This window comes from Zavarzinia marina (assembly GCF_021568905.1).
In the GTDB taxonomy this organism is placed as follows: domain Bacteria; phylum Pseudomonadota; class Alphaproteobacteria; order Zavarziniales; family Zavarziniaceae; genus Zavarzinia; species Zavarzinia marina.
Genome location: NZ_JAKGSB010000001.1, coordinates 226736 through 282415 on the forward strand (window position 1 = coordinate 226736; position 55680 = coordinate 282415).

General features: G+C 67.6%; 55 protein-coding genes (2 of these 55 only partly in view). 26 read left to right on the forward strand and 29 right to left on the reverse strand.

Annotated features, from left to right (window positions below):
• On the forward strand, positions 1-1342 hold the 3' portion of the coding sequence (locus L2U69_RS01045; protein ID WP_236104492.1) for a fimbria/pilus outer membrane usher protein. Its footprint begins 1241 nt before the window's first position; the window shows 1342 of its 2583 coding nt (coding positions 1242-2583); the start codon falls outside the window, past its left edge; the stop codon is at positions 1340-1342.
• Positions 1343-1365: 23 nt separating this feature from the next.
• Positions 1366-2316 carry a Csu type fimbrial protein gene (locus L2U69_RS01050; RefSeq protein ID WP_236104493.1) on the forward strand — a complete coding sequence of 317 codons (951 nt, stop codon included), beginning with the start codon at positions 1366-1368 and terminating at the stop codon, positions 2314-2316.
• Here L2U69_RS01050 and L2U69_RS01055 read toward each other — a convergent pair.
• Complete coding sequence (locus L2U69_RS01055) at positions 2310-3401, reverse strand: alkene reductase (RefSeq protein ID WP_236104494.1); 1092 nt, start codon at positions 3399-3401, stop codon at positions 2310-2312. The genes L2U69_RS01050 and L2U69_RS01055 overlap by 7 nt on opposite strands.
• Positions 3402-3613: 212 nt before the next feature.
• Here L2U69_RS01055 and rpmB point away from each other — a divergent pair, with 212 nt between their 5' ends.
• The 3 genes from rpmB (at position 3614) to ade (ending at position 6398) form a co-directional block, all read left to right on the forward strand.
• Positions 3614-3922, forward strand: coding sequence for a 50S ribosomal protein L28 (gene rpmB, locus L2U69_RS01060; protein ID WP_236104495.1), 309 nt, complete (start codon positions 3614-3616; stop codon positions 3920-3922).
• Between the two features lie 19 nt (positions 3923-3941).
• Positions 3942-4499 (forward strand): queuosine precursor transporter, encoded by a 558-nt coding sequence (locus L2U69_RS01065; protein ID WP_236104496.1) that lies wholly within the window; start codon positions 3942-3944, stop codon positions 4497-4499.
• Between the two features lie 186 nt (positions 4500-4685).
• The gene (gene ade / locus L2U69_RS01070) at positions 4686-6398 is read left to right on the forward strand and encodes an adenine deaminase (protein ID WP_236104497.1); all 1713 of its coding nucleotides are present in this window, start codon (positions 4686-4688) and stop codon (positions 6396-6398) included.
• Here the strand turns inward: ade and guaD are convergent.
• From guaD to L2U69_RS01100, 6 genes are all read right to left on the reverse strand, one after another.
• Positions 6385-7686 (reverse strand): guanine deaminase, encoded by a 1302-nt coding sequence (gene guaD / locus L2U69_RS01075; protein WP_236104498.1) that lies wholly within the window; start codon positions 7684-7686, stop codon positions 6385-6387. The genes ade and guaD overlap by 14 nt on opposite strands.
• 123 nt (positions 7687-7809) lie before the next feature.
• Positions 7810-8895 (reverse strand): BMP family ABC transporter substrate-binding protein, encoded by a 1086-nt coding sequence (locus L2U69_RS01080; RefSeq protein WP_236104499.1) that lies wholly within the window; start codon positions 8893-8895, stop codon positions 7810-7812.
• Between the two features lie 47 nt (positions 8896-8942).
• On the reverse strand, positions 8943-9872 hold the full coding sequence (locus L2U69_RS01085) for an ABC transporter permease (protein WP_236104500.1): 930 nt from the start codon (positions 9870-9872) through the stop codon (positions 8943-8945).
• Positions 9873-9875: 3 nt separating this feature from the next.
• The gene (locus tag L2U69_RS01090) at positions 9876-10952 is read right to left on the reverse strand and encodes an ABC transporter permease (protein WP_236104501.1); all 1077 of its coding nucleotides are present in this window, start codon (positions 10950-10952) and stop codon (positions 9876-9878) included.
• 1 nt (position 10953) lies between these two features.
• Positions 10954-12522: an ABC transporter ATP-binding protein gene (locus tag L2U69_RS01095; protein WP_236104502.1), complete on the reverse strand. Its 1569-nt coding sequence runs from the start codon at positions 12520-12522 to the stop codon at positions 10954-10956.
• Positions 12523-12668: 146 nt separating this feature from the next.
• Positions 12669-13481 carry a hypothetical protein gene (locus L2U69_RS01100; protein WP_236104503.1) on the reverse strand — a complete coding sequence of 271 codons (813 nt, stop codon included), beginning with the start codon at positions 13479-13481 and terminating at the stop codon, positions 12669-12671.
• 508 nt (positions 13482-13989) lie between these two features.
• Between L2U69_RS01100 and L2U69_RS01105 the strand changes: the two genes are divergently transcribed.
• Complete coding sequence (locus L2U69_RS01105) at positions 13990-14652, forward strand: hypothetical protein (RefSeq protein WP_236104504.1); 663 nt, start codon at positions 13990-13992, stop codon at positions 14650-14652.
• A gap of 370 nt (positions 14653-15022) precedes the next feature.
• On the opposite strand, the gene L2U69_RS01110 is transcribed toward L2U69_RS01105, so the two are convergent.
• Together L2U69_RS01110 and L2U69_RS01115 are read right to left on the reverse strand one after the other, a co-directional pair.
• On the reverse strand, positions 15023-16042 hold the full coding sequence (locus L2U69_RS01110; RefSeq protein ID WP_236104505.1) for an OmpA family protein: 1020 nt from the start codon (positions 16040-16042) through the stop codon (positions 15023-15025).
• A 144-nt stretch (positions 16043-16186) separates the two neighbouring features.
• Positions 16187-17185, reverse strand: a complete 999-nt coding sequence (locus L2U69_RS01115) for an OmpA family protein (protein ID WP_236104506.1) — start codon at positions 17183-17185, stop codon at positions 16187-16189.
• A 335-nt stretch (positions 17186-17520) separates the two neighbouring features.
• Between L2U69_RS01115 and L2U69_RS01120 the strand changes: the two genes are divergently transcribed.
• The gene (locus L2U69_RS01120; RefSeq protein WP_236104507.1) at positions 17521-17799 is read left to right on the forward strand and encodes a hypothetical protein; all 279 of its coding nucleotides are present in this window, start codon (positions 17521-17523) and stop codon (positions 17797-17799) included.
• A gap of 10 nt (positions 17800-17809) precedes the next feature.
• Here the strand turns inward: L2U69_RS01120 and L2U69_RS01125 are convergent, their stop codons facing one another.
• The gene (locus tag L2U69_RS01125; RefSeq protein WP_236104508.1) at positions 17810-18229 is read right to left on the reverse strand and encodes a hypothetical protein; all 420 of its coding nucleotides are present in this window, start codon (positions 18227-18229) and stop codon (positions 17810-17812) included.
• Between the two features lie 191 nt (positions 18230-18420).
• Here L2U69_RS01125 and L2U69_RS01130 point away from each other — a divergent pair, with 191 nt between their 5' ends.
• The 3 genes from L2U69_RS01130 to rarD all read left to right on the forward strand — a co-directional run bounded on the left by L2U69_RS01130 (position 18421) and on the right by rarD (position 20295).
• Positions 18421-18936: a tetratricopeptide repeat protein gene (locus L2U69_RS01130; RefSeq protein ID WP_236104509.1), complete on the forward strand. Its 516-nt coding sequence runs from the start codon at positions 18421-18423 to the stop codon at positions 18934-18936.
• Positions 18933-19247: a hypothetical protein gene (locus tag L2U69_RS01135; RefSeq protein ID WP_236104510.1), complete on the forward strand. Its 315-nt coding sequence runs from the start codon at positions 18933-18935 to the stop codon at positions 19245-19247. Before L2U69_RS01130 ends, L2U69_RS01135 begins: the two co-directional genes overlap by 4 nt.
• 136 nt (positions 19248-19383) lie before the next feature.
• Entirely contained in the window at positions 19384-20295 is a 912-nt protein-coding gene (rarD, locus tag L2U69_RS01140) for an EamA family transporter RarD (RefSeq protein WP_236104511.1), read from the forward strand.
• A gap of 18 nt (positions 20296-20313) precedes the next feature.
• Here rarD and L2U69_RS01145 read toward each other — a convergent pair whose 3' ends face one another.
• The 5 genes from L2U69_RS01145 to L2U69_RS01165 form a co-directional block, all read right to left on the reverse strand.
• Positions 20314-21525, reverse strand: a complete 1212-nt coding sequence (locus L2U69_RS01145) for a serine hydrolase domain-containing protein (protein WP_236104512.1) — start codon at positions 21523-21525, stop codon at positions 20314-20316.
• Between the two features lie 94 nt (positions 21526-21619).
• Positions 21620-22393 (reverse strand): enoyl-CoA hydratase/isomerase family protein, encoded by a 774-nt coding sequence (locus tag L2U69_RS01150; protein WP_236104513.1) that lies wholly within the window; start codon positions 22391-22393, stop codon positions 21620-21622.
• A gap of 19 nt (positions 22394-22412) precedes the next feature.
• Positions 22413-24503 (reverse strand): ATP-dependent DNA helicase RecG, encoded by a 2091-nt coding sequence (gene recG, locus L2U69_RS01155; protein WP_236104514.1) that lies wholly within the window; start codon positions 24501-24503, stop codon positions 22413-22415.
• A 48-nt stretch (positions 24504-24551) separates the two neighbouring features.
• On the reverse strand, positions 24552-25175 hold the full coding sequence (locus L2U69_RS01160) for a pyridoxamine 5'-phosphate oxidase family protein (protein WP_236104515.1): 624 nt from the start codon (positions 25173-25175) through the stop codon (positions 24552-24554).
• A 124-nt stretch (positions 25176-25299) separates the two neighbouring features.
• The gene (locus L2U69_RS01165) at positions 25300-25851 is read right to left on the reverse strand and encodes a carboxymuconolactone decarboxylase family protein (protein ID WP_236104516.1); all 552 of its coding nucleotides are present in this window, start codon (positions 25849-25851) and stop codon (positions 25300-25302) included.
• 122 nt (positions 25852-25973) lie between these two features.
• On the opposite strand from L2U69_RS01165, the gene L2U69_RS01170 reads away from it, so the two are divergent.
• From L2U69_RS01170 to mfd, 4 genes are all read left to right on the forward strand, one after another.
• Positions 25974-26888, forward strand: a complete 915-nt coding sequence (locus L2U69_RS01170; RefSeq protein WP_236104517.1) for a LysR family transcriptional regulator — start codon at positions 25974-25976, stop codon at positions 26886-26888.
• Positions 26889-26953: 65 nt separating this feature from the next.
• Entirely contained in the window at positions 26954-27400 is a 447-nt protein-coding gene (locus L2U69_RS01175; protein ID WP_236104518.1) for a DUF29 domain-containing protein, read from the forward strand.
• Positions 27401-27446: 46 nt separating this feature from the next.
• Entirely contained in the window at positions 27447-27713 is a 267-nt protein-coding gene (locus L2U69_RS01180) for a succinate dehydrogenase assembly factor 2 (RefSeq protein WP_236104519.1), read from the forward strand.
• A gap of 14 nt (positions 27714-27727) precedes the next feature.
• On the forward strand, positions 27728-31291 hold the full coding sequence (gene mfd / locus L2U69_RS01185; RefSeq protein ID WP_408065793.1) for a transcription-repair coupling factor: 3564 nt from the start codon (positions 27728-27730) through the stop codon (positions 31289-31291).
• A gap of 10 nt (positions 31292-31301) precedes the next feature.
• On the opposite strand, the gene L2U69_RS01190 is transcribed toward mfd, so the two are convergent.
• The 5 genes from L2U69_RS01190 to L2U69_RS01210 all read right to left on the reverse strand — a co-directional run bounded on the left by L2U69_RS01190 (position 31302) and on the right by L2U69_RS01210 (position 34753).
• Complete coding sequence (locus tag L2U69_RS01190) at positions 31302-31943, reverse strand: exopolysaccharide biosynthesis protein (protein ID WP_236104521.1); 642 nt, start codon at positions 31941-31943, stop codon at positions 31302-31304.
• A gap of 5 nt (positions 31944-31948) precedes the next feature.
• Positions 31949-33049 carry a rod shape-determining protein RodA gene (gene rodA / locus L2U69_RS01195; protein ID WP_236104522.1) on the reverse strand — a complete coding sequence of 367 codons (1101 nt, stop codon included), beginning with the start codon at positions 33047-33049 and terminating at the stop codon, positions 31949-31951.
• Between the two features lie 87 nt (positions 33050-33136).
• Positions 33137-33544, reverse strand: a complete 408-nt coding sequence (locus tag L2U69_RS01200) for a hypothetical protein (protein WP_236104523.1) — start codon at positions 33542-33544, stop codon at positions 33137-33139.
• Positions 33545-33548: 4 nt separating this feature from the next.
• Positions 33549-33920, reverse strand: coding sequence for a DUF423 domain-containing protein (locus L2U69_RS01205; RefSeq protein ID WP_236104524.1), 372 nt, complete (start codon positions 33918-33920; stop codon positions 33549-33551).
• Positions 33921-33937: 17 nt separating this feature from the next.
• On the reverse strand, positions 33938-34753 hold the full coding sequence (locus tag L2U69_RS01210; protein WP_236104525.1) for an N-acetylmuramoyl-L-alanine amidase family protein: 816 nt from the start codon (positions 34751-34753) through the stop codon (positions 33938-33940).
• Between the two features lie 327 nt (positions 34754-35080).
• Here L2U69_RS01210 and groES point away from each other — a divergent pair, with 327 nt between their 5' ends.
• The 3 genes from groES to L2U69_RS01225 all read left to right on the forward strand — a co-directional run bounded on the left by groES (position 35081) and on the right by L2U69_RS01225 (position 38004).
• On the forward strand, positions 35081-35398 hold the full coding sequence (gene groES, locus L2U69_RS01215) for a co-chaperone GroES (RefSeq protein WP_236104526.1): 318 nt from the start codon (positions 35081-35083) through the stop codon (positions 35396-35398).
• 57 nt (positions 35399-35455) lie between these two features.
• The gene (groL, locus tag L2U69_RS01220; protein WP_236104527.1) at positions 35456-37105 is read left to right on the forward strand and encodes a chaperonin GroEL; all 1650 of its coding nucleotides are present in this window, start codon (positions 35456-35458) and stop codon (positions 37103-37105) included.
• A gap of 164 nt (positions 37106-37269) precedes the next feature.
• Positions 37270-38004, forward strand: a complete 735-nt coding sequence (locus L2U69_RS01225) for a hypothetical protein (RefSeq protein ID WP_236104528.1) — start codon at positions 37270-37272, stop codon at positions 38002-38004.
• 22 nt (positions 38005-38026) lie between these two features.
• Here L2U69_RS01225 and L2U69_RS01230 read toward each other — a convergent pair whose 3' ends face one another.
• The 7 genes from L2U69_RS01230 to L2U69_RS01260 form a co-directional block, all read right to left on the reverse strand.
• A complete protein-coding gene (locus L2U69_RS01230) occupies positions 38027-38713 on the reverse strand; it encodes a flavin reductase family protein (RefSeq protein ID WP_236104529.1) in 687 nt (228 codons plus the stop codon).
• Complete coding sequence (locus L2U69_RS01235) at positions 38710-39456, reverse strand: aspartate/glutamate racemase family protein (RefSeq protein WP_236104530.1); 747 nt, start codon at positions 39454-39456, stop codon at positions 38710-38712. Before L2U69_RS01235 ends, L2U69_RS01230 begins: the two co-directional genes overlap by 4 nt.
• Before the next feature lie 122 nt (positions 39457-39578).
• Positions 39579-40421 (reverse strand): ABC transporter permease, encoded by an 843-nt coding sequence (locus L2U69_RS01240; protein ID WP_236104531.1) that lies wholly within the window; start codon positions 40419-40421, stop codon positions 39579-39581.
• A gap of 2 nt (positions 40422-40423) precedes the next feature.
• The gene (locus tag L2U69_RS01245; protein WP_236104532.1) at positions 40424-41296 is read right to left on the reverse strand and encodes an ABC transporter permease; all 873 of its coding nucleotides are present in this window, start codon (positions 41294-41296) and stop codon (positions 40424-40426) included.
• A 73-nt stretch (positions 41297-41369) separates the two neighbouring features.
• A complete protein-coding gene (locus tag L2U69_RS01250; protein ID WP_236104533.1) occupies positions 41370-42662 on the reverse strand; it encodes an ABC transporter substrate-binding protein in 1293 nt (430 codons plus the stop codon).
• Positions 42663-42696: 34 nt separating this feature from the next.
• Positions 42697-43707, reverse strand: coding sequence for an ABC transporter ATP-binding protein (locus tag L2U69_RS01255; protein WP_268967198.1), 1011 nt, complete (start codon positions 43705-43707; stop codon positions 42697-42699).
• Between the two features lie 192 nt (positions 43708-43899).
• Entirely contained in the window at positions 43900-44955 is a 1056-nt protein-coding gene (locus tag L2U69_RS01260) for a saccharopine dehydrogenase family protein (RefSeq protein ID WP_236104534.1), read from the reverse strand.
• Between the two features lie 130 nt (positions 44956-45085).
• On the opposite strand from L2U69_RS01260, the gene L2U69_RS01265 reads away from it, so the two are divergent.
• From L2U69_RS01265 to L2U69_RS01275, 3 genes are read left to right on the forward strand one after another with little or no spacing between them, the layout of a single operon-like run.
• Positions 45086-46030 carry an ABC transporter ATP-binding protein gene (locus tag L2U69_RS01265; protein ID WP_236104535.1) on the forward strand — a complete coding sequence of 315 codons (945 nt, stop codon included), beginning with the start codon at positions 45086-45088 and terminating at the stop codon, positions 46028-46030.
• Complete coding sequence (locus tag L2U69_RS01270; RefSeq protein ID WP_236104536.1) at positions 46027-47307, forward strand: hypothetical protein; 1281 nt, start codon at positions 46027-46029, stop codon at positions 47305-47307. Before L2U69_RS01265 ends, L2U69_RS01270 begins: the two co-directional genes overlap by 4 nt.
• Entirely contained in the window at positions 47294-48601 is a 1308-nt protein-coding gene (locus L2U69_RS01275; RefSeq protein ID WP_236104537.1) for a D-arabinono-1,4-lactone oxidase, read from the forward strand. The genes L2U69_RS01270 and L2U69_RS01275 overlap by 14 nt, the downstream gene beginning before the upstream one ends.
• Positions 48602-48650: 49 nt before the next feature.
• On the opposite strand, the gene hisI is transcribed toward L2U69_RS01275, so the two are convergent.
• Complete coding sequence (gene hisI, locus L2U69_RS01280; RefSeq protein WP_236104538.1) at positions 48651-49043, reverse strand: phosphoribosyl-AMP cyclohydrolase; 393 nt, start codon at positions 49041-49043, stop codon at positions 48651-48653.
• 72 nt (positions 49044-49115) lie between these two features.
• On the opposite strand from hisI, the gene L2U69_RS01285 reads away from it, so the two are divergent.
• The gene (locus tag L2U69_RS01285; RefSeq protein ID WP_236104539.1) at positions 49116-49589 is read left to right on the forward strand and encodes a Fur family transcriptional regulator; all 474 of its coding nucleotides are present in this window, start codon (positions 49116-49118) and stop codon (positions 49587-49589) included.
• A gap of 79 nt (positions 49590-49668) precedes the next feature.
• Positions 49669-50499 carry an SDR family NAD(P)-dependent oxidoreductase gene (locus tag L2U69_RS01290; protein ID WP_236104540.1) on the forward strand — a complete coding sequence of 277 codons (831 nt, stop codon included), beginning with the start codon at positions 49669-49671 and terminating at the stop codon, positions 50497-50499.
• A 56-nt stretch (positions 50500-50555) separates the two neighbouring features.
• Here the strand turns inward: L2U69_RS01290 and metC are convergent, their stop codons facing one another.
• Complete coding sequence (gene metC / locus L2U69_RS01295) at positions 50556-51743, reverse strand: cystathionine beta-lyase (RefSeq protein ID WP_236104541.1); 1188 nt, start codon at positions 51741-51743, stop codon at positions 50556-50558.
• A 232-nt stretch (positions 51744-51975) separates the two neighbouring features.
• Here metC and L2U69_RS01300 point away from each other — a divergent pair, with 232 nt between their 5' ends.
• From L2U69_RS01300 to L2U69_RS01315, 4 genes are all read left to right on the forward strand, one after another.
• Entirely contained in the window at positions 51976-52992 is a 1017-nt protein-coding gene (locus L2U69_RS01300; RefSeq protein ID WP_236104542.1) for an amino acid ABC transporter substrate-binding protein, read from the forward strand.
• A 157-nt stretch (positions 52993-53149) separates the two neighbouring features.
• The gene (locus L2U69_RS01305) at positions 53150-54295 is read left to right on the forward strand and encodes an amino acid ABC transporter permease (protein ID WP_236104543.1); all 1146 of its coding nucleotides are present in this window, start codon (positions 53150-53152) and stop codon (positions 54293-54295) included.
• 15 nt (positions 54296-54310) lie between these two features.
• Positions 54311-55426 (forward strand): amino acid ABC transporter permease, encoded by a 1116-nt coding sequence (locus tag L2U69_RS01310; RefSeq protein ID WP_236104544.1) that lies wholly within the window; start codon positions 54311-54313, stop codon positions 55424-55426.
• Positions 55427-55442: 16 nt separating this feature from the next.
• Positions 55443-55680: the 5' end (the start) of an amino acid ABC transporter ATP-binding protein gene (locus L2U69_RS01315; RefSeq protein ID WP_236104545.1), read on the forward strand. It continues 524 nt past the right edge of the window; the window shows 238 of its 762 coding nt (coding positions 1-238); it begins with the start codon at positions 55443-55445; the stop codon falls past the right edge of the window.

Consider the following 55680-nt stretch of genomic DNA (forward strand, 5'->3'; position numbering starts at 1 on the left):
CTACATCCGGCGCGACTACGGCTTCGAGTCCTTCTCCTACGCGAATGATCTCGCCGGCAGCGCCAGCCTGCGCTACGGCCTGACCGGATGGCTGACCCTGGAAGGCCATGCCGAAGGATCCGGCGACGTGGCGATGGCGGGGGCGGGCGGCGTTCTGCGCCTCGGCCAGGCGGGCGTTCTCCGGCTGGCGGGCGCCGCCAGTTCGGGCGAGAAGGGCGTCGGAACCCAATTCTCCGCCGGCTACAACTGGTCGGGGCGGCGTTTCTCGTTCAATACGGCCGCGACCCTGACGGAGCGGGATTTCGGCGATCTCTCGATGATCGAGGGGTTCGAGCCGCCCCGGCTGCAACTCACCGCCGGTCTTTCCGTGCCCGTCGGCGCATCGGGCGCCATCGGCCTCGGCTATGTCCAATATGATTCCTTCAGCGAAGGCGGCGACGTCAATCTCGCCTCCATGTCCTATTCGGTTCCGCTCGGCAGGCGCAGCTCCTTCTACGCCTCTGCCTTCCGGGATTTCGCGGAGGACGACCGCTATGGCGGTTTCGTCGGGCTTTCCTACAGTTTCGGCAACCGGATCAGCGCGTCCACCAACATGCGCTATGACGACGGCCGGCTCGGCCTCGGTGCCAGCGTGACGCGCTCGATTCCCTATGAAGGCGGCTTCGGTTTCAACGCGCGGGCCTTCGAATACGCGGGGGACACGCAGTTCTTCGGGTCCGGCGGCTACAGGGGGGCCGTCGGCGAGACCTGGGCGGGCATCGAGGTTCTGAACGGCGATGTCGCGGGGACTCTCAGCGCGCGGGGCGCCGTCGCGGTGATGGACGAGGCCGTGATCGCCGGGCGCAGCGTCGACGATGGTTTCGCCGTTGTCTCCACCAACGGCGTGCCGGACGTGCCGGTTCTGGTCGAGAACCGCGACATCGGCCGCACCAATGGCGACGGCTATTTCCTCGTGCCGGATCTTCGCGCCTATCAGCGCAATCACCTGTCGATCGAAACCGGGGGCATGCCGGCCGATGTCGCGGTCGGCCGGGTCAAGGCCACGATCGCGCCCGAGGCGCGCGCCGGGGTGCTGGTGCCGTTCCCGGTCACCAGGGTCGCCGGGGCGACCTTCATCCTGCACGATGGCGACGGCAGGCCCCTGGCGCCGGGCACCATGGTGCGCCTCGCGTCCGGTGCCGCGCAATCCGTGGTCGGCTACGACGGCCAAGCCTATCTGACCGAACTCCTACCCCGGAATACCATCATCGCCGACCTGCCCGACGGGTCGTGCGCGGCCGAAGCCCCCTATCTGCCGGCGCCGGGCACTCTCCCGACGATCGGTCCCCTGGTGTGCCGATGAAGACAGCCCTCGGAATCCGTCGCATGGCCGGACCGCTGTTCGCGGCCCTGGTCGCCGCCGCGCCGGCCGCCGCCCAGCAGGTGAGCTGCAGCGGTTCCGCCTCGCCGCTCGCCTTCGGCGACGTCGACGTGCTCTCCTCGGCTCCCGTCGACGTCACTTCGACGGTCACGGTGAATTGCACCGTCGGCCTCCTCGGGATTCTGTCCTACAACCATGTCTGCGTCGACATCGGTGCCGGCAGTGTCGGCAATACGGTCTTCGACCGTCGGATGGCGAGCGGCGCGAACCGTCTGAGCTTCCAGATCTATACCGATGCCGCCCGTTCGAATGTGTTCGGCGGTCCCGCCGGCGGCAGTTCCGTGGCCGTGTCGCAGACCAATCCGATCCTTCTGCCCGGCACGCGGACGTCGACGGTGACGGTCTATGGCCGGGTGTTCGGCGGGCAGTCGGCGGCGGTGATCGGCGACTATGCGACCAATCTGGACATCACGCTGCGCTATCTGCGGAACTACAGCGCCGGTCATCCGGGCTGCGGCGCGGGCGATTTCTCGTCGGCGTCCTTCACGGGGCCGGTGACGGCGACCGTGGCGCGGAACTGCTATGTTTCGGCGAATGATCTTCTCTTCGCCACCACCGGCAGCCTGACCGGCAGTATCGACGCCGCCTCCAGCCTTTCCGTCCAATGCTCGTCGCAGACACCCTATACGCTGCGCGCCAATGCGGGGCAGGGGCTCGGGGCGACGGTGGCGCTGCGCCGCATGACGCAGTCGAGCGGCGAGACAATCGACTACCGGCTCTACACCGACGCCGGGCGTACCATTCTCTGGGGCGACGGGACGGCCGGCACCTCGACCCTCGGCGGCACCGGCACGGGCGGATCCCAGACCCTGTCCTTCTTTGGCCGCGTGCCGGCCCAGGCGACGCCGTCTTCGGGGCTCTACAACGATCAGGTCACGGTCACGATCGTCTATTGATCCGCCAGTGCCGGATAATCCGTATAGCCCTCGGCCCCGCCACCATAGAGGCTTTCGCGCTTCAGGTCGTTCAGGGGGGCGTCGCGGCGCAGGCGCTCCACCAGGTCGGGATTGGCGATGAAGGGACGGCCGAAGGCGATCAGGTCGGCGTCGTCGGCGGCCAGCGCCGCTTCCGCCATGGCCTTGTCGTAGCCGTTGTTGGCGATATAGGCGCCCCGGAAGCGTTTGCGCAGCGCCTTGAAGTCGAAGGGCTGGTCCAGGGTCCGGGCGCCGCCGGTCGCCCCCTCGATGACATGGATGAACAGCACGCCCCTGGCGTCGAGCCCGTCGACCACGGCCGAGAAGAGGGCGGTGGGATCGCTGTCGGCGATGTCGTTGGCGGGGGAGATGGGGGCGATGCGCACCCCCGTCCGCTCGGGCCCGATCGCGGCGGTGACGGCATCGACCACCTCGAACAGGAAGCGGGTGCGGTTGGCGATCGGCCCGCCATAGGCGTCCGTCCGCCTGTTGGTACCGTCGCGCAGGAACTGGTCGATCAGATAGCCGTTGGCGGCATGGATCTCGACGCCGTCGAAGCCGGCGTCCATGGCGTTTCGTGCCGCCGTTGCATAGGCGGCGACGACGCCCGGAATTTCCGCCGTCTCCAGGGCGCGGGGCTCGGAGGTGGGCACGAATTCGCCCTTCACGAAGGTCTTGGCATTGGCCCTGACGGCCGAAGGTGCCACCGGGGCGGCGCCCCCCGGCTGGAAGGCGATGTTGGAGATGCGCCCGACATGCCAGAGCTGGATGAAGATGCGCCCGCCGGCGGCATGCACGGCATCGGTGACGCGGCGCCAGCCGGCGACCTGTTCCGGGCTGTGGATGCCGGGCGTCGCCTCATAGCCCTGGCCTTCGGGGCAGACCTGGCTCGCTTCCGAGATGATCAGGCCGGCGCCGGCGCGCTGGGCGTAATAGTCCGCCATCAGGGGCGTCGGCACATTGCCGGGGCCGGCGCGGTCGCGCGTCAGCGGCGCCATGACGATTCGGTTGGCAAGGTCGATCGCCGCGAGGCGATAGGGCGAGAAGAGGGCGAAGGTCCGGGTCATGGTCTCAACTCTTCACGGGGTGTGCGGGAATGCCTTAAGGTTGGGGAAGCGCGGCCGGTGCCACAAGGCGCCGCAATGGCCGGGCCATGCGCGGGATTTGCAGGTCTCGGGCCTTGACGAACGGGCCTCGCGGGTCTAGAAGACGCGACTTCCACAGGGGGCCGAGGCTTCCTGTGACGTGGATTTTTTGCGCGAGGCGATGGGAGACACACATGGCGCGGCGCTGCGAACTGACCGGCAAGGGCGTTCTCGTTGGCAACAACGTCAGCCATGCCAACAACAAGACCCGGACCCGTTTCCTGCCGAATCTGGTCAATGTTTCGCTGATCAGCGAAGCCCTGAACCAGTCGATCCGTTTCCGCATCACCGCGCATGCCCTGCGTTCGGTGGAGCACAACGGCGGCCTGGACGGCTTCCTGCTGAAGGCCCGCGACAACGAACTGTCGCTGAAGGCGCGCCGCCTGAAGAAGCTGGTCGCACAGCGCGTCCAGGCTGCGGCCGCGGCCGCCGAAGCGGCCTGATTCAGGCCGGCACACAACCATGACGGTGATCGCACGCGCGGATCGCGGGTTCTTCGGCTTCGCCATCGTGGCGATGGTCGCCGTCGTCGTGGCCTCGAACATCCTGGTTCAATATCCGTTCGAGCCCTTCGGCCTCGCGGATTGGCTGACCTGGGGTGCCTTCACCTATCCGCTGGCCTTCTTCGTCACCGATCTGACCAACCGCCAGATCGGCGCCGGGGCCGCGCGCCGCGTGGTCTATGCCGGCTTCCTGGTCGCGGTGCTGCTCTCGGCCCTGCTGTCCGAGCCGCGCATCGCCGCCGCCTCGGGCCTCGCCTTCCTGGTCGGCCAGCTGCTCGACGTCACGATCTTCAACAGCCTGCGCCGTCAGGTCTGGTGGCGGGCGCCGCTGGTCTCCTCCGCGCTCGCCTCGATCGTCGACACGGTGATCTTCTTCACCGCCGCCTTCGCCTTCTCGGGCCTGCCCTGGATCGGCTGGGCCGCCGGCGATCTGGCCGTGAAGTTCATCTTCACCGTCGGCCTGCTCGCCCCCTTCCGCCTCTTCATCGCCTTCACCCGCCGCCCGCAGGCGGCGTAAGGTCAAAAGGCGTCGTCCCGGCGAACACCGGGATCTTCCCCAGGCAAATGCACCTTTCTCGTCGCGAGATCCCGGCCGGCGCCGGGATGACGTGATTGGGGGCGCCGGGTACGCGTGTCGCGTTCAAATCCGCCGAAAAGCGATTACATTGATGATCGGGTTCTGTTTTCGGAAGGCGGCGGCGTCATGGCGAAATACGACACGAGTTTCCTCGAACGTCTGATCGACCAGGCTCTCGGCCGGGTCGAGGCGGACGTGGTCATCCGCAACACCCGCTTCCTGAACGTCTTCACCGCCGAAATCGCCGAGGGCGACATCGCCATCTGCGGCGACCGCATCGTCGGCACCTATGAAGGCTATCGCGGCAAGGTGGAGATCGACGGCAAGGGCCTGACCTGTGTCCCGGGCTTCATCGATACCCATGTCCATGTCGAGTCCTGCCTGATTTCGCCCGGCGAATTCGACCGCTGCGTCCTGCCGCGCGGCACCACGACGGCGATCTGCGACCCCCACGAGATCTGCAACGTCATGGGCACCCGCGGGCTCGACTATTTCCTCGAGGCGGCGGCGGGCACCGTGCTCGACCTCAAGGTCCAGCTTTCGTCCTGCGTGCCGGCGACCCATCTGGAGACGGCGGGGGCGGAACTGACCGCCGACGATCTGGTCCGATACAAGGGCCACAAGCATTCGATCGGCCTTGCCGAATTCATGAATGTGCCCGGCGTCCTCTATAAGGATCCGGACGTGCTGGCCAAGCTCGCGGCTTTCGAGGGCTGTCATATCGACGGTCATTCGCCCATGCTGTCGGGCCGCGACCTCAACGCCTATCTCTCCTGCGGCATCCGCAATTGCCACGAGACGACGTCCCTGCCGGAAGCGCGGGAAAAACTGCGGAAGGGCATGCAGGTGCTGATCCGCGAAGGCACGGTGTGCAAGGACGTGGAGACCCTGGCGCCCCTGATCACGGCGGATACCTCGTCCTTCGTCGCCTTCTGCACCGACGACCGCAACCCCCTCGACATTCACGAGGAAGGCCATATCGACTTCCTGATCCGCACCGCCATCCGGCGCGGCGTGCCGGTGGCTCACGCCTATCGTGCCGCCTCCTGGTCCGCCGCGCAGGGCTTCGGCTTACGCGATCGGGGCGTGATCGCGCCGGGCCGCCGGGCCGATATCGTGCTCCTGAACGATCTGGCGAGTTGCGACGTGAATGGTGTCATTTCCGCCGGGCGCGTCGTGACGCCGGATCTGTTCGCGTCGCGGGTGCTGCCGTCGCCGATCGGTCTCGATTCGATGAAGCTAGATCCCGTGACGGCGGAGGATTTCGTGGTCCGGGCCTCGTCTCCCAGCGGTCCCGTGATCGGGGTCGAGGCGGGATCGGTCGTCACCAATCATCTGACCATGACGCTGCCGTACCGCGACGGCATCCGCCTGCCGGACCCCGCGAACGACGTGCTGAAGGTCTGCGTCGTCGCCCGTCACGGCAAGAACCGCAACATCGGGCGGGGCTTCGTGAAGGGGTTCGGCCTGACGCGCGGCGCGCTCGCCTCTTCGGTCGGGCACGACAGCCACAATGTTTGCGTGGTGGGTCAGGACGACGCCGACATGGCGGTGGCTGTCAATCGTCTGCGCGAGATTGGCGGCGGCTTCGTCGCCGTGGTGAACGGTCGGGTGGCGGGCGAACTGGCCCTGCCCATGGCCGGGCTGATTTCGGTGAAGCCGTTCGAAGGCGTGCGCACCGATCTGCTGGCGCTCCGTCAGGTCATCCGCGATCTCGGCTGCCCGCTGCCGGAACCCTTCCTGCAACTGGCCTTCCTGCCGCTGCCGGTGATCCCGCACCTGAAGATCACCGACAAGGGCGTGGTCGACGTCGACCGTTTCGAGCTCATCGCCGCCTGACGGCGCGCGCCCCCGCGACATAGGTGGCGGCTACGGAACGGTCGTCGCCCATGATCATCTGGACGAAGAGCTCCTGTTCGAGATCGCCGTCGACGGCCGTCATGCGATGGGCCATGGCGGGGGTGGCGCCGGCGTCCAGCACGACGACATCCGCATCCGAGCCGACGTCGAGCGTGCCGATGCGGTCGCCCAGACCCAGCACTTCCGCATTGCCCCGGGTCATCATGTGGAAGGCGTCGAGCGGGCGGAGCGTCTGGCGGCGCAGCTGCAGGACCTTGTAGGCTTCGCCCGCCGTCGCCAGCATGGAATAGGACGTGCCGCCGCCGACGTCGGTGGCGAGCCCGATCCGGACACCGCCGGCCGCCAGCCGGTCGCGGTCGAACAGGCCGGAGCCGAGGAAGGTGTTGGAGGTCGGGCAGAAGATGGCGGCCGAACCGCTGTCGGCCAGCATGGCCACTTCGCTGTCGTCCAGATGGATCGAATGGCCGAAGAGGGAGCGGGGCCCCATCAGGCCGAAGCGGCGGTAGACGTCGGCGTAATTGGCGGCCCAGGGATAGATTTCGCGGACGAATGCGATCTCGCGGTCGTTCTCCGACAGATGGGTCTGGAGATAGACGTCGGGGTGTTCGCGCAGCAGCGTCGCGCAGGCTTCGAGCTGCTCGTCGGTCGAGGTGATGGCGAAGCGCGGCGTTACCACATAATGCTGGCGGCCCCGGCCGTGCCAGCGCCCGATCAGCCCCTTCACCTCCTCGTAGGAGGATTGCGCGGTGTCGCGCAGGAAATCCGGGGCGTTGCGGTCCATCATCGACTTGCCGGCGATCATGCGGGTGTCGCGCGCCGCGCTTTCGGCGAAGAATTCGTCGGTCGCGCCGGCATGGACGGTGCCGTAGACGACGGCGGTCGTGGTGCCGTTCGCCAGCAGTTCGTCCAGGAAGAATGCGGCCATGGCTCGCGCGATCGCCGGATCGGCGAGACGCGATTCCTCCGGAAACGTATAGCGTTCCAGCCAATCCATGAGTTGGGTGCCGAAGGCGGCGATGACCCGGCTCTGCGGGAAATGGATATGGAGATCGATGAAGCCGGGCAAGATCAGCCGGCCCGAATGATCGTCGATCGGCATGTCGCCGAGGGTGGGCAGAATACCGGATGCTGGCCCACGGGCGGTGATCCGGCCGCCGTCCATGACCAGGATGCCGTCCTCGATATAACGCAAGGCGCTCGCGCCGGCTTTTGCCGGATCGTCGGTGAAATCGAGCAGGCGGCCGCGAAGGGCGCGGGGAGAGGACATCGAAAATCCTTTCGGCCGTGCGTCCCCCTCACCCCAACCCCTCTCCCCGAGTGGGGCGAGGGGCCTTGCGCGCTCTCCCTCGCCCTGCTTGCGGGGAGAGGGCCGGGGTGAGGGGCTTTCGCCTTAAGCCGAGACGCCCTCGACGTACCAGTCCATGCCGAGGAGGTCGCCGTCCGCCAGGGCGGACCCTTCGGCGACCTTCACTTCGCCCTTCTGGTCCTTGATCGGGCCCGCGAAGGGATGGAGGCTGCCGTCGATGATGCCGGCCTTGATCGCTTCGCATTCCGCCGCCAGGGTCTCGGACACGGCGTCGCTATAGGGCGCCAGCGACAGAAAGCCTTCCTTCAGGCCGTGCCATGTGTTGGCGGTGGCCCAGGTGCCGTCCAGCACCGCCTGGGCGCGTTCGATGTAATAGGGGCCCCATTCGTCGACGATGGCGGTGACCTGGGCGGTCGGGGCGAAGGCCTTCATGTCGGAGGCCTGGCCGACGCCCAGGATGCCGCGCTGCTCGGCGATCTGGAGGGGGGCCGGGCTGTCGGTGTGCTGGGTCATGAAGTCGACGCCCTGGTCGATCAGGGCCTTGGCGGCATCGCCTTCCTTGCCCGGGTCGTACCAGGAGTTGATCCAGACCACCTTCACCTCGGCCTCGGGATTCACCTTGCGGGCGGCGATGGCGGTCGCGTTGATGCCGCGCACCACTTCGGGGATCGGCACCGAGGCGATATAGCCGATCTTGCCGGTCTTCGACAGCGAGCCGGCCAGATGGCCGACAACGGCGCGGCCCTCGTAGAAGCGGGACGAATAGACCGAGACGTTGGGCGCGGTCTTGAAGCCGGTGGCGTGCTCGAAATAGGTGTTCTTGAACGTCTTCGCCACCTTCAGCGTCGGCTCCATGTAACCGAAGGAGGTGGTGAAGATCAGCTTGTTGCCGTCGGCGGCGAGCTTGCGGATCACGCGCTCGGCGTCCGGGCCCTCGGCGACATTCTCGACATAGGTGGTCTTCACCATGTCGCCGAATTTCGCCTCGACCGCCTTGCGGCCGAGATCATGGCCGTGGGTCCAGCCGAAATCGCCGATCGGGCCGACATAGACGAAGCCGATCTTGAGCGGGTCCGCCGCGCTCGCCTTGTGGAAGGGACCGGCGGCGAGCGTCAGGCCGGCGGCGGCGCTGCCGGCGAGGAAGGTGCGGCGGTCGATGCGTCTGATCATCTTGGGCTCCGAAGGTGGTTCAGAAGGGGAACGGGTGGAGGAACGGATCAACTCGCCGGGCGGAACGGCTTGCCGAGGCAGGCCGGGGCATCGAGGCGCCCGCGCCAGGGGCCGGCCGAGATCACGGTGAGCACGATGATGGTGGCGAGATAGGGCAGCATGTTCATCACCTGCGCCGGGATGCCGATGTCGCCGCCACCCTGGAGATAGAGCTGGAGGATGGTGACCCCGCCGAAGATATAGGCGCCGCCCAGAACGCGCCACGGCCGCCACGAGGCGAAGGCGACGAGGGCCAGGGCGATCCAGCCGCGGCCTGCCGTCATCCCCTCCACCCACATGGGCGTGTAGGAGAGGGAGAGATAGGCCCCGGCGAGGCCGGCGGTGAGGCCGCCGAAGAGCACGGCGAAATAGCGCACGCGAATGACGTCATAGCCGATCGAATGGGCCGAGAGGTCGCTTTCGCCGACGGCGCGCAGGATGAGCCCGGCACGGGTCTTCTTCAGGAACCAGGCGACGGCGACGGTGATCGCGACCGAAAGATAGACCAGGATGTCGTGGCCGAAGATCAGCGGCCCGATCACCGGCAGGTCGGACAGGCCGGGGATCGACAGCGAGGCCAGCTTGTCGACCGGGGTGCCGATATAGTCGGCGCCGATCAGCGACGACAGGCCGATGCCGAAGATGGTGAGGGCAAGACCGGTCGCGACCTGATTGGCCATCAGGGTGAGGGTGAGGACGCCGAAGGCCAGCGCCATCACCATGCCGCCGATCATGGCGGCCAGAATGCCGAGCGCGGGCGAACCGGTGCCGACCGTGGTGGCGAAGGCGATGACCGCGCCGACCAGCATCATGCCCTCGACGCCGAGGTTGAGGACGCCCGCCTTCTCCGAGACGAGTTCGCCGATGGCGGCAAGCAGCAGCGGCGTCGCGGCGGCGATCACCGTCAGCAGCATGGCGAGTATCGTGTCGAGGCCCATGGCTCAGATCCCTTCGACCGCCGGCTTCACCACCCGGACCCGGTAGCGTACCAGGAAATCGGAGGCGAGCAGGAAGAACAGCAGCATGCCCTGGAAGACGCCGGTCACGGCCTGGGGCAGACCCAGGTTGATCTGGGCATTCTCCCCGCCCATGTAGGACAGCGCCATCAGCATGCCGGAGCCGATGATGCCGAGGGGATGCAGGCGCCCGAGGAAGGCGACGATGATCGCGGTGAAGCCGTAACCGGGCGAGATGTTGGGCACGAGCTGGCCGATCGGGCCCGAAACCTCGAAGGTCCCGGCAAGACCGGCCAGCGCGCCGGTCAGCATCAGGCAGAACCAGGTCAGCCGGGTCCGGTCGAAACCGGCATAGCGCGCCGCCGCCGGCGCGGAGCCGAGGGTGCGGATCTGGAAACCGATGATGGAACGCGACAGCAGCACCCAGCCGGCGACGGCGATCGCCAGGGCGACGACGAAGCCGAGGTGCAGGCGCGTCTCCTCCCAGATGATGGGCAGGGTGGCGCTGTCGGTGAACATGCGCGACTGCGGGAAATTGTAACCCTGTGGATCCTTCAGGGGCCCGAACACGAGGACGGAGAGGAACAGCGTGGCGACATAGGTCAGCATCAGGCTGGTCAGGATCTCGTTCACGTTGAAGCGGGTCTTCAGGAAGGCGGGAATGGCGGCATAGAGGGCGCCGCCCGCAAGCCCCGCCAGCGCCATCAGGGGCAGGATGTAGATACCCGCCTCGTCCCAGAAGGCGAGCGCCACGGCACCGCCGCAGACGGCGCCGACCGTGAGCTGCCCCTCTGCCCCGATGTTCCAGATGTTGGCGCGATAGCCGAGCGCGAGGCCGATCGCGATCATGATCAGGGGAGCGGCCTTCACGCAGAGTTCGGAGAAGCCGTATTTGGTCTCGAACGGCGAGAGGAAGAAGACATAGAGCGACTCGACAGGGTCCGAGCCGAGGATCATGAACACGAAGAAGCCCGCCACCACCGTCGCGGCGACGGCGATGAAGGGCGTGAGATAGAGCATCCGCGTCGAGATCTGGCGCCGGGCTTCGATCTTCAGGGCCATGTCAGGCGGCTCCCTTCGCGTGGGCATCTTCGGGGCTGCCGTGGATGCCGCCCATCAGGAGACCGATTTCCTCGACCGAGACGGTCGCGGCGGGCATGGCGTCCGACAGCGCGCCCGCGTTGATCACCGCGATCCGGTCCGAGAGGGTGAGCAATTCGTCGAGATCCTGGGAAATGACGAGGATGGCGCTGCCGGTCGCCGCCAGATCGACCAGGGCCTGCTGGATCGTGGCGGCGGCGGCGGCGTCGACGCCCCAGGTCGGCTGTGCGACGACCAGGATCTCCGGCTTCTGCAGGATCTCGCGCCCGACGATGAATTTCTGCAGATTGCCGCCCGAAAGACTGCCGGCGGCGGTTTCGGTGCCGGGGGTGCGGACGTCGAAGCGCTTGATCACCTCGGCCGCGAAATTGCGCGACTTGCCCTTGTCGAGGAAACCCGCCTTCAGAAAGCCCATGCGCTTGTGGGCGGACAGCATGGCATTGTCGGTCAGGGACATGTCGGGCACGGCACCATGGCCGTTCCGCTCCTCCGGCACGGTGCAGAGGCCGAGCTTGCGCCGTGCGGCGGGGCCGCTGCGGCCCACGGCCTTGCCGTCGATGGTCACCGTGTCCGCGCTCGCGGCCTTGCGCTCGCCGGCGATGGCGGCCAGCAGGTCGCCCTGGCCGTTGCCGGCGACGCCGGCGATGCCCAGGATCTCGCCGCCGCGGAGCGCCAGATGGATGTTCTTCAGGGGCACGCCATGGGCCATTTCCGGGGCCATGTTCAGACCCTTCAGGGTCAGGCGCACGGGGCCCGTGTCCTTCCCCGCCTCCCGCCTGGCGACGCTGCGGAATTCGGCCCCGATCATGAGCTGGGCCATGCTGCGCGCCGTCTCCGCCTTCGGATCGCAGGCGGCCACCACCTTGCCGCCGCGCAGGATGGTGGCGGCGTCGCACAGCTCCTTGATCTCGTTCAGCTTGTGGCTGATGTAGAGGATCGAGCAGCCCTCGGCCTTCAGCTTGCGCAGGGTCTCGAACAGCTTGCCCACTTCCTGGGGCGTCAGCACCGAGGTCGGCTCGTCCATCACCAGAAGGCGGGGGGATTGCAGCAGGCAGCGCACGATCTCGATGCGCTGGCGCTCGCCCACCGACAATGTGTGGACTTCGCGGGCCGGGTCGAGCGGCAGGCCGTAGGATTCGGAGACGTCGCGGATGCGCTTGGCCAGCGCCGTCCGGTCCTTGCCCGGGTCGTCCATGCCCAGCGCCACGTTCTCCAGCACCGTCATCGCCTCGAACAGCGAGAAATGCTGGAACACCATGCCGATGCCCAGCGCCCTTGCGGTATGGGGATTGGGGATGTCGACCTCGCGCCCGTCCCAGACGATCTCGCCCGCGTCGGGTTTCAGGATGCCGTAGATCTGCTTGACCAGCGTGCTCTTGCCGGCGCCGTTTTCGCCGAGAAGGGCATGGATCTCGCCGGGGGCGACCTCGAAGCCGACGTCGCTGTTGGCGATGACGCCTGGAAAGGCCTTGGTGATCCCGCGCAATTCCAGGCGCGGGTGCTCCTTCACGACGTCGTGTCCAGGCTCCATGCCAACCACCCCCCTGACGTCTCCTAAAGGCGACCCCTGTCTCAGCAGTGCAACATATCGCAACGCACCATGGCAACCGCCGCGCGGCGCAATAATGTTTTTCGGCTTTTCGGGGCAATCAACGAAGTTGATCCGGAAAAAACCGATCAGCGGTCCTCAAGCTTCCAGTCGCCATCGACCAGAACGAGAGAAAGGGTCAGGGATTCCGGGATTTCGCCGTCCTCCGGATCCCGGAACAGGACGACGGCGCGGCTGTCGTGAAAATGCACTTCCGGCTCGAGGCGCGGCAGCAGCGCGATCAGCGCCCGGCCGGTGCTGCGCGCGGTGGCGGCATCCATCCCGGCCATCAGATGGAGCAGTTGCGTGGCCGAGGGCGCCAGACTGTCGAGCACGGCGGGATGGTCGCCGGCGGCCATGGCTTCGGCGAAGGCCAGATAGGCCCGATAGGGGGCGGAGCGGCGTGCTTCGGTGCCGGTCGCCGCGCCGGTCAGCGGAAAGGCGTTGATGGGCGCGGTGAAGGAGATCAGGTCGTCCAGGCCGAAGAAGCTGCCGCTGATCGAGCGGTCGCCGATCGCCAGGCTTTCCAGGGGAATCGTGTTTTCCGTCATGCGGATGCGGTCGTCGCCGTCGCGGTAGGACGCGTAGAGGTAGACTTCCTCGCGATTGTCGACGTCGATCTCCAGCATGACCACCGGATCGCGGGCCCGGACCGCATCGGCCTGCAGGGCCGAGAGGGAGGAATAGGCGCCCGCCGACCAGGGCGGGATGGGGCGGTCGTCCATGACCACGCGAATGTAGCTGATCGAGGAGACGGGGTCGGTCGCCGGGGTGTGGACGGCCGCGACGGCGTGGCGAAGCTGGAAGTCGCCCATCCGGCCTTCCGCATGTCCGCCAAGCTCCGTCGCCCGTGCGCCGCCCGAGGCGAGCACGATGACGGCGACCCAGCCGATCCGTCGCATTTTCAATCGTCTCGCCCTTCTTTCGGCCGCCGCGCCCCTATGCCTGCGCGCCGCCAGGTGCCGCGCCCTCAGGTGCGCCCCCGCGCGACATGCGCCCCCATGGTGCGCCCCCACATGGTGCGCCCCCATGCGGCCTTCGTGCGATGCCCCGCGGGGCATCCAGGGCCCATTGTCGCCGCGGCCCGCGTCGGGAGCAAGCGGGACGATCCCGGGTGGCGGCGTTTTGCGCCGGCCGGGAAGGTCGCCACGGGGGCATTCCGTTTCACCAATTGACCTCGTTTCTCCGAATTCCCGATTGCTTTGGCACCGCAACAATCAAAACGAGTCAAATTTCGGGCAATGACGGCGAGAAAGCATCTGACTTGGGTTCTTTTTGTGGCCGGTGGATTCGCCCTTGGTGTATTCATGAACCAATGTCGATTCTTCTTCTCGAAGGGGCTTAGGGATGTCGTCGACGCGCATTGCCGGGGTGGCCTTGACTTTGGCGCTCGGGCTTCAGGGGTGTTCGATGTTCGGGGGCGGCAAGCCGGAGGCGGCCGCGACGACGCCCGTGCCGGCGGAGAAGCCCGTCGTCACCGCGGCGCTCGAGCCGGAAGTGACCGGCCCGATCGTTCCGGGCGGCCCGCCCATGCCGCGCCGCAAGCCGACCGCCGCCGCCGGTACCACCGGTGCCGTGCCGCGTCCCGCCTTGCCGGCCCTGCCGGTGGCGCCGGGTGCGCCGCGTATCGGGCCGGGCGCCGTGGTGGTCGCCGACAGCGTCGCGCCGAAGGGCTGCCGCAAGCCGGCCGAACTGACCGCCGACGATGTCCGCCGCCTGCAGACCGAATTCATGGTCGCCGCGCTTCGCTGCCACAAGGTCGAGGGGCTGGGCATCGCGGACAAATACAACACCTTCGTCCGCACCTTCTCCAAGGAAATGGTCTCCCAGACCAAGACCCTTCAGACATTGTTCCGCCGCGAATACGGCGGTTCGCACATGCGCCACTTCGACACCTATGTCACCGCCCTCGCCAATGAAGTCTCGCAGCGCAGCCAGCGCGTTTCCGGCTATTGCGAGAAGGTGGCCGGCCTCCTCGACGCGGTGAACCAGGTGAAGCCGAAGGACATCGGCAGCTTCTCCAACAATGCGCCGATCATCGTCCGGACCAGCCTGACCAAGCAGTGCTCCTGAAGGGGCTCCCGGTTTCAGGGCCGGGGGAGTAAACGAAAGGCGCGTCCGACCGGGCGCGCCTTTTCCGTTGGGGATCCGTGGATGGTGCGTGCGCTGGAGGCCTTCGTCCCCCTTGCGGCGTGAGGGCGCTCGGGCGGCGATGCCCTGCCAAGAGCTCGTCTCCCCGCCGCGGGCGGAGGCCCTTGCGGGCGACGGCATGCCTCTCGCCACGAAATCCCGGCCTTCGCCGGTCCGACCCTTTCCATTCCCCTCAGCGTGAGGCCGGGAAGACGGACCATTGCCGGCGAGGGGGAACGGGCGGCATTCGGCTTCGGGCAAAAAGAAAGGGCGCCGGAAACCCGGCGCCCGATCCCTTGCCGTGCTGCTGGAATTACTGCAGCACGATCTCGACGCGGCGGTTCTGCGGCTCGCGGACGCCGTCGGGGGTCGGAACCAGCGGCGCGCTTTCGCCCTTGCCGATGGTGACGATCTCTTCCGGCGCGATGCCGAGGCCCATCAGCACGCTCTTGACCGCTTCCGCGCGACGGACCGAAAGACGCTGGTTGTACAGCGGCGGGCCCGAACGGTCGGCGTGGCCGGTCAGTTCGATGCGGGCGGTGCCCAGGGTCTTCGCGGCGTTGGCGGCGTCCATGATGATGGCGTTGGCTTCCGGCGTGATCGCGACCGAATCCCAATCGAAGAACACGATGTAGGAACGGACGATCGCGGGCTCCGGCGCCGGGGCCGGGGCGGGGGCCGGCTCGGCGACCGGGACGACGCCCGTGCCGAAGTTGTAGCTCAGGCCGGCCATGATGTTGTGGCTGGCGTATTCGCCGTCGACCGAACCAAAGGCATTGCTGCTCCAGGTCGGATCCAGGGTCGCGAAGTAGCGGTAGTCGACGAACAGCGACAGGCCGGTGGTGATCGCGGCCTTCACGCCGACGATGCCCTGATAGGCGAACTGCACGTCGTCATCGGTGGTCGAGGCGGGCGTGCCACGGCGGATCTTGTCGGTATAGACCCAGGCGGCGCCGATACCCGCACCGATGTAGGGGGTGAAGCGCGAGGAATTCTCGAGGTCGTAGAGGGCGTTCAGCATGAGCGCCAGCGCCGAGAGATCACCCGTGGCATTGGCGCCCTGGATGCGCGACGCCTCGTTCTCGCGGTAGGACACTTCGGCCTCGACCCGGATCCGGCCGAAGTCATAACCCATGGCACCGCCGGCGGCCCAGCCGTCATCGGTCACCATCTTCTTGACGGCGCCCGGCGGCGTCGGGCTTTCGAAGTCCAGCAGCGGCTGGGTCACATAGCCGCCGAAGGCACTGAGGTAGGGGCCGACGCGGTCGGCGTGCGCGGCAGTACCGGCGACCAGGATCGCAGCGGCACTGACGAGACCCAGGGAAAGGCGCATGGCAATTCTCCGTTTCGACTTGTTCTATATTCGTCCTAACACGAAAGGGACGGCCGGAATCTCCGGTAAGATCCGACCGTTCCTCTCTTTTTCAAGCCCGCCGGCGCATGGTCCACCGACGATACTCGACTTTGTGCGCCTGCCTTACGGCAGCACGATCTCGACGCGGCGGTTCTGCGCTTCGCGGACACCGTCCGGAGTCGGAACCAGCGGGGCGCTTTCGCCCTTGCCGACGGTCGAGATCGAGTCGGGCGCGACGCCCAGCGCGATCAGTTCGGCCTTCACCGCGTCGGCGCGACGCAGCGAAAGGCCCTGGTTGTAGCGGGTGCTGCCCGAACGGTCGGCATGGCCGGTCAGTTCGATGCGGGCCACGCCCAGGGTCTGCGCGGCGGAAGCCGCGTCGCGGATGATCTGCGCGGCATCCGCCGTGATCACGGTCGAATCCCAGTCGAAGAACACCATGTAGGAGCGGGCCACTTCCGGCGGCGGCGGCTCGGCCACCACGGGGGCCGGCGGCGGCGGCGGCGGCGGGGCCGCCGGCGTGCCGAAGTTGTAGCTCAGGCCGGCGGTGATCGTGTGCTGCTCGTATTCGAACTTCGCGCCGCCGAGATCGGTCTCCAGGGTGCGGAAGTAACGATAGTCGACGACGGCCGAAAGGTTCTCGGTCACCGAGATCTTCGTGCCCGCGATGCCCTGATAGGCCAGCACGGTGTCGCTCTCGTCGCTGACGTCATCGTCCAGGTTCGCGGCGCCCATGCCGAAGCCGAGATAGGGGGTGATCACCGACTCGTTCTCGAAGTCGTACAGCGCATTGATCATGCCGCTGATCGCCTTCAGGTTGTTGTCGGACAGGCTGCCGGTGACGCCGCCGAGCGTGATGGTGTCGTATTCATTGTCGCGATAGGCGCCTTCGAATTCGATGCGGGCGCGGCCGAAGTCGTAACCGACCGCGGCACCGCCGACCCAGCCATCCTCGAAGGAAACGTCGGCTTCGGTGCCGGGCGCGACTTCGAAACCAGTGTCCGGATTGATCGTATATCCACCGAAGCCGGTGATATAGGGACCCGAGACCATATCGGCCTGCGCGGCCGCACCAGTGACGAGAATGGCGGCAGCACTAACCAGACCAAGGGCAAGTCTCATGACCGTCTCCGTTTGATAGATACAATTTGTAAACCAGTTACCAACATAATCTCGTGAGACGCACCGGGCACACGGGATTCTAACCCAGAATCCAAGACATCCGCCCAATTTGAAGCATTAACAGCAGGCACGAGCGGTCTAATCGCCGACGACGTGTTTCGGGGGCAATGTATTCTCACCCGGCCCGAAGCGACAACATCCGAATGCCTGCAGGCCGGCCCCCGGGCCATCCGAAGGTCGAGTGTTGCGGCGTCGCAACAGAAGCGGGCGGGGGCCCGGTGCAAATGCACGGATTCGATGGGCCGAAGCGGCCGTTCGGGAAAGGGGCAGGCGCGATGCGCATTTCGTTCGCGGTCATTCTCGGGCTCTCCGGCGCCGTCGTCGCGGCCTGCGATTCGCTAGCGCCCGCCTCGACTTCCTGGCCCGGCGACGACCGTGCCGCCTATGACGACATGATGACTCGAACCCGCTGCGACCGCAGCCTCGGGACGACCGACTGCGCTGTCGCGCCCGCCCCCATGCGGCCCGTGGCAACCGTGCAACAGCCCGCCGCCGCCGAGGCGCCGGGCCCGGCGAAGCCCGTCCCCCTGGTCGAGATGCCGCCCGGCGAATGAGCGCCGGGGTTCAGTTCCGCCGCACCCCGAGGCGGGCCGCCAGGGCGGCGACATAGCGCCGGTCCTGACCGTCCAGGGTCCCGGCGGCCAGTTCCTCGGCATATTCCTTCACTTCGGCGCGGGTCTCCGCGCCCAGTTCCGGCAGGTCGAGAAGCGATTGCAGCAGCCGGCCCACGGTTTCGTCGCCTTCGTCGAGGACGACCGGCGCCCCTTCCTGATCCTCGCCGTCGATGTCGATCGCGCCATGGTCGAAATCGGCCATGAAGGGAGCTTCGGCCCGTGCCGGGTAGACGATCGCGTCCTCCCAGTCGAGACCGCTTTCGGCCAGGATGGCGGTGGCGCGGCGGGCGGCGTCCAGGGCCGTGGCATCGTCTTCGTCGGCCATTTCATGCAGGGCATCGACAAGCCTGGTTCGGCGTTCGCGGTCCATCGTCGGCTCTCCCAAGGGGCGTCGGCGGCGCATGTCCAGAATCGCCGCATCCGGATCATGATAGTGTCTCGGGCGCGTGCTGGGCATCCCGCATGTGGATTTCCGCCCGCGCCGGGTCCCGGTTCGCGCCGGTCTCCCGCGCGTCAGAGGGGGTTGCGTTTCCCTCCAAACCTGCCGATGGTGTCGCCGCCATGAAGACGAAGCCGCATTTTCCGCCGAAATGGACGATCGCCGCCTGCGCCGCGCTCGGCCTCGGGCTGGCGTCGCCGCTCGCCGCCGCCGACCGCGCGGTCGGCGAGAAGGCGATGGCCGCCGGCGACTTCGCCGCCGCCATGGAGCATCTGCTGCCGCTGGCGGAAGCGGGCGATCCGCTCGCCCAATTCGATGTCGGCGCCATGTACGACAATGGTCTCGGCGTCTCGGCCGACCCGGTCGAAGCCGCGCGCTGGTATCAGCGCGCCGCGCGCCAGGGCGATCCCTCGGCCATGTTCAACCTCGGCGTCATGTATGAGGACGGCATCGGCGTCGGCCGCGACCCGGTCCAGGCCTATGTCTATTTCGCCCTGGCGGTGGAACAGGGTCCGCCCTACGCCCAGCGCAACCGCGACAAGGTGAAGGCCGGCCTGAGCGCCGACGAACTCGCTCGCGGCGAGGACATGGTGCGCAATTTCAATCCCGTCCCCGAGACGGACGGATCGCCCCGATGAGGCGGCCGTTCAACCCTGCGCGGCGTTGGCGGGCCCGCCGGCGCCGTCCCTTCACCGATGTCGGCTTCCGGCCGATGGCGCGGTCCGGCCATGCCTTCGGCGACGATCAGGCCTGGGTCGAGGCCGACGTGCTGAACACGGCGCGCGAACTGGTCGACCACTACGGCCGCGAGGCCAGTTCCGTCGCGGTCATGCGCGCCGCCGAGTTCGCCGCCCTCGGCGACGACGAGAGCCATGCCGCCTGGGAGGCGGTGCTGCTCGCCATCGAATATCTGCTGGCGGCCCGGCCCGCGCTTCGCGGCGTTCACTGATACGCGCAAGACCTGCATTGGACGCGTGGGGGCATGACGCCCGCACGGATTGACCGCGCGTGCCGCGGGGCCGTTCACTGCCGGGGCATCCGACGATGTCCGCGCGGCGGAACGACGAGGGCACGAGGGCCCAGCCATGGCGAACGACAACGAGAACAATGCAGCCGGCCATCCGCTGGCCGGGGCCGGTTTCGCCGTCGCCGCCTATCTGACCTGGGCCCTTCTGGCGCTCTACTGGAAGCTGCTCGCCCATCTGCCGGCGTTCGAGGTCATGCTGCACCGGGCGGTCTGGTCCGTCCTGTTCCTGCTCGGCCTGCTCGCGGTCATGGGGCGCCTGCCGGCGCTGCGCGCCGCGCTTCGCGAACCGCGCCGGCTTCTGGTCTATGCGCTGACGGCTTCGCTGCTCGCCGTCAACTGGTACATCTTCATCTGGGCGATGGGGACCAATCAGGCGCTGGAAGCCAGCCTCGGCTATTACATCAACCCGCTGGTCAACGTGCTGCTCGGCGTGGTCATCCTGCGCGAGCGCCTGTCGCCGGTGCGCCGTTTCGCCGTCGGCCTCGCCGCGCTCGCCGTCGTCGTGCTCGGCTTCTCGCTCGGCGTGCCGCCCTATGTGGCGCTGACGCTCGCCTTCACCTTCGGGCTCTACGGCCTCCTGCGGAAGATGGCGCCGGCCGATCCACTGGTCGGCCTCGTCATCGAAAGCGCCTGGATGGCGGCCGTGGCGCTGCCCTGGCTGGCGGTATTGCAGGTGAAGGGCACGGCAGCCCTCGGCCATCACGGCTTTTCGACCGATGCGCTTCTCGTGCTGGCGGGGGTGGTGACGGCGGTGCCGCTGATCTGGTTCAACGCGGCGGCCAAGCGCCTGGCACTGTCGACCCTCGGCCTGTTCCAGTATATCGCGCCGACGGGGATGTTCCTGATCGCCGTCTTCGTGAATGACGAGCCCTTCGGCACGGCGCAGCTCGTCACCTTCGCCCTGATCTGGACCGCGCTCGGCTTCGTCGCCGCCGAATCGCTCCGCGCGCGGGAGGCGGTGCGCGGCTGAGCGCGCACCGGCCTGATTTCAGGCCGCCCTGGCGGCCGCCACGCTGTCGTAGATCGCCTTCTCGAAGCCGAGGTAGCCCCCGACCGAGGCCGGATCGGCGAAGGGCAGGATCTGGGTCGCCCAGAAGCCGCCGAGGCCCTGCTCCCGGTCGATCCAATAGAACAGATTGGCGAGACCGGCCCAGGCGAGCGCGCCGGCGCTGCGCCCGGTCGGTGCCGGTTCCTCGTTCACCATGAAGCTCAGCGCCCAGGACTTCGGCATGCCGGGGAAGAATTCGGCATCCCGCGTCAGGGTCGGGATGGCGCTGGCGAGCGGCGTCACCTTCAGGTCGCCGAGGCCGTTCCGCGCCGCCATGGCCACGGTCTCGGGCTTCAGCACGCGGCCGTTCTCGCCGGCGCCGTCGTTCAGCCACATGCGGATGAAGCGGCCGTAGTCGCCCACGGTCGAATGCAGGCCCGCGCCGCCCAGTTGCACCTCGGGTTCGTTCGGCAGGCGCAGTTCCGGCATCGGCACCAGGCTGCCGTCCTCCATGCGCTGGTGGATCGTGGCCATCCGCGCCTCCATGTCGGGGCGGCGGGTGAAGCCGGTGTCGGTCATGCCGAGGGGCTGGAAGATCCGCTCCGCCATCACGGTGCCCAGGCGCTTGCCCGTGATCGCCTCGACGATCAGGCCGCACCAGTCGATGCTGATGCCGTATTGCCATTTCTCGCCCGGCTCGAAGGTCAGCGGCGCGTCGAGCGAGGCGCGGGCGCAGGCGATGATCGGCGGCAGGCCCGTCTTCTCCTCGTAGTCGCGGAGGTTGGGGCAGAAGAAGCTGTAGCCGAAGCCCGCCGTGTGCAGCATCAGCATGCGGGTGGTGATCTCGCGCTTCGGGGCGCGCAGGCGCGGATTGCCCTCGTCGCAGAAGCCGTCCAGCACCTGGATGTCGGCGATCGCCGGAACATAGGTGCGGGCGGGCGCGTCGAGGTCCAGCAGGCCGTCCTCGACCAGTTGCAGGATCGCCGTTCCCGTCACCGCCTTGGTGCAGGAGAAGATGGCGAAGACCGTGTCCTCGGTCATCGGCGCCGGATCGGCCAGGGACCGGCGGCCGGCCGCCCCCGCGTAGATCGTGCCTTTCGCGTCGGTCGCCAGGGCGACGACACCCGGGACACCACTGTCGGGAACGCCACCGGTACGCGCGACCGTGGCGGCCAGCACCGCGTCGGCGGCGGCTTTCATGTCCTTGGGCATTTTTTCTCCCCTTCTCGCGCCCTCATGAACGCGGGACGCTGAGAGGAGGGTAGCCGCGGTCCGACCGTTCGTCGGCCCCCCTTACGGGTGGAGATCAATCCTCGATGTCGCGCTCGCCCTGGTTCACGTCGCGCATGCGCGCGATCGCCTCGTCCCCGGCGATCAGATGGGCGAGCATGTCGGGCGCGGCCGGGCCATCGCCCCGGATCAGCCGTTTCAGGCGCGCGCTGGCGTCCCGCGACTGATCGGCCAGGCGATGCGCCATGATCAGGGCGGCATCGAGGGCGAGGTCGGGCGCCATCTCCTGGGCGATGCCGAGCTGCATCGCCTCGATCGGCGAGACGGTCCTGCCCATCAGCATCAGCTCGAGCGCCTTGGCCGGCCCGACCAGCCGCGCCAGATGCCGCGCGCCGCCGCCCAGCGGCACGAGGCCGATGTTCGCCTCGGGAAAGCCGATCGTATAGTCGCCGTCCTCGACGATCCTTATGTCGCAGGCAAGGGCGATGTCGAAGCCGGCGCCGATGCAGGTGCCGTTGACGGCGGCGATGAAGGGCAGGGGGCTCCCCTCGATCCGCGCGAGCTGATGCGCGAAGGCGGTGATCGCGGGCAGCGGATCGTCGCCCGGCGCCACGCTGGCGACGCGCAGGTGGCGGCCCATGTGTTCCAGTTCCGGCACCGAATAGGGCCCGGCGAAGACGCCTTCGGTGCCGCCGGTGACGACCACGGCGCGGGCGCGCGGCGCGGCCTCCACCGTATCGAGGGCGCGGGCGAGATCCGTCACGACCAGGGCGTCGATCAGGCCGTCGGGCGAATTGTCCAGGGTGATGATGGCGACCGAATCCTCGATCCGAACCGAAACCTGGGCCATGAAGTCCTCGCGTCAGCGTTCAACCGGAGGCGAGATAGCGGACGGCCGCATCCCGCTCGAACAGATAGAGAAGCACGCGCAGCGCCTCGCCGCGCGGGGTCTTCAACTGCGGATCCTGATCGAGGATCAGCCGCGCGTCATCATGCGCGATTTCCATCAAGGGCAGATGACGGTCCATGTCGACCAGGCGGAACTCGGGCACGCCCGATTGCCGCGTGCCCAGGATTTCGCCGGCGCCCCGGATCTTCAGGTCCGCCTCGGCGATGACGAAGCCGTCGTCGGTGTCGCGCAGGGTCTCCAGGCGCTGGCGCGCGGTCTTGCCCGCACCGTCCGCCATCAGCAGGATGCAGAACGAGGCGGCGGCACCGCGCCCGACCCGGCCGCGCAACTGATGCAATTGGGCCAGGCCGAAACGCTCCGCCTGTTCGATCACCATCACCGTCGCCTGGGGCACGTCGACCCCGACCTCGATCACCGTCGTCGCGACCAGGAGTTTCAGCCGCCCCTCGGCGAATTCCTGCATCACCCGGTCCTTCTCCGCCGCCTTCATGCGGCCGTGGACGAGGCCGACCAGGCCCGGGAAGCGCGCCGACAGATGGGCGAAGCGATCCTCGGCCGCCGCCGCGTCGGTGGTCTCGGATTCGGTCACCAGGGGGCAGACCCAATAGACCTGGGCGCCGCCGGCCATGGCCCGCTCGACCCCCGCCACCATCTCGTCGAGCCGGGACAGGGAGACGACACGGGTGTCGATCGGCTTTCGCCCCGCCGGCTTCTCCATCAGGCGCGAGACGTCCATGTCGCCGAAGGCGGTGAGGGTCAGGGTGCGGGGAATGGGCGTCGCGCTCATCACCAGGACATCCAGCCCGTCGTCGCCCTTTGCGGCGAGCGTGAGACGCTGGTCGACGCCGAAGCGGTGCTGTTCGTCGATGACGGCGAGGCCGAGATCGCGATAGACCACCTCGCCCTCCAGCAGGGCATGGGTGCCGATCAGGACGTCGATCTCGCCCGCCGCCAGATCGGACAGGATGCGCCGGCGCCCGGCGCCCGTATCCCGCGCCGTCAGCACCGCGAGGCGAAGCCCGGCCGCCTCGCACAGGCCCGCCAGGCTCTTGCCGTGCTGGCGCGCCAGCAATTCGGTCGGCGCCATCAGGCAGGCCTGGCGTCCGGCCTCGACCGCGATCGCCATGGCGAAGAGCGCCACCACCGTCTTGCCGGCACCGACGTCGCCCTGCAGCAGCCGCAGCATGCGCAGGGGCGCCGCGAGGTCGCCCGCGATCTCGGCGATCGCCTGTTCCTGGCCGCCCGTCAGGCGATAGGGCAGGGCCGCGCGCAATTTCTCCTGCACCACGCCGGTGCCGACGACCGGCCTTCCCCGCGTGCGCCGCAGGCGCCGCCGCACCAGGGCGAGGGCCAGTTGATTGGCCAGCAGTTCGTCATAGGCAAGGCGCAGCCGCGCCGGCCCGTCGGCCGAAACGTCCTCGGCCGTCTCCGGCCGATGGACCCTGGTCCAGGCCTCGAACCAGGCGGGCCAGCCCTCGCGCCGCATCAAGGGCCCGTCCAGCCATTCCGGCAGGTCGCGCGGCGCATGATCCAGCGCCGCGCCGACCACCCGCGCCATGGCCCGCGCCGTGATGCCGGCCGAAAGCGGATAGATCGGGTCGATGGGCGGGATCTTGGCCGCGTCCTCGGGCGCCACCACATAGTCCGGGTGGGGCATCTGGCGCAGCCCCTCCCAGGTCTCGACCCTGCCGCTGACCAGGCGCATGGACCCGATGGGCAGCAGACGCGTCAGCCAGTCGCCCTCCGCCTTGAAATAGACGAGCTGCATCTCGCCGGACGCATCGCCGACGGTCACGCGATAGGGCTGGCGCGGGCCGCGTCCCGGGCGATGCGACAGCACCTCGACCTCGATGGTCGCGATCTCGTTCACCGCCGCCGTCATGATCGTCGGCCGGGCGCGGCGGTCCACCAGGGCGAAGGGCAGATGGAACAGCACATCCACCACCCGCTCACCCCCGACGGCCTTGGCGATCGGCTTCGACGTCTTCGGCCCGACCCCGGAAAGGCCGGTCAGCGACGCGAAGAGGGGCAGGAGAGAGGCAGGGCGCATGCCGTCTCGATACAGGCTTCGGGGCGGGCGCTCAAGGCACTGATGCTCTCAGCCGGGAGCGGGGCCCGCCGCGCGCCGAAGATCCGCCAGCTGGGTTTCGAGTTCGGCGATGCGCGCGTCACGCGCCGCCAATGCGGCGGCGACGTCGGCGGCCTCGAAGCGCTGGGGAATGTGCTGGGGACAATTGACGTCCCATGTCTCGATGTCGAACAGCAGAGCCCGCTCCGCACGGCCCTTGGTGTCCGGCACGCGCAGAACGTCCAGCAATGCCTCATCTCCCTCGACGATTTGCGCGGTGCCCCAAAGCTTGACCCGTCTCTGCATCACGTAGTCGATCAGGAAGATGAAGGCCCGCGGGTTTTCGGAGAGATTGCCCAGGGTGATGTACTGCCGGTTGCCGGCGAAATCGGCCAGACCGAGCCGGCGGTCCGACAATACGCGCAGAAACCCCGGTGGGCCGCCCCGGTGCTGGATATAGGGCTGGCCCCCGGCGCTGGCGGTGCCCAGGAAGAAGCTGGTCTGGCGGGCGATGAAATCGGCGAGGTCCGGCGTGACGCGATCCGGCCACGGGCGCCCTTCGGCATAGAGGCGGCGCGAGCCCTTGGCGGTCTGCACGGCCTTCACCGCCGGGGAGAAGGCGATGTCGCTGGGGGTCGGGGGCGATCCGGTCATCGGCTTCTCCTCGAAGATCGAAGGGGGTGGCGCATCGCGCCGCCCCCTCCAGGTCTTGGGTCAGGCAGGTCTTGGGTCAGGCAGGTCTTGGGTCAGGCAGGTCTTGGGTCAGGCAGGGCTTGGATCAGGCGGCGATACCGGGCGCCACGGCCGGGAAGTCGATATCGGTCTGCGCCACTTCGTTCAGGTAGTTGGTCCAGATGTTGAGGGCGACGTGCTGGACGATCTCGATGATCTGGGCGTCGTCATAGTCGGCGGCGCGCAGGTCCCGCAGGTCAGCGTCCGAAACATGGCCCCGGGTCTCCACGACCTTCCGGGCGAAGCGGACGGCGACATCGGCGCGGGCGTCGGTCGAGCGGCCGGCGCGATTGGCCGCGATCTCCTCGGGCGAGAGCTTGGCCAGATTGCTGCCGAGATAGGTATGGGCCGACAGGCAATAGCCGCAGCCGTTGAATTCGGCGATGGCGAGCGCGATCCGCTCGCGGGTGGCGGCCGGCAGGCGGCCCTTGCCGAGAGCACCGAAAATGCCGAGGTAGCCTTCCAGCGCGGCCGGGCTCCGGGCGGCGAGGCGGAACAGGTTCGGCGCGCTGCCGAGCTGCTTTTCGACCTGGCGCAGCAAGGGCTGCGAGGCTTCCGGGGCGGCGTCGATCGAGGCGGGGATGGTGATGCGGGACATGGGCTTGCTCCTGTTGGCCGGGGTGAGAGGGGGTGTCGGGGGTGACGGGGGCAAGCTACCGGCTTCCATATTTTAGAAGTAGACGGTATCATCGGGAACGCTTCTCCCATGAAATGGAAGCCATGGTCGATCGTCTCGACAGCATGTCGATCCTCATCGCCGTCGTCGACGCGGGCAGCCTGTCGGCAGGTGCCCGCCGCCTGGGCTTGCCGCTGGCGACCGTCAGCCGCCGTGTCGCCGACCTCGAAGCGGCGCTCGGCACCCAATTGCTGATGCGCTCGCCCCGGGGCCTCGCGGCGACCGATGTGGGAACAGCCTATCTGGCGGCCTGCCGCCGCATCCTCGACGATGTCGCGGAGGCGGAACGCATCGCATCGGGCGAATTCGTGGCGCCCAAGGGCTTGCTCAGCCTGGCGGCGCCCATCGTCTTCGGGCGCCTGCATGTCGTGCCGGTGGTCACGGATTTCCTGGCGGCCTATCCCGAGATCGACGTCCGCCTGGAACAGAGCGACCGCAACGTCAGTCTGCACGAAGACCAGATCGATGCCGCCATCCGCATCGGCCAACTGCCCGACAGCGGGCTCCGCGCCCGCCGGCTCGGGCGGGTGCGGCGTGTCGTCTGCGCCGCCCCCGCCTATCTGGCCGCGCGCGGCATCCCGCAAAGGCCCGAGGATCTGAGTGCCCACGACTGCGTCAGTTTCGCCAGCCTGACGGCACCCGACCGCTGGTCCTTCGGCGAAGGAAGGTTGGAGCGCGCCGTGCGCATCCATTCCCGGATGACCGTCAATGCGGCGGAATCGGCGATCGCGGCTGCCACCGCCGGCCTCGGCCTGACCCGCGTCCTCTCTTATCAGGTGGCGGACGCCGTCGCCGACGGCCGCCTGCGCGTCGTGCTGGCGGATGACGAGCCGGCCCCCTGGCCGGTCCATATCCTCTATGGCGGCGGCCTCGTCCCCCGCAAACTCCGCGCCTTCATCGATTTCGCGGCGCCCCGGCTGGAAGCGGTGCTGACGAAGGCAATTCTGGCACCGGGCTGAAACGCGGTGGGCCTTGTTGCGGGGGAATGGCGCGCTCATACTCTGTGTCGAGACGGGAGTGCCGCATGGCCGAGACGAACCGAAGCCTCTACGACAGCGATTTCTATGCCTGGGCCAACGAGCAGGCGGCCCTGTTGCGTGCCGGTCGCTTTAGCGAGGCGGATGTCGCGAATATCGCCGAGGAGATTGAGAGCATGGGGCGCAGCGAAAAGCGCGAATTGGTCAGCCGCCTCGCCGTGCTTCTCGCGCATCTGCTGAAATGGCGATTCCAGCCCGATCATCGTTCCGCTTCATGGCAGGCGACGGTCAGGCTCCAGCGCCGCGAATTGCTTGACCATCTGGCTGACAATCCGAGCCTGAAGGCATCGATAGACGAAGCCGTGGCGCGCGCTTATGGCCGAGCCGTGATCGAGGCGGGCGCCGAGACCGGCCTTGGGTCCGGGGCATTTCCGACGGATTGCCCCTGGCGTTTTGAGCAGATCATTGATGAGGGGTTCTGGCCGGAGACGTGATCCTCGCAGGTGACAGGGCGCCTTCGCCGGCCTATATGATCGGCCCATGCAGCAAGACGACATCGAGATCCGGCGGCGGCGGGCGCGGTACCGTTCGTGGCATCGCGGCACCAAGGAGACGGACATCATCCTCGGGCGCTTCGCCGATACCCATGTCGCGGGCTTCGGGGCCGACGAACTCGACCAATATGAAATCCTCCTCGAGGAGCAGGATCCGGACATCTATGCCTGGGTGACCGGCACCGCCGAGGTGCCGGCGCGCATGCGCGGCACGGTCATGGATCTCCTGCTGCGGTTTCGTGTCGACAACTGATTCCGTGTGACGCCGTGTTGCCGATTGCCAAGATCCTGAACGGCAGGCCCCGCCTGATCGTCGCCGAGGCGCCGGAGGGTGTCGACGCGCTCGCCATCGCCGAGGCGGCGAAGACAACGGACGTCCTTCACCTGGCGCGGGACGAGGCGCGCCTGCCGGCCCTGACCGCCGCCCTCGAATTCTTCGCGCCGGACCTCGAGGTGCTGGTGCTGCCGGCCTGGGACTGCCTGCCCTATGACCGCGTCTCGCCGGGGCCGGAAATCGTCGCCCGGCGCATGGAAGTCCTGAGCCGTCTGGCCCCGCCCCGCGAAAAGCCCGGCGGCCGCGTCGTCATCGCCTCGGTCGAGGCGGCACTGCAGCGCCTGCCGCCCCGCGCCGCCATCGCGGCCGAGACGCTGCGCGCCAAGGTGAACGACGACCTGCCCATCGCCGGCCTGACCGCCTATCTGGCACGGTCGGGCTACAGCAAGGTCGGCACGGCGACCGAGGCGGGCGAATTCGCCGTCCGGGGCGGCATCGTCGACATCCTGCCGCCGGGGGCGGAGGAGGGCTATCGCCTCGATTTCTTCGGCGACACCATCGAAAGCGTGCGGCGCTTCGATCCAGAGAGCCAGCGCACCACCGGCACCGCGACCGAAATGGCCCTGGTGCCGGCCAGCGAAGTGCCCTTCGAGGCCGATGCCATCCGCCGCTTCCGTCAGGCCTATGTCGAATTGTTCGGCGCCGTGACCGACGATGATCCGCTCTATGAGGCGATTTCGGCCGGGCGGCGCCATGCCGGTGTCGAGCATTGGCTGGCCCTGTTCTACGAACGGCTCGACAGTCTGCTCGACTATTGCCCGGATTACCTCGTCACCCTGGACTCCCAGTTCGAGGCGGCGGTGGAAGCGCGCCTGGCGCTGGTTACCGATTATCACGCCGCCCGTGTCGCCGCGCGCGACCAGAAGACGGTGGTGGCCCAGGGCACGGTCTACAAGCCGCCGCCGCCGGGCCTCCTCTATCTGACCGGCTCGACGCTGGAGGATGCGCTGGCGAAACGCCAGGTCCGGGTGTTCGAGCCCTTCGCCGCGCCGAACGCGGCCCTCGACCTGAAGGGGCGCCCGGGCCGCGATTTCGCGCCGGAACGGGCCCAGGGCGGCAGCCCCTATCAGGCGCTCGCCGGCCATCTGGCGGGGCTGGTCGCCGCCGGCAAGCGCCCGGTGATCGCCGCCGCCTCCGCCGGCTCGCGCGATCGCCTGCACATGGTGCTGCGCGACCACGGGATCGAGCCGATCGCGGCGGTGGAAACGCCGGCGGCCATCGCCGATCTGCCGCGCAACTGCGTGGCGCTGGCGATCATCGGAATCGACCGCGGCTTCGAGACCGAGGATCTGGCCGTCGTCACCGAGCAGGACCTGCTGGGCGACCGCCTGATCCGCGCCTCGAAACGGGCACGCAAGGCCGACAATTTCCTGACCGATGCGTCGACGCTGTCGATCGGCGATCTGGTGGTCCATGTCGATCACGGCATCGGCCGCTTCGAGGGGCTGAAGACCATCGACGTTTCAGGGGCACCCCACGACTGCCTGCATCTGGTCTATGACGGCGGCGACAAGCTGTTCCTGCCGGTCGAGAACATCGAACTGCTGACGCGCTATGGCTCCGGCGACAGCGAGGCGCAGCTCGACCGCCTGGGCGGCGGCGCCTGGCAGGCGCGGAAGGCGAAACTGAAGCGCCGCATCCGCGAGATCGCGACCCATCTGATCGACATCGCGGCGAAACGCGCCCTGAAGACCGCGACCTCGCTCCATGTCTCGGACGGGCTCTATCACGAATTCGCCGCCCGCTTCCCTTACGAGGAGACGGAGGATCAGTTGAAGGCCATCGCCGACGTGATGGCGGACATGACCTCCGGCAAGCCCATGGACCGGCTGATCTGCGGCGACGTAGGCTTCGGCAAGACCGAGGTTGCCTTGCGGGCCGCCTTCGTCGGCGCCATGTCGGGCAAGCAGGTGGCCATCGTCGCCCCCACGACGCTGCTGTGCCGCCAGCATTTCGCCACCTTCACCAGGCGTTTCGCCGGTCTGCCCATTCGCGTCGAGCAATTGTCGCGCCTGGTGACGGCGAAGGAGGCGACGGAGACGAAGAAGGCGCTGGCCGCCGGCGACGTCGACATCATCATCGGCACCCATGCCCTGCTCGGCAAGAGCATCGCCTTCAAGGACCTGGGCCTTCTCATCATCGACGAGGAACAGCATTTCGGCGTCAACCACAAGGAACGCCTGAAGCAGCTCCGGGCCGACGTCCATGTCCTGACCCTGACCGCGACGCCCATTCCGCGCACCCTGCAACTGGCCATGTCGGGTGTGCGCGAACTCTCGATCATCGCGACGCCGCCGGTCGATCGCCTGGCGGTGCGTACCTTCGTCATGCCCTTCGATCCCGTCGTGCTGCGCGAGGCGATCCTGCGCGAGCATTTCCGGGGCGGGCAGAGCTTCTATGTCGTGCCGCGCATCGCCGACCTCGACGAGGCGGCAGATTTCCTGCGCGAACATGTGCCGGAGGTGAAATACGTCAAGGCCCACGGCCAGATGCCGGCGGGCGAGTTGGAAGACGTGATGAACGCCTTCTACGACGGCAAATACGACGTGCTGCTGTCGACCACCATCGTCGAATCCGGCCTCGACATTCCGACCGCCAACACGCTGGTCGTGCATCGCGCCGACATGTTCGGCCTCGCCCAGCTCTATCAGATCCGGGGCCGGATCGGGCGGTCCAAGAACCGCGCCTTCGCCTATCTGACGACGGTGCCGCGCGTCCGCCTGTCGACCACCGCCGAACGCCGCCTCGACGTCCTGCAAAGCCTCAATGAATTGGGCGCGGGCTTCACGCTCGCCAGCCACGACCTCGACATTCGCGGCGCCGGCAATCTCCTGGGCGAGGAACAATCGGGTCACATCCGCGAAGTCGGCTTCGAGCTCTACCAGGAGATGCTGGAGGAGGCGATCGCCAATGCCCGCCTCGCCGGCGGCGCGATCGACGAGGAAGAGGCGGGCGAATGGTCGCCCCAGATCAACCTCGGCGCCTCGGTCCTGATCCCGGAAGGTTACGTCGCCGATCTCGACCTGCGCATGCAGCTCTACCGCCGCATCTCCCGCCTCGAGACGCGGGGCGAGATCGACGGCTTCGCCGCCGAACTGATCGACCGTTTCGGCGATCTGCCGGAAGAGGTGAAGAACCTGCTGACGATCGTCGAGATGAAGGCGCTGGCGAAGCGCGCCGGCATCGAGAAGCTGGACGCCGGCCCCAAGGGCGCCACCGTCGCCTTCCGCGCCCAGGCCTTCGCCAATCCGGCCGGCCTCGTGCAATGGCTGTCGAAATCGGCCGGCACGATCAAGCTCCGCCCCGATCAGAAGCTGGTCTGGCTCCAGGACTGGAGCGACGTCGACACCCGCCTGAAGGGCGCCTTCCACCTCGTCCGCCGCCTCGCCGACATCGCCGAAGCCGCGCCGGACGTGGACGCCGCCAAATCCCTGCCGAATGCGAAGCCGCAGCCCAGGGCCCCGGTTCCCGCCCATCTGGCGCCCCGCCGGCGCTGATGCCGCCGGGTCAGAACCCGAGGACCGGCCCCAGCCAGGCGGCGACGGCGTCCCAGGAAATCACCGTCATGTAGATCAGGAAGACGATCGCCGAGAAACCGGCGGCGATGCCGACCATGGTCATCAGCCCGTCCTGCTCGATCAGGCCGAGGGCCAGGAACATGATGGCGAAGGACAGCGGGATGTTGGTGAAGGGGATCGGGCTTGCCAGCATGACGCCGAGGGCCGCGATCAGCACCGCCGTCAGGCGCTCCGCCGCCGCCCCGGTCAGGAAGGCATAGCGCGGCTTCAGCACCTTCTCGAAGCGGTTGATGACGGGCAGGCCGCCCCTGACCACGCGGCGCAGGTCGTCGGTGCGGATGGTCCGGCGCAGGATCCGCTTGGGCAGCCAGGGCCGCGGCATGCCGGCGACCATCTGCAGGGCGATGAGGGCGATCGGAAAACCGGCGATGGCGGAGAGCCCGGGCGGCGCCACCGGCAGGCAGGTCGGCAGCGACAGCAGCAGGATGAGAAGGCCGAAGCCCCGTTCCGCCAGTTGATCGACGATGGCGCCGATGGCGATCCGTTCCTCCGGCCAGCCGAAGGCGAGAACCACCAGGGTTTCGGCGACGGTCGGTTCGCGCAGGACGGATTTCTTCTGGCGCCGTGCCATGGACCTCAGCCGTGGTCGAGACGGCGGGGCAGGCGCCGTTCGCGATGCACGGAAACGGAAAGAATGAGTCCGACGCCGATCATCAGGGTCATGGTCGCGGAACCGCCATAGGAAACGAGAGGCAGGGGAATGCCGACCACCGGAATCAACCCCATCACCATGGACAGATTGATGAACACATAGAGAAACAATTGGGTTCCGATGCCCAGCGCCACGAGGCGCCCGAACTGGTGGCGGCAGCCCAGCCCGATGGCGAGCGCATAGCCGAACACGCACACATAGAGCAGGATCAGCAGAAGCCCGCCGATCATGCCGAACTCCTCCGCCAGTTGGGGAAAGATGAAGTCGGTATGGACTTCCGGCACGAAGCGCAGCTGGCTCTGGGTGCCGAGCAGGTAGCCCTTGCCGAACACACCGCCGGAGCCGAGCGCGATCATCGACTGCAGGATGTTGTAGCCGGCGCCGAGGGGATCCGCCTCGGGATCGAGGAAGGTCAGGACCCGTCGTTTCTGGTAGTCGTGCAGGAATTCCCAGGCGATGGGCAGGGCCGCCAGCCCCGCGCCGATGACGATGGCGAATTTCCAGAGCCTGACCCCCGCCAGGAAGAAGATCGCGCCGGAGCCGAGCAGCAGCAGGGTGGCGGTGCCGAGGTTCGGCTGTTTCAGGACCAGGGCGATCGGCAGCAGAACCATGATCAGGGGCACGATCAGCACCGTGGGGCGGCCGATGTGTTCCGGCATGACGCCGTGGAAATAGCGCGCCAGGGCCAGCACCAGGGCCAGCTTCATGATTTCGGAGGGCTGGATCTGGAAGAAGCCGAGGTCGATCCAGCGTTGCGCGCCCATGCCGATGGAGCCCATGACCTCCACCCCGACGAGGCCGACCAGGGTGACGCCATAGAGCAGATAAGCGTATCGGGCATAGAGCGAGATGTCGATCACCGCGACCACCACCATGACGCAGAGCCCGATGATGAAACGCGCGAGCTGCCGCCCGGCCCAGGGGTCCCAGCTGCCGCCGGCGCTCGAATAGAGCATGGCGACCCCGATGGCGGCGATCGCGATCACCAGGAGCACGAGGCCCCAATTGATCGACAGGAGGCGCATTCCCAGGGATGGGCGATCGCCCTCACGGCTCGAATAGACGCTCAAGGCGCGGGTCCGATGTTGCGGTGTCGAAGGATTGACCCCGTTCTAGACCGGAATGTCCCCCCCGTCGATGGTCCAATCGTGATGGTCCGGGCGCATGACCGCCTCGGACCAGGCTTCGAGCGAAGGGAAGATCGCGGTGCGGGGCCAGCGCGGATCGCGTTCCATCTGCTTGGCGAAGGTCAGGTGCACCTGCGCGACTTCGCCGCCGTCGAGCAGAAAGAGCATGTCGTCCAGGCCGTCGACGCGGGCGATGGCGGCGGTCTTGCGCCGCCGCAGCACATGCTCGGGCCCGATTTCGGCACGGAGCTGGGCGTTGAAGACGGCGCGGTGCTCGGGATCGTCCAGGGGCACCCAGGGATAGAGCCAGTCGATGTCGGGCGGTGGCGGCGGCGGCGAGGCGGGCTCGGTGCCCAGGCGCAGCAAGCCCAGCCAGCGCGGTTGCCGGGCCATGGCGTCAGCCCCGGAACAGGGTGGTGACCAGGATCCAGGCCCAGCCGATCAGCATCATGGTGCCGCCGACGGGCGCGACCATGCCGAGGGAGAGATCCGCGAGCGCGATCGAATAGAGCGCGCCGGCGAAGATCAGCGCGCCGAGGGCGAGCGCCAGCGGCGCCGCGACCGACAGACGGCCCCGGTCGACCAGCCAGAGCGCGGCGACGGCGGCGGCGGCATGCACCATCTGATAGAGGCTGCCGGTCTCGATCAGGCCGAGCTGATAGGCGGTGGCGGTGGCCTTCAGGCCATGGGCGGCGAAGGCGCCGATGCCGACCGCCAGCAGGCCGTCGAGGGCGGCGATCACCAGCGCGGCGCGGAACAGCGGATTCATGGAGGTGCTTTCACCAATCACGCGACCTTGAGGGCGCCGGCGAAGGCATCCGCCAGCACGCCGGCGATCTTGGCCCGGCTGCGGTCGGAGGTCAGCAGTTTTTCGTCGGCGGCATTCGAGAGAAAGCCGGTCTCGATCAGCACGGCGGGCACGTCGGGCACGCGCAGCACGGCGAAATTGGCCGACCGGCGCGGATTGTCCATCAGGTGCAGCTTGGAGCCGGCGGCCTTGACGATATGGGCCTTGCGCGCCAGCGCCGTGTTGAGGGAATGGCGGCGGCTGAGGTCGAAGAGGATGGCGGCGACGTCCGGATCGGTCACGCCGATGTCGAGACCGTGGATCAGGTCGACCGCATTCTCCTTGTCGGCGATGGCCGCCGCCAGCCCGTCCGACGCCTTTTCCGACAGCGTATAGGCGGACAGGCCGCGCGCGTCGGGGTTCGGCGCCGAATCGGCATGGATCGAGATGAAGAGGTCGGCCTTCGCCTCCTGCGCGGCCAGCGCGCGGTTCTGCAGCGGCACGAAGACGTCGCGGCTGCGGGTCATCTTCACGCGGCAGCGCCCGCCCGCCTCGATCCTGGCGGCGATGCGCCTGGCGAGGTCGAGGGTGATATCCTTCTCATAGGCGCCGCTGGGCCCGATGGCGCCGGGATCGCGGCCGCCGTGCCCGGGATCCAGCATGATCAGGGGCAGGCGCGCCGCCGTCCCGGGCTTGCGCGAGGGCATGGGCACGCCGCCCTCCAGCCGCGCGGCCAGTGCGCCCGACGCGCCGGCCGACAGCAGGAAGGGCAGTCCGAGCCCCAGTTTCAACATTTCGCGACGATCGATGCCCATCGCAGAACCCGCCGAAATCCCCAAGATGCGCCACCGTCCGCCGTGCCCGAAGCAAAGCATGGCCGGTGCCTGGCGCGATTACCCGTCCAGAGAGCCCGAATTTGTCAGAAAATTTCTTCCGAATCAAGCGCTTGTAATTGGTTACTGAGATTCCGATGTAAGGCGCCGGCGGCGCTGTGTCGTGCAAGTTTCGGGATTTGTGACGCAGCCGTCTTGACAGGCGATGGGCCCGTGCCTAACTGTGCGGCGGTTGCTGGCACTCGCCATTCGGGAGTGCTAACAACGCGGCCAGACAATAGGCCTTTGTCTAATCCAGAGGAGGTTTCCATGAGCTTTCGGCCGTTGCACGACCGGGTCCTGGTGAAGCGCATCGAAGCGGAAGAGAAGACCAAGGGCGGGATCATCATTCCCGACACCGCGAAGGAAAAGCCGCAGGAAGGCGAAGTCGTCGCCGTCGGCTCCGGCACCCGCAACGAAAAGGGTGAACTGGTGGCGCTCGACGTCAAGGTGGGCGATCGCATCCTGTTCGGCAAGTGGTCCGGCACGGAGATCAAGCTGGACGGCGACGACCTGCTGATCATGAAGGAATCGGACATCCTGGGTGTTCTCGAAGTGACCGCGAAGAAGGGCAAGAAGGCCGCCTGACCGGCGCCGCTGCTCCCTTCCCGTCAAAGAAGCCCAACACATTCAAGGAGCTAGCCAATGGCTGCCAAGGACATTCGTTTCAGCACCGACGCCCGTTCGCGCATGCTGCGCGGCGTCGAGATCCTCGCCGACGCGGTGAAGGTCACCCTCGGCCCGAAGGGTCGCAACGTCGTCATCGAGAAGTCGTTCGGCGCGCCGCGCATCACCAAGGACGGTGTCTCGGTCGCGAAGGAAATCGAGCTCGCCGACAAGTTCGAGAACATGGGCGCCCAGATGGTGCGCGAAGTGGCCTCGAAGACCAACGACATGGCCGGTGACGGCACCACCACCGCGACCGTTCTCGCCGCCGCCATCGTGCGCGAAGGCGCCAAGGGCGTCGCCGCCGGCATGAACCCGATGGATCTGAAGCGCGGCATCGACCTCGCGGTCGAGACCGTCGTCGCCGAGGTGAAGAAGCAGTCGAAGAAGATCTCCGGCTCGGACGAGATCGCCCAGGTCGGCACCATCTCGGCCAACGGCGAGCGCGCCATCGGCGAGATGATCGCCAAGGCCATGGAGAAGGTCGGCAAGGAAGGCGTGATCACGGTCGAGGAGGCCAAGGGCCTCGAGACCGAACTCGACGTCGTCGAGGGCATGCAGTTCGACCGCGGCTACCTGTCGCCCTACTTCGTGACCAACGCGGAGAAGATGACCGTCGAGCTCGACAACCCCTACATCCTCCTCCACGAGAAGAAGCTGTCGGGCCTCCAGGCCATGCTGCCGGTTCTCGAGTCGGTGGTTCAGTCGGGCCGTCCCCTGCTGATCATCGCCGAGGACGTGGAAGGCGAGGCGCTGGCCACCCTGGTCGTGAACAAGCTGCGCGGCGGCCTGAAGGTCGCGGCCGTGAAGGCGCCGGGCTTCGGTGACCGTCGCAAGGCCATGCTGGAAGACATCGCCATCCTGACCGGTGGCCAGGTGATCTCCGAAGACCTGGGCATCAAGCTCGAGAACGTGAACCTGAAGATGCTCGGCCAGGCCAAGAAGGTCGTCATCGACAAGGAAAACACCACGGTCGTCGACGGCCTCGGCAAGAAGGACCAGATCCAGGCCCGCGTCGGCCAGATCCGTGCCCAGATCGAAGAGACCTCGTCCGACTACGACCGCGAGAAGCTCCAGGAGCGTCTGGCGAAGCTGGCCGGCGGCGTCGCCGTGATCAAGGTCGGCGGTTCGACCGAGGTCGAGGTGAAGGAGCGTAAGGATCGCGTCGACGACGCCCTGCACGCCACCCGCGCCGCGGTCGAGGAAGGCATCGTCCCGGGCGGCGGCACCGCGCTGCTCTATGCGACCCGCGCCCTCGACAAGATGAAGATCGACGACGAGGACCAGCGTCACGGTGTCGACATCATCCGCCGCGCCCTGCAGGCTCCGGTCCGTCAGATCGCCGAGAACGCCGGCAAGGACGGCGCGGTGGTCGCGGGCAAGCTGCTCGAAGGCAAGGACACCAAGACCGGCTATGACGCCCAGAACGACGTCTACACCGATCTCGTGAAGGCCGGCATCATCGACCCGACCAAGGTCGTGCGCTGCGCCCTGCAGGACGCTGCCTCGGTGGCCGGCCTGCTGATCACCACCGAAGCCATGATCGCCGACAAGCCCGAGAAGAAGGGCCCCGCGATGCCGGGCGGCGACATGGGCGGCATGGGTGGCATGGGCGGCATGGACTTCTAAGTCCGGCCCATCCAGGCTCGTTGAGACGGGGCCGGCGAAAGCCGGCCCCGTTTTCGTTCGGCCCGCCCGACCTTCGCCCGGGCCCTTTGCCGGCCCCTTCGGCAACCTCCGGCCCCGTCACGTGTTGATGACGACATGAGGACACGATTCGGCGGAGGAAAATCATGACGGGACGGTCGATGCGCGCGCTGAGGACGGCTGTCGTCGTCCTCGCGCTGCCGGTGGCCCTGGCGGGCTGCGTCGCCTATACGGACGATCGCTACGGCTATTACGACGACGGCTACGGCTATGGTGACGGCCCGGGCTACGGCTATGGCGGCAGCTACGGCCAGAGCCATGGGTATGGTTATGGTTATGGCGGGCCGACCTACTACAGCCACGGCACGACCGTGGTGACCGTTCCGGCCTATCGGCCCGCGCCGGACTACCGCCGCGACGACCACCGCCACCGTGCCGCGGAGGCGGAGCGCCAGCGCCGCCACTACGAGGAACAGCGCCGGCGCGAGGCGGCCCTCGAGGAGCAGCGCCGCCGCCACGGCGGCGACCATCGTCGCGACGACGACCGACGCCGCGCGGACGACCGGGGTCGCGACCACGATCAGCAGGAAGACTGGCGCCGCCGCCAGGCCGAAAGCGACCGGCGCCAGCACGAACAGCGCGAGCAGGCGGCGGATCAGCGCCGCCGCCAGCAGGAAATGCGCGAGCGTCAGGCCGATATCGACGCCGAACGCCGCCGCAATCGCGACCGGGATGCGCAGCAGACGATGCGCGCCCATCAGGATCGGCGCTACGAGGATCGTACCGGCAATCCGCCGCCCACGACGGACGGCCGCCGCACCGCCGATCGCCGTCAGCCGGGCCAGCCCTGGCCGCTCGATCCGAACGGCCAGACCCGCTGAGCCGACGCCAGCCGGGCGGACCTCAGTCCTTCCGGCCGCGCGGTGTCCAGGCGGGATGGGGGCGTCGGGGCCCCGGATCATGGGTCGCGGCCCAGCCCTCCACCGTCAGGCGCTTCAGGTCGAAGAGATAGCGGGTGCTGGCATAGGCTTCGCCGCCCATGCGACCGACGGCGTCGAGACCATGGGCATCGACATGCAGGCGCTCCGTCAGGATGCAGTCGTCGACATGAGCGGCGACCACTTCCCCCAGAATGATGGCGCGGCCGGTCGGCAGGGCGATGTCCTGGAACAGCCGGCATTCCAGGGCGGCGCGCGCCTCCTTGATGTAGGGACAGCGGAGCTTGAGGCCGGGGGCCGTGGTCAGCCCCGCCTCGGCCAGTTCCTCCGTTCCATGGGGAAAGGGGATGGCGCAGACCGTCATCGCCTCGACGAGCGCGTTGGAGACGATGTTGACGGTGAATTCGCCGGTCTCGCGGATGTTGCGGGTGGTGTCCTTCGCCGTGCCGTCGGCCTTGAGGTCGAGGCCGAGGGCGACGATCGCCGGCTCCGACGACAAGACGTTGAAGAAGCTGAAGGGCGCGGCATTGACGCGCCCCGAGCCGTCGACGGTGGTGACCCAGGCGATCGGGCGCGGCACCACGGTGCCGATCAGCAGCTTGTACTGATCGCGGCCGGCGAGATCGGCGAAGTCGAAACTCTTCTTGCTCAAGGAATGTCGGCTCCCGGCGACAGATGGGCGAGGGGGCCACTATAGGTCTTCGGCAGCGGCGGGGCGAGTTCGCCCCGCTTGGAGGTGGCGAGCCCGAGCCCGACCAGGGATTCGACCAGTTTCACGGCCGCCGTCACGCCGTCGATCACCGGCACGCCGAGGTCGGCCTGCAGCCGGGCCGCGAGGTCGGTCATGCCGGCGCAGCCGAGCACGATGGCGCCCGCCTCGTCCTCCGCCAGCGCCGCCCGGCATTCGCCGAGGATGCGGGCATAGGCGCCGGTGGCGTCATCCTCCAGCGCCAGCACCTCGATCTCGGCGGCGCGGACACGGCGGCAGAAACGGGCCATGCCGTAGCGCTCGGCCAGATGGGCGGCCTGGCCCCTGGTCCTTCCGAGAGTGGTGACCACGGAAAAGCCGGGCGCGACCAGGCTCGCCACATGCATCGCCGCCTCGGCGACGCCGACGACCGGGCCACGGGCTACCTCCCGCGCGGCCAGCAGGCCGGGATCGCCGAAGCAGGCGACGACGTAGCCGTCGAACCCCTCGCGTTCGCCCGCGCGAATTTCCTCCAGAAGGCCGATGGTGGCGATCGCCTCGTCGTGATGACCCTCGATCGAGGCCGGTCCGCCGGCGGGCGAGACGGCGACGATCTCCGTTCCCGGGGCGGCGACGGCGCGGGCCGCCGCCGCCATCTTCTCGGTCATCGACCGGGTGGTATTGGGGTTGATGATCTTGATGCGCATGATTCAGGCGTTTCCACCACCATTCGGCATTCCGGCGAAGGCCGGAATCATCTGGAGGTTACACACCCGCCCCTCGTGGAGAAAGGCCCCGGCCCGCACCGGGCCGGGGCGACGGTCCCGGGTCAGGCCGCCTTGCCGGCGTCGGAACCCTTGCCGGCGCGCCGGCGCTGCACCCAGGTCAGGGTGAGCAGGGTCGCCGTGATCACCACGATCGAAAGCAGGGTGGTGACCGTGCCGAGGGCATAGAGCACCGGCGTCGTGACACTGGTGGTCATGCCGTAGATCTCGAGCGGCAGGGTGTTGTAGCTGCCGGTGGTCATCAGGCTGCGGGCGAATTCGTCGTAGGACAGGGTGAAGCCGAACAGGCCGACGCCGATCAGGGACGGCAGCAGGATCGGCACCACGACGTGGCGCAGCGTCTGCCACGGGCTGGCACCCTGGTCCCGGGCGGCTTCCTCATAGGCCCGGTTGAAGCGGTTGAAGACCGCGAACATGATCAGGAGGCCGAAGGGCAGGGTCCAGGTCAGATGGGCGCCGAGGGCGGAGGTGATCCAGGTCGGCTCGATGCCGAGCACGTTGAACATCAGGCCGATGCCGAGGCTGACCAGGATCGAGGGCACGATCAGGCTGGCGATCGCCATGTAGAAGAGGGGCGTCGCGCCGAAGAAGCGTCGCCGGAAGGCGAGCCCCGCCGCCAGCGAGACGGTGACCGTCACCACCGTGACCACAAGCCCGAGGATCAGCGAGCGCGAGATCGAGCCGCCGAAATCGCCCACCGCCTGCTGTTCGAACAGGCGCCCGAACCAATGCAGCGAGAAGCCGTTCATGGGGAAGGTCAGGCCGCCGTTCTCGCCCTGGAACGACAGGATCATGATGGTGATCGTCGGCCCGTAGAGGAAGAGGACGAAGAGGCAAAAGAAACCGGCCAGCAGCCAATAGCCGAGGCCCTTGCGTTCACTGCCCATGATCAGAGCTCCTTCCGGATGTCGACGACGCGCAGCATGGCCGCGACCATCATCAGGACGATGATCAGCAGCACCACTGCATTGGCGGCGGCCGCCGGGTATTGCAGCAGGGAAATCTGGTTGGCGATCATCAGTCCGACCGAGGCGCTCTGCCCGCCGGACATCAGGCGCACGGTGATGAAGTCGCCCATGACCAGGGTGACGACGAAGATCGAGCCGATGAGGATGCCCGACTTGGTCAGCGGAATGATGACGTTGACCAGGGTCTGGAAGCCGCTGGCGCCATTGTCGCGGGCCGCCTCGATCAGATTGCGGTCGATGCGCATCATCGAATTGAAGATCGGCACGATCATGAACTGGGCATAGAGATAGACGAAGGTCAGGATCACGCTGAAATCGGAGAACAGCAGGAATTCCAGCGGCTCGTCCGTCAGGCCGAGACCCATCAGGGTCTGGTTCATGATGCCGTTCCGCCCGAGGAAGGGGATCCACGAGATCATGCGGATGATGTTCGAGGTCAGGAACGGGATGGTGCAGACGAGGAACAGCGCCATCTGCGCGGTCGACGAGCGCACGTGGAAGGCCACGAAATAGGCGACCGTGAAGCCGATGCCCAGGGTAAAGGCCCAGACGAAGGCGGCATATTTCAGGGTGTTCAGATAGGTCTTCCAGGTGACGTGGGAACCGAGCAGTTCCTCATAATTGAGGAAGATGAAATCGGGATAGATCATGACGCTGTCGTAGTCCCAGAAGGACACGATCACGATGGTCAGGATCGGAATGACCAGAAATACCGCCAGCACGAGGCCGAGCGGCGTCGCCTGCAGATAGGGGGCGAGGGCGGAAAGGCGCAAAGCGGGCTTGGCGGCGGACATCAGGCACTCCCATGCCGCCACGGCGCGGGGCCGTGGCGGTGGCTTTCGGGTAACGGGGTCAGGCGGCCCTGGATCAGGCGGCGATGAATTCGTTCCACTTGCGGACCATGTAACGGTCCTCGTCCATCACCGAGTTCCAGCAGGCGACGTGGCCCATGCGCTCGTAGAACGAACCGCCGTCGCGGACCGCGCCGGCCTTCTCCATGACCTTGCCCTCGGGGTTCAGGATGTCGACGGCGGCGGGCTTGCCCTCCATCCAGAACGCCCATTCCTCGGGCGACATGAAGTCCTTGGCGGTGTCGAGAACGGCCGAATAGTAACCCTGGCGGTTCAGATAGGCGCCGCACCAGCCGGACAGGTACCAGTTGATGTACTCATAGGCGCAGTCGAGCTCGAGCCCCGACAGATGCGAGGCGATGCCGAGGCCGCCGCCCCAGGCGCGATAGCCTTCCTCGAGCGGCTGATAGACGCAGGGGATGCCCTTGGCGCGGACGGCGGCGACGGCCGGCGACCACATGGACTGGATGATCACCTCGCCCGACGCCATCAGGTTCACGCTCTCGTCGAAGCTCTTCCAGAAGGCGCGGAACTGGCCGGCCTGCTTGGCCTCGGTCAGCACCGCCATGGTCTTGTCGATCTCTTCCTTGGTCATGTTGCCCTTGTCGGCATACTTCATGAGGCCCATGGATTCGCAGACCATGGCGGCGTCCATGATGCCGATCGAGGGGATGTTCAGGATCGAGGCCTTGCCCTTGAAGGCGGGATCCAGCAGGTCCTTCCAGTTGGCGATCGGCCGCCCGACCAGGTCGGGGCGGATGCCCAGGGTGTCGGCGTTGTAGATGGTCGGGATCAGGGTCATCCACTGGGTCGGCTCGGACGCGAAGGCCTTCGACTCCGCGCCCTCGACGAAGGTGACGGTGTGGGGCGCGGTGCCCTGGGCGATCTCCGATTCCGGCGTCAGCTTGCCGGTGGTGAAGATCGGCACGATCTTGTCGTAATACTTGATCTTGGTGACGTCCATCGGCTGCAGGCCGCCGGTCGGGAACACCTTCTTGCAGATCCAGTATTCGATGTCGGCGACGTCGAACGACTTCGGCTGGGTGACGGCGCGCTGGGTGATGGCGTCGGAATCGAGGGCGGTCATCGCCAGCGAGAAGCCGAGGTCTTCCTTCACCTTGTCGGCGATGGCATTCAGGTTCGAGACGCCGGTGCCGAACTGGCGCAGCGTGACGTCCTTGATGTTCTGGGCCCAGATGGTCGGAAAGCCGGTCAGGGCGCCCGAGCCGGCGGCGAGGCCGACGGCGGCGGCGCCGCCCTTGAGGAACGAACGGCGGGTCTTCCCCTTGGTCTTGTTACCCGTGGTCATGTCGTGATCCTTTTCCTGGTCTTAGGCTGCTGGTTCAGGCTTGGAGCGGGTGGGCGTGGGTGGCGTTCCAGGTCGCGATGACCCGGTCGCCGATGGCGAGCGGCTGCTCGTAGAAAGTGGCCTCGTCGACGACGACGTAGAATTCGTCCGAGACCGCGGTGTCGAGGCGCAGATGCACCGAGGTGCCGTGGTATTCCATGGAACGCACGATGCCCGAGACCGTGTCGGTCTCGGCCACCACGTCGCCTTCGGGCGCGTGGGTGAGGCCGATGCGGTCCGTGCGCACCGCGACCTGGCCGTCGTCGACCTTCACCACGTTGTGGCCGCCGATGAAGCGGGCGATGAAGGCGGTGCGCGGCTTGTTGAACACCTGACGGGGCGGTCCGGCCTGCTCGATCTTGCCGTCCTTCATGATCACGGCGATGTCGGCCAACGCCATGGCCTCGCCCTGGCTGTGGGTGACATGGATGAAGGTGATGCCCAGTTCCGTCTGCAGGCGCTTCAGTTCCTCGCGCATGCGGTCGCGCAGGAACGGGTCGAGGGCCGAGAGCGGCTCGTCGAGCAGCAGCACGGACGGCCGGGTGATCAGGGCCCGGGCGAGGGCGACGCGCTGCTGCTGGCCGCCGGAAAGCTGCGCGGGCAGGCGGTCGGCATATTGTTCCATGTGGACGACGGCCAGCATGTCGCGGGCCTGCTTGCGCCGCTCCTCCTTGGCGACACCCTTCATCTTCAGGCTGAAGGCGACATTGTCGACGCAGTCGAGGTGGGGGAAGAGCGCGTAGCTCTGGAACATCAGCGCCGTGCCGCGCTTGGCCGGCGGTTCGTCCTCGATCTGACGGTTGCCGATGCGCAGCACGCCGTCGCTGATTCCCTCGTGCCCCGCGATCATGCGGAGCGTCGAGGTCTTGCCGCAGCCCGACGGGCCGAGAAGGCAGCAATAGGTACCGGCGGGAATCTTCAGGTCGATCGCATCGACCGCGATGGTGTCACCATAGGCTTTGGTGACCTGAACCAGTTCGACACTGCTGTCGTCGCGAATAGCCATGAGTCTCTCCAGCTTGCCCCGGTTCCGGACACGCACCCGGAACCCCTTGCTTGAGAGAAATTCTGCAGCGCAAACGGGAATTGTGGCAGCGCCGTAATCGCGGAATCATTTTCAAAAAATTGAAAATGATCGCGAATTGGGCGCCTTTTGGTTAACGCCTGTTTTTTGTGCGATTCGAGCGGCGCGCGCGAGTCAGGCGTTCAAATCCTCGCGCCGGCAATCGGGCACTTCGAGGATGAGGTCGGGGCCATAGGCGCCGCCGGGGGTCTGATAGCCGGGCTGGAACGCGCCGGCGACGACCTTGCCGGCGATCAGCAGGGCGGTCTCGGCGGTCAGGGCATAGGGTTCGATCACGTCCAGCCGGCTGCGCAGGGTTTCGCCCGCGGCATTGGTCGCCTCGCCCAGCAGGATGGCGCGGGCGGTCTGGCGATGTTTCGCGTCGGGGCCCGCCGGCATCAGGTTCACCATCTGCTTCAGCAGAAATTGCGCCGGTGCCGTGCCGAGCAGGCGGCGCACGCCGCCCGGCAGGCCCAGCATGCGCGACAGTTCGGGTGTCGATTCGAAGAACACCTCGATGTCGGGAATGGCGGTGGTGTGGAAGGCGGTGGCGACATCGCCCCAGGAGATGCCGATGGCATCGACCGGGCCCTTGCCGAAGTCGATCTTCGTCCGGGGCGTGCCGGCGACTTCCGTCAGGCGGCCGCCGCGCCGGACCATGGTGCCCTTGGCGATCGCCTCGATCGAGGTCTTGGCGGTGCCGCGCGACATGTTGGAGAGCCCGCTCATGGCGAGGCGCAGGCGGGTCGCGTCCGGCATCCGGCGTTTCATGTGGGCGGCCAGGCAATCCGACGGGACGACGTCGAAGCCGACGCCGGGCATCAGCATCACGCCCGCCGCCGCAGCCTTCTCGCCGAGGCCGGCGCAGGTCTCGAAGACATCGATCTCGCCGGTGATGTCCAGGTAATGCACGCCCTTGGCGATGCAGGCATCGACCATCGGCCGGCTGGTGGCTGAGAAGGGGCCTGCGACATGGAGCACGATGGCGATGCCGTCGAGGATGCGCGACAGCGCCGCCGGATCGTTCAGGGGGGCGGCGACATGGGGCAGGCCCAGGGGCGCCGCTACGGCGGCGACGCCGGCTTCGTCGCGTCCCGCGCAGACGAGGTCGATGCCACGCTTGGCGGCCGCCGCGGCGATCAGGCGCCCGGTATAGCCGGTCGCTCCATAGAGAAGAATCCGCCCGGTCATGTCTCTCTCCCCCTATATCGGGCGACCAATAACATGATCGGGGCCGGGCCGCACGAAGGTTGCGTCGCCGGCCCGCGCCGCCGACAATCTCGCCGCGCGGGGGAGTCGCGCCAGGGGAGAAGTGTCCGGCATGATCGACGTCCAGGGATTGTGTTTCGAATATCCGGCCAAACGGGCGCTGGACGAGGTGAGCTTCCGGATCGAGCCCGGCACGGTGACCGCCCTGGTCGGCCCGAACGGCGCCGGCAAGACGACGCTGCTGCGCTGCCTGTCGACCCTGGAGCCGCCCTATGCCGGGCGCATCCGCCTCGATGGCATCGACGTCGCCGAGGAGCCGCGCCGGGCCCGTCGCCTGCTCGGCTTCCTCGACGAATTCTTCGGTCTCTACGACGATCTCTCGGTCCTGCAGAGTCTGCGCTACTGGGCGGCGGCCCATGGCATCGACGATCCGGGCGATGCCGCGGCGCGCGACGTCGCCGCCCGCCTCGGCATCGAGGACCGCCTGTCGGAACGCGCCGGCAGCCTGTCGCGGGGCCTGCGACAGCGTCTCGCCATCGCCCAGGTGATCATTCATCGCCCGCGCATCCTGCTGATGGACGAGCCGGCCTCGGGTCTCGACCCCGAAGCGCGCGCGGGCCTTGCCGAACTCATCCTCGGCCTTCAGGCCGAGGGCATGACGATCGTCGTCTCCTCCCACATCCTGTCGGAGCTCGAGGACTATTCGAGCCACATGCTGATCGTCGACCGGGGCCGCATCGTCGACCATGCGGCGACCGGCGCGCGTGCCGTGCCCGCCGTGGCCGGTCGGCAGGTGCGCCTGCGGGTCGTGCTGGCGGAGCCGGTCGCGGGTCTAGAGGACGCCTTGTCGCCGCCGCCCCTCGGCTTCGAGATCGGCGACGTCGTCGCCGACGGCGAGGGGCGCATGGCGCGTTTCGAATTCGCCGGCACGCCGCGGGACCAGGCCCGTCTCCTCGAACATCAGATCGCGCAGGGGCTGCCGGTCGCCAGCTTCGCCGAGGATCATTCGAGCCTCCAGGACCGCTATATCGAGACGCTGAGGAAGGGCCGGTCATGAGCACCATGAACCCCGAATTCCGCCGCAACCTCTGGCTCGAACTGACGCCCACCCGTCTCGTCATCATGCCGCTGGTGGTCGGGCTGCTGCTCGCCCTCGGCTGGATGTGGGGCGAGGCGGAGGGACTGTCGGCCGTGGGGACCACCGCGGGCTGGGTCATCCTGGTGCTGTGGGGGACGCGGCTGGCGGCCGACGGCGTCGCCGCCGAGGTTCAGGGCAAGACCTGGGACAGCCAGCGCCTGTCGGGCATCGGGCCGGTCGCCATGACCGTGGGCAAGCTGTTCGGCGCCACCGCCTATGCCTGGTTCGGCGGCCTGATGTGCATCGTCGCGATCTTCGCCGTCGGCGGCATGGCGAGCGATCCGCTGGGGCCGCTCCGCCTTCTGGTCACCGCGCTCTTCGCCCAGGCGGTGGCGCTCTGGTTCACCCTGGTGCAGGTGCGTCTCGGCACCGGCCTGCGGCGTTTCCAGGTCCTGCTGGCGCAGGTCGTCGGCATCATCGCCTCGGTGCAGCTGACGCCGCTGTTCGAATACGCGAAGCTGGATATCGGCTGGTACGGCGTGGATTTCCCGGGCGACGGCTTCGCCCTGTTCTTCACCGCGGTCATGACCTTCTGGGCCTGGATCGCCTGCTGGCGGCTCTTGCGGGCGGATTTCCTCTACCGCAACTGGCCGCTCGCCTTCGTCGCCTTCCTGATCTTCATCGCCGTCTATACGGAAGGCCTGGCGCCCGGGACGTTCCCGCGCTTGGAATGGCTGATCTCCGGGGCGATCTCCTATCACCTGATGGTGGCGGCGGTCTGGATCGCCGCCCTGATCGAGCCGAAGAGCGTGGTGCAGCTTCGCCGTCTCCTGGAGCGCCTGCGGCGGCGCGATCTTTCGGGTTTCCTGTCGGATCTGCCCTGCGCCGTCGCCGGCCTGCCGGTGGTCGTGCTGGCCGGCCTCTTCACCCTCAGCCAGCAACCGTCGGTCGTGAACCTCGGGCCGCAGCTCCTTGCCGTGTTCCTGTTCCTGATCCGCGACATGCTGCTGGTCCAATATGTGGTGCTGGGGCCCCGGGCCCGGCGCGGCCATACGGCGGCGGTCATCTATCTGCTGGTGCTCTACGGCCTCGTGCCGGCGCTGCTGCAGGCGGGCGGCGCGGTCCAACTGATTCCGGCCTTCCTGCCCGCGACGGTGATCAATGCCACCATCGGCGTGATCGGGCCCCTGATCCAGGTCGGGATCTTCGCCTTCCTGCTGTCGACCCGTCTGGTCGCGCTGCGTGCCAGGGCCTGACGCCGTGGCGGCGGTCTGGCGTAACTGGTCGGGCCTTCAGCGCGCCGCGCCCGCGACCGTCTTCCGCCCGGTGGAGGAGACGGGCATCGTGGCCGCCGTGCGCGAGGCCGGCGTTCGGGGCTGGAACCTCCGGCCCATCGGCGCGGGCCATTCCTTCACGCCGCTCTGCGTGACCGACGGCGCGCAGATCGACCTTTCCGGCCATGCCGGCATCGTCGCGGTCGACGGGGGGCGGGCGACGGTCAGGGCCGGCACCACCATTCGGGCGCTCGGCCCGCTGTTGCGCGCCAAGGGGCTCAACCTCGCCAATCAGGGCGACATCGACGCCCAGGCGATCGCGGGCGCGGTCGGCACCGGCACCCATGGCACGGGGATCCGCTTCGGCTGCCTGTCGTCCCTGGTCTCGGGCTTTCGCCTGGTCACCGCCACGGGCGAGGTGGTGGACGCGGATGCCGCGGGCGATCCCGACCTGTTCCAGGCCGGCCGGGTCTCCCTCGGCGTGCTCGGCGTATTCTCGACCCTGACCCTCGATTGCCCGCCCGCCTACAGCCTGCGGGAGGAGAGCCGGGTGCGCCCGCTCGACGCCGTGGCGACGGAATTCCCCGAGATCGCGGCGGCCCATGACCACGCCGAATTCTTCTGGTTCCCCATGGCCGATCAGGTGGTGGTGAAAACCCTGGACCATACCGGCGATGCCCCGTCGGGCGGTCGGCGCCGCCGCGCCGTCAAGGCCATGGTGCTGGAGAATGGCGCGATCTGGACCATGGGCCGCCTGTCGCGCCTGATGCCGGGCCTGACCGCGCCCCTGTGCCGCCTTTCGGCCGCGCTCGGCGGCGGCGGGGTCCATGTCGATCATGCGGAGAGGGTTTTTCCCTCGCCCCGCTGGGTGCGCTTCAACGAGATGGAATATGCCGTGCCGGCCGAGCAGGGAATGGACTGCATCGCCGAGATCCGCAAGTGGTTCCGCCGTACCGGCACGCGCATCTATTTCCCGATCGAATTCCGCCGGGTCGCGGCCGACGACATCTGGCTCAGCCCGTTCCACGGCAGGGACAGCGCGACGATCGCCGTCCATCGTTTCGCCGGCGAGGATTTCACCGCCTATTTCGAGGCCATGGCGGCGATCTTCGCCAATCACCGGGGAAGGCCCCATTGGGGCAAGCTGCATTTTCTGAAACGCGCCGACCTCACCCGGCTCTATCCCGAATGGGAGCGTTTCGCCGCTTTACGCTGCCGCCTCGACCCCAAGGGCCTGTTCCTGAACGACCACCTGCGCGCGATCTTCGAGGGGTGATCCGTTTTTCAAGTCGTCATCCCGGCCTGCGCCGGGATGACGACCTCTTTCAATGTTCGTGGCCGCAGGGGCTGAAGGTCTCCGCCGCGACGAGGCCGGTCTCGTCGGCCTTGCGGAAGAAGCAGGTGCGGGCGCCGGTGTGGCAGGCGGCGCCGGTCTGGTCGACGATGGCGAGCAGCGTGTCGCCGTCGCAATCGACCCGCAATTCGTGGAGCACCTGGATGTGGCCCGACGTATCGCCCTTGCGCCACAATTGCCGGCGCGAGCGCGACCAATAGGTGACGCGGCCGGTGGTCAGGGTCTCGATCAGCGACTCCCGGTTCATCCACGCCATCATCAGCACCTCGCCGCCCTCGCGCGCCTGGGCGATGGCGGGGACGAGGCCGTCGGCGTCGAACCTCACGGTCGCGAGAAATTCGTCGATGGCTGCGGCGGAGGGCATGGTCCGGATCTCCACTGTGATATTATCACGTGCCGTTCTAGCATTGGCGGGCGAAGCCCGTATAGTGGGGCGATGATGCACGATCACGACCACGATCACGGCCATTGTATCGCCGACGCCCTGTCGCGGGCGGAGACGATCTGTGCCGACCGTGGCGCCCGTCTGACCGACCTGCGCCGACAGGTGTTCGAACTGGTGCTGGACAGCCATCGCCCGGTCGGGGCCTACGATCTCGTCGCGCGCCTGGGCGAGGCGGGCGGCAAGACGGTCGCGCCGCAGACCGTCTATCGCGCCCTCGACTTCCTGATCGAGCAGGGGCTGGTGCACCGCATCGCCTCCCTCAATGCCTTCGTCGGCTGCAGCCATCCCCAGGTCGCCCATGCCGGCCAGTTCATGATCTGCACCGGCTGCAACGAAGTCGCGGAATTGGGCGATCCCCATGCCGTCGACGACCTGGTGGCGCGCGCCGCCGCTCAGGGGTTCGCCGTGCAGACCGTCTCGGTCGAACTGACCGGGCTCTGCGCCGCCTGTCGGGCCGCGTCCTGATCCTGTCCTCGTCGTAGTCCAGCCGGGGGATGCGAGTCCTCCGCGATCATCGGACCCTGCCGTCAAACGGGAGGGCGAGATGCGGGCGGAAACATCCCTGACGGGCAAGGTGGCGGTGGTCACGGGCGGCAGCGGCGGCATCGGTCTCGCGTGCGCGGCGCGGCTGGCGCAGGACGGCGCGGCGATCGTCCTGATGGCGAGGCGCGAGGCGGAACTGGCGGCGGCACGCGACCGCCTGATCGAGGCCTTTCCCGAAACGCGCGTCGCGATCTCGCCCGGCGATGCCGAAAGGCCGGCGGACGTCGCCCGGGCGATGGAGACGGCGCGGCGCCTCGGCGGGCTTGACATCGTGGTCGCCACGGTCGGCGGCAGCATGGGCCATCGGCCGATCGCCCTGCACGACGCCGACAGTTTCCGGGCGGTGATCGACCGCAATCTGACCAGTGCCTTCATCGCCATCAGCCAGGCCCTGCCGCGCATGGACCGTGGCGGCGCCATCGTCTGCATCTCGTCGGTCTGCGCCAGTCTGCCCTCGACCTTCCTGACTCCCTATTGCGCGGCGAAGGCGGGGCTGGAGGCGCTGGTGACCGGCGCCGCCAAGGAATGCGCGCGCCTCGGCGTCACCGTGAACGCCGTCCGGCCCGGCATGACGCGGGCGGCCGGCGTCCAATCCATGTTCGGCGAGAAGATCATGGCCGATCGGGCGCGGGAGCTGATCCCCCTCGGCGGCCCCGGCGATCCAAGCGCCGTCGCCGAGGCGGTGCGCTATTTCGCCGGCGCCGCCTGGGTCACGGGCCAGAGCTTCGCGGTCGACGGCGGCTCGGAACTGGCGCTCAATCCGGTGGTCGACAATGCCGATGCCGAACTCTTCGGCAAGGATTGGCCGGCGCCATGGGGCGATCCGATCTGACCACCCACAGACCGTCATCCCGGCCTTCGCCGGGATGACGGTGCAGGAGGTCGAGATCAGGCCGCCGCCATCCGGGCGAAGCCGGCTTCGAGATCCTCGATCAGGTCGGCGACGTCTTCCAGCCCGGCGTGGAAGCGGAGCAGGGGGCCGTCCTCGGTCCAGGGGCGGGCGGTGCGCAGTTTCTCCGGGTGCTGGGGAATGCACAGGCTCTCGTAGCCGCCCCAGGACCAGCCCATGCCGAAACATTCGAGGCCGTCGAGGAAGGCCGCGAGCTTGTCCCGCGAGATCGGGTGCAGCAGGGCGCCGAAGAGGCCGCTGGCACCCGTGAAGTCACGTTTCCACAGCGCGTGGCCCGGATCCTCGGCCAGGGCGGGGTGGAGGACGCGCTTCACCTCCGGCCTTGCCTGGAGCCAGCGCGCGAGCGCGATCCCCGTCTCCTGGTGGCGGGCCAGGCGAACGGCCAGGGTGCGCAACCCGCGCTGGGCCAGATACATGTCGTCCGGCCCGGTCAGGATGCCGAGGTCGCCCGCCGCCTTTTCGATCCGGGGGAACACGGCCTCATTGGCCGAAACGGTGCCGAGCATGGCGTCGGAATGGCCGACGATGTATTTCGTGCCGGCCTGGATCGAGACGTCGACGCCGAGCAGGATCGGCTTGAAGAAATAGGGCGAGGCCCAGGTGTTGTCGATCAGGGTGACCACTTCGTGATCGGCGGCCTTGGCGGCGCCGACGATCGCCGGCACGTCCTGGACCTCGAAGGTCAAGGAGCCCGGGCTCTCCATGAATATGGCCCTTGTGTTCGGGCGAATCAGCGTCGCGATGCCGGCGCCGGCCAGCGGATCGTAATAGGTCGTCTCGATGCCGAGCTTGCGCAGCATGCCGTTACAGAGGTTGCGGGTCGGGCCGTAGACGGTGTCGACCATCAGCAGATGGTCGCCGCTTTGGAGAACCGCCAGGAGGGCGATGGCGACTGCCGCGAGGCCCGAGGGGGTGATGGCGCAACCGGCGCCACCCTCGATGCCCGCGACCGCCTCCGAAAGGGCGAAACTGGTGGGCGTGCCGCGCCGGCCATAGACCATGCGGCGGGGATCGTCGCTCGGCCTCTGCGCGGCCTCGATCGTGTCGAGGGTCGGGAACAGGACGGTCGAGGCGTGATAGACGGGCGGGTTGACCGCGCCCTTCTGTTCTTCCGGATGCCGGCCCAGGTGGATGACGTCGGTATCGGGGCGGTTCTTGCGCGACACGGGTGAGGACTCCTTGGATCGATCCACCGTTGATAGCGCAAGGGTGCCCGCCCTGTCGCCGGTATTGGCGCGCCCAAATTTCAGGCGGTTCCGCCAAGTCACTGTTGCGGCGCACAAAAAGTGATCATAACGGCTTGGCAAGGCGCGCGAATGGCTGCTAGCGTGTTGGCCGTGACCGATTTGCATCGAGACAAATATCGGCCACGGCCACAGCCAAAGGGGGCTTTCTGATATGAACAAGCTGAGCCAGTTCACGATCGGCGCGATGCTCGCGCTCGGTTCGGTGACCGCAGCCCAAGCCGCTACGCTCGACGACGTGAAGGAGAAGGGGTTCGTACAGTGCGGTGTGAGCACCGGCCTCGCTGGCTTCTCGGCGCCGGACGACAAGGGCAACTACTCGGGCCTCGACGTCGACGTCTGCAAGGCGGTGGCTGCCGCGGTTTTCGGTGATGCCACCAAGGTCAAGTTCACGCCGCTGACCGCGAAGGAGCGTTTCACCGCTCTGCAGTCGGGCGAAGTCGACATGCTGTCGCGCAACACCACCTGGACCCTGAACCGCGATACGGCTCAGGGTCTTTCGTTTACGGGCGTCACCTATTACGACGGCCAGGGCTTCATGGTGCGCAAGGACCTCGGCATCAAGAGCGCCAAGGAACTGGCGGGCGCCTCGGTCTGCACCGAGACGGGCACCACGACCGAACTGAACCTCGCCGACTATTTCAAGACCCACGGCATGGAATACACCGTGGTCGCTCTCGGTTCGAACTCGGAGGCGGTCGCCGCCTATGACTCGGGCCGCTGCGACGTCTATACGACGGACGCCTCGGGTCTCTACGCGACCCGCATCGCGCTCGAGGATCCGACCGCCCACATGGTGCTGCCGGAAATCATCTCGAAGGAGCCGCTGGGCCCCGTCGTCCGCCAGGGCGACAGCCAGTGGTTCAACGTCGTGAAGTGGTCGCTCTACGCCATGGTCGCGGCCGAGGAATACGGCGTCACGATGGCCAATGTCGACGAGATGAAGGAGTCGAAGAACCCCGAGGTGAAGCGTCTGCTCGGCGCCGAGGGCGAGTTCGGCACCCCGATGGGCCTGCCGAACGATTGGGCCTATCAGATCGTCAAGCAGCTCGGCAACTACGGCGAGGCGTTCGAGCGCAACGTCGGTGAAGGTTCGCCGCTGAAGATCGATCGCGGCATCAATGCCCTCTGGACCGAGGGCGGCCTGCAGTACGCTCCGCCCTTCCGCTGATCGCGGACGGCCGAGTACGGAAACAAGCGCGGCGCATTCAGGGGGAGACCTCGGGATGCGCCGCGTCGCTTTTGGGGCCCCACTGGTGTCGTGGGGTGTGCGGGGGTGAAAGATGGCGAAAGACGGCGCTGCCGCGGGTGATACCCAAAAAACATCGATGATGAACGATCCGGCCGTCCGGTCGATCGTCTTCCAGGTCGTGCTGCTCGGACTCGTGGTGTTCGTCGGCTGGTACCTGTTCCACAACACGACGCAGAATCTGGCCAGCCGCAACATCGCATCCGGTTTCGGATTCCTGGAGCAGCCCGCCGGTTTCGACATCATCCAGTCGCTCATCCCCTTCAGCCAGTCGGCGACCTATGGCGACGCCTTCGTCGTCGCCCTGCTGAACACCCTGCTGATCTCGGCGATCGGCATCGTGATCGCCACCGTCGTCGGCTTCGTCGTCGGCATCGCCCGGCTTTCGGACAATTGGATCGTCGCGCGTCTCGCCACCGTCTATGTCGAGACCCTGCGCAACATCCCGCTGCTGCTGCAGATCTTCTTCTGGTATTTCGCGGTGCTGCGCGCCCTGCCGGGGCCGCGCGATTCCTACACGATCATGGACGTCTTCTTCCTCAACCAGCGCGGCTTCTACGGGCCGGCGCCGGTGATGGAGGACGGCTTCTGGACCATTCCGGTGGCCCTGATCCTCGGCATCGCCATCGCCGTCGCCGTCTCGATCTGGGCCAAGAAGCGCCTGATGGCGACGGGCAAGCAGTTCCATTCCTTCTGGGTCGGGCTCGCCGTCATCATCGGCCTGCCGGTGCTGGCGGCCCTCGTCACCGGCGTCCCCTTCACCTGGGAATATCCGGCGCTCAAGGGCTTCAATTTCCAGGGCGGCGTGGTCATGATCCCCGAATTCATGGCGGTCCTGTTCGCGCTGTCGCTCTATACGGCGTCCTTCATCGCCGAGGTGGTGCGCTCCGGCATTCTCGCGGTCTCCAAGGGCCAGAGCGAGGCGGCCCATGCGCTGGGTATCCGTCAGGGCCTGACGCTGCGCCTCGTGGTCATTCCCCAGGCGCTGCGGGTCATGATCCCGCCGCTGACCAGCCAATATCTGAACCTGCTGAAGAACTCGTCGCTGGGTGCCGCGGTCGGCTATCCCGAACTGGTGGCCGTGGTCGCCGGCACGGTGCTGAACCAGACCGGCCAGGCGATCGAGGTGATCGCCCTCACCATGGCGGTCTATCTGACCTTCAGCCTGCTCATTTCCCTGTTCATGAACTGGTACAACGCCCGCAAGGCGTTGGTGGAACGGTAAGGGGGAGGGAACATCATGTCGAACGCATCCGACCCCATCGTCTTCACCCCGACGCCCGCCCAGCCGCCGCCGGCCAATACGGTCGGCGTGGTCGGCTGGCTGCGCGCCAACCTGTTCAACGGCTGGTTCAACTCGCTGCTGACGGTTCTCTCGGTCTATCTGCTCTATGTGACGATCCCGCCGCTGCTCGACTGGCTGTTCCTCTCGGCCACGGTGTCGGGCACCGACCGCTCGGCCTGCGAAGGGGCCGACGGCGCGTGCTGGACCTTCATCAAGATGCGCTTCAACCAGATCCTGTTCGGCTTCTATCCGGACGGCGAGCAATGGCGGCCGATCGCGACCTTCGTCATCGGCTTCGGGGCGCTGATCTCCACCGTCTTCCCGTCGAAGGCGCGGAAGTGGACGGTGCTGTTCCTGCTCACGCTCTATCCGGTGCTGGCCTTCTTCCTGCTTTCGGGCGGCTATTTCGGCCTGGAAGAGGTCGAGACCGCGAAATGGGGCGGCCTGACCGTGACCCTGGTGGTTTCGGTCACCGGCATCGTCGCCTCCTTCCCGATCGGCATCGTGCTGGCGCTGGGCCGGCGCTCAAACATGCCGATCGTGCGTTCGGCCTGCGTCGTCTTCATCGAGGTGGTGCGCGGCGTGCCGCTGATCTCGGTGCTGTTCATGGCCTCGGTCATGCTGCCGCTGTTCCTGCCCGAGGGCATGAACTTCAACAAGCTGCTCCGGGCCCTGGTCGGCGTCACCCTGTTCACCGCCGCCTATATGGCGGAAGTGGTGCGCGGCGGCCTGCAGGCGGTGCCCAAGGGCCAGTACGAGGGCGCGGCGGCGCTGGGGCTCCGCTATTGGCAGATGATGATCCTGATCATCCTGCCCCAGGCCCTGAAGCTGGTGATCCCGTCGATCGTGAACAGCTTCATCTCGCTGTTCAAGGATACGACCCTCGTCTACATCGTCGGCCTGTTCGACGTCCTCGAAATCATCCGCGTCTCCACCAAGGACGCCAATTGGATCGGCTTCGAGAAGGAAGGCTATGTCTTTGCCGCCTTCATGTTCTGGATCTTCTGTTTCGCCATGTCGCGCGTCTCGCTCCGTATCGAGAAGCGCCTCGACACCAGCCACCGCAAGTGACGGAGTGCCCCGACCGATGACCACCGAAAATCCCGCCGCTTCGGAAAAGCTCGCCGTCGAACTGGTCGACGTGAACAAGTGGTATGGCGAGTTCCACGTGCTTCGCAACATCAACCTGTCGGTCTTCCGGGGCGAGCGCATCGTCATCTGCGGCCCGTCCGGTTCCGGCAAATCGACCATGATCCGCTGCATCAACCGGCTGGAGGAACACCAGAAGGGCAAGATCATCGTCGACGGCATCCAGCTGACCAACG

Coding starts and splice junctions, on each gene's coding strand:
- hisI (WP_236104538.1), bottom strand. CDS start 49,043: ATGCCCTCCGCCGCAGCCATCGACGAATTTCTCGCGACCGTGAGGTTC.
- L2U69_RS01050 (WP_236104493.1), top strand. CDS start 1,366: ATGGCCGGACCGCTGTTCGCGGCCCTGGTCGCCGCCGCGCCGGCCGCC.
- L2U69_RS01080 (WP_236104499.1), bottom strand. CDS start 8,895: ATGATCAGACGCATCGACCGCCGCACCTTCCTCGCCGGCAGCGCCGCC.
- L2U69_RS01225 (WP_236104528.1), top strand. CDS start 37,270: ATGACGGGACGGTCGATGCGCGCGCTGAGGACGGCTGTCGTCGTCCTC.
- L2U69_RS01160 (WP_236104515.1), bottom strand. CDS start 25,175: ATGACCGGATCGCCCCCGACCCCCAGCGACATCGCCTTCTCCCCGGCG.
- L2U69_RS01260 (WP_236104534.1), bottom strand. CDS start 44,955: ATGACCGGGCGGATTCTTCTCTATGGAGCGACCGGCTATACCGGGCGC.
- L2U69_RS01200 (WP_236104523.1), bottom strand. CDS start 33,544: ATGGCCCGGCAACCGCGCTGGCTGGGCTTGCTGCGCCTGGGCACCGAG.
- L2U69_RS01250 (WP_236104533.1), bottom strand. CDS start 42,662: ATGACCACGGGTAACAAGACCAAGGGGAAGACCCGCCGTTCGTTCCTC.
- L2U69_RS01100 (WP_236104503.1), bottom strand. CDS start 13,481: ATGCGACGGATCGGCTGGGTCGCCGTCATCGTGCTCGCCTCGGGCGGC.
- L2U69_RS01190 (WP_236104521.1), bottom strand. CDS start 31,943: ATGGCACGGCGCCAGAAGAAATCCGTCCTGCGCGAACCGACCGTCGCC.
- L2U69_RS01170 (WP_236104517.1), top strand. CDS start 25,974: ATGGTCGATCGTCTCGACAGCATGTCGATCCTCATCGCCGTCGTCGAC.
- L2U69_RS01150 (WP_236104513.1), bottom strand. CDS start 22,393: ATGGCCCAGGTTTCGGTTCGGATCGAGGATTCGGTCGCCATCATCACC.
- groL (WP_236104527.1), top strand. CDS start 35,456: ATGGCTGCCAAGGACATTCGTTTCAGCACCGACGCCCGTTCGCGCATG.
- L2U69_RS01135 (WP_236104510.1), top strand. CDS start 18,933: ATGAGGCGGCCGTTCAACCCTGCGCGGCGTTGGCGGGCCCGCCGGCGC.
- L2U69_RS01205 (WP_236104524.1), bottom strand. CDS start 33,920: ATGAATCCGCTGTTCCGCGCCGCGCTGGTGATCGCCGCCCTCGACGGC.
- L2U69_RS01300 (WP_236104542.1), top strand. CDS start 51,976: ATGAACAAGCTGAGCCAGTTCACGATCGGCGCGATGCTCGCGCTCGGT.
- L2U69_RS01240 (WP_236104531.1), bottom strand. CDS start 40,421: ATGGGCAGTGAACGCAAGGGCCTCGGCTATTGGCTGCTGGCCGGTTTC.
- L2U69_RS01105 (WP_236104504.1), top strand. CDS start 13,990: ATGTTCGGGGGCGGCAAGCCGGAGGCGGCCGCGACGACGCCCGTGCCG.
- ade (WP_236104497.1), top strand. CDS start 4,686: ATGGCGAAATACGACACGAGTTTCCTCGAACGTCTGATCGACCAGGCT.
- guaD (WP_236104498.1), bottom strand. CDS start 7,686: ATGTCCTCTCCCCGCGCCCTTCGCGGCCGCCTGCTCGATTTCACCGAC.
- L2U69_RS01270 (WP_236104536.1), top strand. CDS start 46,027: ATGAGCACCATGAACCCCGAATTCCGCCGCAACCTCTGGCTCGAACTG.
- L2U69_RS01110 (WP_236104505.1), bottom strand. CDS start 16,042: ATGCGCCTTTCCCTGGGTCTCGTCAGTGCCGCTGCGATCCTGGTCGCC.
- rarD (WP_236104511.1), top strand. CDS start 19,384: ATGGCGAACGACAACGAGAACAATGCAGCCGGCCATCCGCTGGCCGGG.
- rodA (WP_236104522.1), bottom strand. CDS start 33,049: ATGCGCCTCCTGTCGATCAATTGGGGCCTCGTGCTCCTGGTGATCGCG.
- L2U69_RS01210 (WP_236104525.1), bottom strand. CDS start 34,753: ATGGGCATCGATCGTCGCGAAATGTTGAAACTGGGGCTCGGACTGCCC.
- L2U69_RS01265 (WP_236104535.1), top strand. CDS start 45,086: ATGATCGACGTCCAGGGATTGTGTTTCGAATATCCGGCCAAACGGGCG.
- rpmB (WP_236104495.1), top strand. CDS start 3,614: ATGGCGCGGCGCTGCGAACTGACCGGCAAGGGCGTTCTCGTTGGCAAC.
- L2U69_RS01255 (WP_268967198.1), bottom strand. CDS start 43,707: ATGGCTATTCGCGACGACAGCAGTGTCGAACTGGTTCAGGTCACCAAA.
- L2U69_RS01235 (WP_236104530.1), bottom strand. CDS start 39,456: ATGCGCATCAAGATCATCAACCCCAATACCACCCGGTCGATGACCGAG.
- L2U69_RS01120 (WP_236104507.1), top strand. CDS start 17,521: ATGCGCATTTCGTTCGCGGTCATTCTCGGGCTCTCCGGCGCCGTCGTC.
- L2U69_RS01175 (WP_236104518.1), top strand. CDS start 26,954: ATGGCCGAGACGAACCGAAGCCTCTACGACAGCGATTTCTATGCCTGG.
- L2U69_RS01305 (WP_236104543.1), top strand. CDS start 53,150: ATGATGAACGATCCGGCCGTCCGGTCGATCGTCTTCCAGGTCGTGCTG.
- L2U69_RS01085 (WP_236104500.1), bottom strand. CDS start 9,872: ATGGGCCTCGACACGATACTCGCCATGCTGCTGACGGTGATCGCCGCC.
- L2U69_RS01065 (WP_236104496.1), top strand. CDS start 3,942: ATGACGGTGATCGCACGCGCGGATCGCGGGTTCTTCGGCTTCGCCATC.
- L2U69_RS01310 (WP_236104544.1), top strand. CDS start 54,311: ATGTCGAACGCATCCGACCCCATCGTCTTCACCCCGACGCCCGCCCAG.
- recG (WP_236104514.1), bottom strand. CDS start 24,503: ATGCGCCCTGCCTCTCTCCTGCCCCTCTTCGCGTCGCTGACCGGCCTT.
- L2U69_RS01090 (WP_236104501.1), bottom strand. CDS start 10,952: ATGGCCCTGAAGATCGAAGCCCGGCGCCAGATCTCGACGCGGATGCTC.
- groES (WP_236104526.1), top strand. CDS start 35,081: ATGAGCTTTCGGCCGTTGCACGACCGGGTCCTGGTGAAGCGCATCGAA.
- L2U69_RS01130 (WP_236104509.1), top strand. CDS start 18,421: ATGAAGACGAAGCCGCATTTTCCGCCGAAATGGACGATCGCCGCCTGC.
- L2U69_RS01285 (WP_236104539.1), top strand. CDS start 49,116: ATGATGCACGATCACGACCACGATCACGGCCATTGTATCGCCGACGCC.
- L2U69_RS01115 (WP_236104506.1), bottom strand. CDS start 17,185: ATGAGACTTGCCCTTGGTCTGGTTAGTGCTGCCGCCATTCTCGTCACT.
- L2U69_RS01095 (WP_236104502.1), bottom strand. CDS start 12,522: ATGGAGCCTGGACACGACGTCGTGAAGGAGCACCCGCGCCTGGAATTG.
- L2U69_RS01165 (WP_236104516.1), bottom strand. CDS start 25,851: ATGTCCCGCATCACCATCCCCGCCTCGATCGACGCCGCCCCGGAAGCC.
- L2U69_RS01145 (WP_236104512.1), bottom strand. CDS start 21,525: ATGCCCAAGGACATGAAAGCCGCCGCCGACGCGGTGCTGGCCGCCACG.
- L2U69_RS01180 (WP_236104519.1), top strand. CDS start 27,447: ATGCAGCAAGACGACATCGAGATCCGGCGGCGGCGGGCGCGGTACCGT.
- L2U69_RS01125 (WP_236104508.1), bottom strand. CDS start 18,229: ATGGACCGCGAACGCCGAACCAGGCTTGTCGATGCCCTGCATGAAATG.
- L2U69_RS01245 (WP_236104532.1), bottom strand. CDS start 41,296: ATGTCCGCCGCCAAGCCCGCTTTGCGCCTTTCCGCCCTCGCCCCCTAT.
- L2U69_RS01290 (WP_236104540.1), top strand. CDS start 49,669: ATGCGGGCGGAAACATCCCTGACGGGCAAGGTGGCGGTGGTCACGGGC.
- L2U69_RS01055 (WP_236104494.1), bottom strand. CDS start 3,401: ATGACCCGGACCTTCGCCCTCTTCTCGCCCTATCGCCTCGCGGCGATC.